Below are 56,438 nucleotides of genomic sequence, written 5' to 3' on the forward strand. Positions count from 1 at the left end.
TGTATCCGTCGCCGTGGTTCCATTGAAGGGGGACTAGCCTGTTATGTGGGGGCCACCGGCCCCAGCGATGGTGGTTACGGGGCCAAAGTGCTGGCAGAGCGTCGCCGTATTGCCCTGGCCTCCGGTATCCCGGTCCGGACACGCTAGGCGGTCCGGATGGGAGGTAACGAGTGTCTGGGCGTCTGAGGGCCGGGCCCAGAGCGGGGCTTAGCGGCCCAGGAACTGGCCCAGACGACTGATTGCCTCTTGCAGACGGTCCATGCCGGTGGCATAGGACAGGCGCAAGGTATAGGGCGCGTGAGCGGTGCCAAAGTCTCGGCCCGGTACCGCTGCCACACCGGCCTCGTGCAGCAATTGCTGCGAGAACGCATCGCTGTCCTGGCTGTATTCACGGATATCCGTATAGATATAGAAAGCGCCATCCGGGCGGACAGGCACGCGCAGACCCAGACGCTCCAGCTCGGGCAGCAGGTAGTCCCGCCGTTGCTTGAAAGCCAGACGGCGTTCTTCGTAGATCGCCATGGTTTCCGGCTCAAAGCAGGCCAGGGCGGCATGCTGGGCCAGTGAGGGGGCGCAGATTGCCAGGCTGGCGGCCATGCGCTCGCAGGCTTCGGTCATCCAGGAGGGCAGGATCAGCCAGCCCAGACGCCAGCCCGTCATGTGGAAGTACTTGGAAAAGCTGTTAATAACAATAATGTCCTGATCCAAGGTCAAGGCGCTGAGGGGCGCCTGTTCGTAAAACAGACCCAGATAAATCTCGTCCATGATGATAAAGCCATCACGGGCGCGCACTTCCTTGATCAGCTCTTGCAGGGCTGGGCGGGAAATTGTGGCACCTGTCGGATTGTTGGGCGAGGCAATCAGCACGCCGCGCGTGTTGGGACCCCAATGATCGCGAATGTGCTGGGCGCTCAGTTGAAAGCGTCCTTCTGCCGAGGCGGGGATCAGACGGGCTGTGCCGCCCGCTGCCATGATGAAGTTCTGGTTGGCCGGGTAGGAGGGGTCGGGCATCAGCACTTCATCGCCGGGATTGATCAGGGCCAGGGTCGCCAGTGACAGGGCGCCCGAAGCCCCTGCCGTGACCACGATGCGAGACGGGTCGACACGGGCCTGGAACTGCTGTTCGTAATACAGGGCGATGCGCTCGCGCAAGGCGCTCAAGCCCGCTGGGGCGGTGTACTGGCCCAGGCCTTGATTGCTGGCCTGATGCAGCGCATCGACCACGGCTTGCGGGGCGGTAAAGTCCGGTTCACCTATGCCCAGGCTGATAATGTCGCGGCCCGTGGCCTTTAAGGCATTGGCCTGTTTGAAGAGTTCAACAGCATGAAAAGGAAGAACGTGTTCGGTACGACTGGCGAGGCGGGACATACGGCAAATCTCGGGTAAAAAGTGTATTGTAGGACCTTGCTCAAAAGGGCGTCAGGTGGCTGTGGCAGGTGCGCATGCTCAAGAAGGGTGCAAGCCGGCGGGCCAGTTGGCCTCAAGTGTAGGTTTGTTGCAGGAAAAGTCTATGGTTTCTTCGTCCAGGCGTGCATTTTTGATGGGTCGTCGTCCTCCCCAGACGGCCTGGCAGTCATTTTGTTCGCGTCTGAAAGCCCGGGTTCAGGGCGAGTGGTCCTTGCTCAGTGCGGAGCCGGATCATGAACAGGCGCGCCTGGAGCCGGCTTCCAGCGCGGACGTGCATATGGTGTTGACGCTGGCCGCCGAGTATGGGGTCACGGTGTGTCTGGAGGGTGTGCCGCAGGCTAGCGAGACGGATGGTCCGGTGATTGTTCTGGCTCCGGGTCGACAAATGGCACGCTGCGACCGTCTGGAACCCAACTCCAATCGCTGGTTTGTTCAGCCGGGTTGTTTGCTCGGAGAGATGGAGGCCAAAGGCTTTCAGGGGCTGGCCACTGCGCCTGCCGGCATGACGGTGGCCGCCTGGCTGGCTGACCGTCGTCAGCATGATTGGCCCAGTGGTCGTACGGCGTTGTCGGGTGTTCTGCATTGCTCGGTCATTCTGGCGGACAACACACAAGCGGCGCTGGGCCCCTTCGGACAGGACAACCGTAACCCTCTGGACAGCCTGCGCATGCAGCAGTTGATCCCCGCTTTGTTTCGCTTGATGGGCGAGCCCGACACGCAGGCCCTGCGTCAGGAGCATTGGCCCTGCCGTTACCGCCTGGATGCGCTCGAACCACGTGACGGCGATGGCATCAATCTGGCGCATCTGATGTTGGGCCACGGTGGTGATCTGGCCTGGGTGGAGTGGCTGGTGCTGGATGAGACCGTGCTTAGTGGCTCGGACCCGCAAGACTGGTCCTGGCCCAATCAGGAGCAGCCGTGGCAGGCCCAGGATGTGGATAGCCGCATCAAGGCCCTGTTTGATCCCACCGACCGCTTTTCTTATCCTGGCCAGATGCTGTGAGTTTGTCCTGGCCCGTGCTTGACCCCTGATGTAATTCAAGGGCTAGAATGGTTCCTGCCTGGGCCGCAAAGGCTCGGCAAGGCGACTGGGATGGAGGCTGTCAGCAGGGCAGATGAGGGCAGACGGTTTGAACAGGCTGCAGGTCTGTTTGAATAGACGCTGTCAGACAATGGCCGCTTTCAGGCGATCCCGGTCCGTTTTAAATGGATTTTTGAGTGGGTAACAGCATGGACGCCAATTTTCGGAAAGCAGCTCTGGAATATCATGAACAGGGCAGGCCCGGAAAGCTTTCGGTCACGCCGACCAAGCAATTATCGAACCAGCGGGATCTGGCGCTGGCGTATTCGCCTGGCGTGGCAGCCGCTTGTGAAGAAATCGTCAAGGACCCACAAAACGCCTTTCGCTATACCGGGCGGGGCAATCTGGTCGGCGTCATCTCCAACGGTACCGCCGTGCTGGGTTTGGGAAATATCGGCGCCCTGGCCTCCAAGCCCGTCATGGAAGGCAAGGCCGTGCTGTTCAAGAGCTTTGCCGGTCTGGATGTGTTTGACATCGAGATCAATGAAACCGATCCCGACAAGCTGGTCGACATCATCGCGGGTCTGGAGCCGACCTTTGGCGGCATCAACCTGGAAGACATCAAGGCGCCCGAGTGCTTTGAAGTCGAGCGCAAGCTGCGCCAGCGCATGAGCATTCCTGTTTTTCATGACGATCAGCATGGCACGGCCATTTGCGTCACCGCTGCCTTTCTGAACGGCTTGAGCGTGGTTGAAAAAGACATCAAGCAAGTCAAGGTGGTGACGTCCGGTGCGGGTGCGGCGGCCCTGGCCTGCCTGGACCTGATGATTGATATGGGGCTGCCACTGGAAAATATCTGGGTTACGGATATTGATGGCGTGCTCTACGAAGGTCGCCCCGGCAATCCTGTGCCCGAACTGGCCCGTTTTGCCAAGCAGACCGATGCCCGTACCCTCAGTGAGGTGATCGAGGGGGCCGATGTATTCCTGGGGCTGTCCGCCGGTGGCGTACTCAAGCCCCAGATGCTGGAGAAGATGGCGGCCCGACCGTTGATTCTGGCTCTGGCCAACCCCAATCCCGAGATCCTGCCGGAAGACGCCCACGCCGTGCGTGATGATGTGGTCATGGCAACCGGCCGGTCGGACTATCCGAATCAGGTCAACAATGTATTGTGCTTCCCCTACATCTTCCGTGGGGCGCTGGACGTGGGGGCCACCACCATTACGCGGGGCATGGAAAAAGCCGCTGTGCAGGCCATTTGCCAGTTGGCACGCGAAGAGCAGGATGAGGGCGTTGCGGCTGCCTATGGGCTGGAAGAGGTCTCTTTCGGTCCGTCCTTCTTCATTCCTCGTCCCTTTGATTCGCGTCTGATTGTGCGTATTGCTCCGGCCGTGGCCAAAGCGGCGATGGAAGGGGGCGTGGCGACCCGCCCCATAGCGGACTTGAACAACTACATTTATCAGCTACGCCAGTTTGTTTATAAATCCGGCTCCTTCATGAAGCCAATTTATTCACTGGCTCGGGGGCTGGTGCAAGATGGTGCCAAATCCCGTGTGGTCTTTAGTGAAGGCGAGGACGAACGCGTCCTGCGCGCCGTACAGATTATTGTGGATGAGGGGTTGGCCAGTCCCATCTTGGTGGGCCGTCCCGCTGTCTTGCAACAGCGCATCGAACGTTATGGTCTGCGTCTGCGTCTGGGCATTGACGTGGAGGTGACCAACCCCGAACAGGACGATCGCTTCCACCGTTACTGGACCAGTTACTGGGAAATCATGTCGCGTCGCGGTATCAGCAAAGAGATGGCTCGCGTGGAAATGCGGCGTCGCCCGACCCTGATCGGGGCCATGATGCTGCATCTGGGCGATGCCGATGGCATGATCTGTGGCACAGTGGGACGTTACGAAAATCACCTGGAACTGGTGGACCAGGTCATTGGCAAAGCACCGGGTGTCAAAACCTATGCTGCCATGAATATTTTATTGCTCAGTGAGCGCAGTGTGGCCCTGACCGATACGCACATTAACCACGATCCCGATTCGGACCAGGTGGCCGAGATCACCCTGGCGGCAGCGCGTAAAATGCGCCAGTTCAATATCGAACCCAAGGTGGCTCTGCTGTCCAGTTCCAATTTCGGGACCAATAATTCGCCCGCAGCGGTCACCATGCGCGGTGCGCTGGAGCGCGTGCGCCAGCTCGACCCCAGCCTGGAAGTGGATGGTGAAATGCACGGCGACTGCGCGCTGGATGAAAAGGCCCGTCATCAGATCCTGCCGACCTCGGCCCTGAGCGGCGAGGCCAATCTGCTGGTCTGCCCGAACGTGGAAGCGGGCAATATTGCCTACAACCTGCTCAAGACGGCTGCGGGTGGTAACGTGGCAATTGGCCCTTTCCTGCTGGGAGCCCGGGCACCGGTTCATATCATGACCTCGACCTCGTCAGTGCGCCGTATCGTCAATATGACGGCCGTCACGGTGGTGGATGCCAACGTCGCTACTGAAGGCTGATACGGATCATGATTCAGCGCTCACCCGCCCCGCTGGCCTTGATCCTGAACGGGGGCGGGGCGCGCGGCGCGTATCAGGCCGGGGTGCTGGCCGGCCTGCTGGAGCTGCTGGACCCGGAGCGCAACCCCCAGTTCAGCAATCCTTTCGATATTATTTGCGGCTCGTCGGCCGGTTCCATCAATGCGGCCGGTCTGGCCTGCCGCGCTGATAAACCGCACGAAGCTGTCGACCATATACAACAGCTGTGGGGGTCCTTGCGCACCAATGACATCTTTCATGCCGACCCCTTGCAGTTGCTGGCCACCAGTGCGCATTGGGTAGCCACGCTAGCCCTGGGCTGGCTGGCCCCCCGTCTACGCGATCATGTGCCGCACTCCATGCTGGACAACTCACCCTTGCGCGAGTTGCTGGAACAGAGCCTGGACTTTGAGCGCCTGCAACGCAATCTGGCCCAGCAGCATGTGGGGGCGCTGGCCATTACCGCTGCCGCCTACACCACTGGCGAGCACCTGACTTTTTACCAGTCGGATGAGCGCATTCGCCCCTGGACACGCAATCTGCGTCGCGCCATTCCCGGCGTCATCGGAGTGGACCATCTGATGGCTTCCAGCGCCATTCCCTTCATGTTTCCGGCGCAGTCACTGCAAGTGGGTAAGCAAACTCAATGGTGTGGTGACGGCACTATGCGTCAGTTGGCCCCCATCAGTCCGGCCATACATCTGGGCGCCCATAAAGTCTTGATTGTGGGGACGGGATATGCGGACAACACGTACCACGAGCAAGAATGTGCAGACCCGCCATACCCCTCTTTGGCGCAGATCAGTGGCTATGCCTTGTCCAACATATTCCTCGATAGTGTGTCAACGGATATTGAACGTATGGAGCGGATCAATACATTGCTTGCCTATATGCCTGCAAATGTATTACAAAGCCAATCGCTGCGTCCTGTCAGCACGTTTGCCATCACCCCCAGCCGCTCGCTGGATGAAATTGCCACCCGGCATATTCATCAGATGCCAACTGCTGCACGTACCCTATTTCGAGTACTTGGTGTATCTTCAAAGTCCGGTCCGACCACAGGCGGTGCATTAATTTCATATTTGTTATTCGAGTCCGGCTACACCCAAGAGCTGATCGAGTTAGGAAAGACCGATACCATGAGTCGTCGTGAAGAAGTATTAGCGTTTTTTAAGGAAGCGTCCTGATGAGCCAATCCCTGACTTTGCAAGAGGCTTTGCAACAAGGCGGCGTGCTCGACGCAACGGGCCTGACGGCTGCTGATTTTCTGAAGCAGGCACAGGACCAGGGGCTCACTGCCCTGGAAGTAAGTTGCGATCGTGCGCGCAATCGCTCCGCTGTGCTGCGAGCAGTCGCCAAAGCTGTTGATTACCCTGAATTTTTTGGTGGCAATCTGGATGCGCTCTACGATTGCCTGTGCGATACCGTACTGGATCAAAAGGCTGGTTTGGCCTTGTGGCTGGACAACCTGCACAGTGGCGATCCCGCATTGGAAAAAGACGCCCAGGCTATCTTGGGCGTGTGTGAGGATGTGCATGCCTGGGCCTCGAACAACGAGCGCCGTTTTGTCTGTGTTGTTTTACATGCCGGCAAGCATCCTGATCCGGAACCAGGCGAGACCCCTGCCTCCTACTCCAGCCAGGACGAGGAATAAGCCTTATTCCCAGCCTTGCAAGGCGCTGATCGCTGCCGTCAGCGCCAAGGCAGCGGTCTCGGTTCGCAGTACGCGGTGCCCGAAGCGAATGGCCTGCGCCTGGGCAGCCAGCGCCACTTTTTGTTCTTCGGGCGACCAGCCGCCTTCGGGGCCAATCAAAATGGTGACGGCCTGGTCCTGCGGCTTTATGGCTTGTGCCAGTTGCTGAGGCGCATCAGGGTCACAAAACAGATGCAGACCCGTTCGGGCATCCCGAAAGTAGTCGGACAAGCTCAGCGGCGCCGCCAGTTCCATCAGACGATTGCGGCCACACTGCTCGCTGGCTGACTCGATGACCCGCTGCCAGTGGACCATGCGTTTGGCCTGCCGTTCCGCGCTCAGTTGCAGCACGCTGCGTTGCGCGCGAATCGGCACCAGGCAGCTCACTCCCATTTCCACCGCTTTTTCGATAATCCAGTCCATTTTGTCGCTGGAGGCAATGCCTTGCAGGACGGTAATGCGGCCAGCCAGTTCGCGTACGGGTGTTTCGGCCGCCCCCAGGTTGGCAAACCCTTTTTTGCCCTCGATGCGCAAGGTAGCGGGAAATTGGGTGCCCAGTCCGTCAAACAGGACGATGTCCTGCCCATCTTTTAAACGCAGTACCCGGATGGCGTGATGCGCCAGGGCGTCGGGCAGGGCGATCTCGGTGTGGGCCGTCAGGGCAAAGGGATGATAAAAACGGGGAGCTGCCATATCAGGACACCATCAAGGGTAAAAAAACCGCACAAGCATACCGTACCTGGGCTGGGGGAAGAAAGCGCAAGGCCGCAGCGCAAGTGAGGGCGATTTAGCGCCAGCAATGCTAAAATAGCGCGTTTTATAAACTAATCAGGGCCGTGAGCCGTCCGCTAGCCGGAATTGTCGCGCCGCCGCCCCAATGAGCTTCTAATGGATATTGCGTCAGCCTCTGATAAAACCCTAGCCAATGCCATCCGTGCCTTGGCTATGGATGCCGTGCAACAAGCTAATTCGGGCCACCCCGGTGCGCCTATGGGCATGGCCGATATCGCCCAGGTTCTCTGGTCCCGGCACCTGAAACACAACCCCGCCGACCCCGCCTGGTTTGATCGTGATCGTTTTGTGTTGTCAAACGGCCACGGTTCCATGCTGATCTACGCTTTGTTGCACCTCAGCGGTTACGACCTGTCTCTGGACGAGTTGCGCAACTTCCGCCAGATGCATTCGCGTACCCCCGGCCACCCAGAAGTGGGTATTACGGCTGGCGTGGAAACCACGACCGGCCCTTTGGGCCAGGGTCTGGGCAATGCGGTTGGCTTTGCGCTGGCCGAAGCCTTGTTGGCCCGCGAGTTCAACCGTGACGGCCACGAGGTGGTAGATCACCTGACTTGGGTTTTTGCAGGCGACGGCTGTTTGATGGAAGGGATCTCGCACGAGGCCTGCTCCTTGGCCGGCACCTGGAAGCTGTCCAAGCTGGTCGTGCTGTACGACGACAACGGCATCTCTATTGATGGCAAGGTCGAGAACTGGTTCGGTGACGATACGCCCGCCCGCTTTGAAAGCTATGGCTGGAACGTCATCCGTGCTGTTGACGGTCATGACGCCGCCTCGATTCACAACGCGATTGAACAGGCCCGCCGCAACGCCAAAGAAGGCACCGGCCCCACTTTGATTTGCTGTCGCACCGTGATCGGCAAGGGCGCGCCTAACGCGGCCGGCTCCGAGAAGGTCCACGGCGCTCCGCTGGGTGCTGAGGAAATCGCCGCCACCCGTGCTGCGCTGGGCTGGAACCACGGCCCGTTTGAAATTCCTCAAGAAGTCTACCAGGGCTGGGATTGCCGCGAAAAAGGGGGCGTCCAGCAAGCGGAATGGCAAGCGCGTTTTGACGCCTACAGCCAGGCCTATCCTGAACTGGCCGCGGAACTGGCCCGTCGTCTGAAAGGCGAACTGCCTGCCGATTACAGCGCTAAAGTACAGGCCTTTATTGAGGAAACCGCTCAGAAAGCTGAAACCATTGCCTCGCGCAAGGCCTCGCAACTGGCAATCAGCGCGCTGGTCAATGTGCTGCCAGAAATGTTGGGCGGCTCGGCTGATCTGACCGGCTCCAACTTTACCGACTGGAAGGGCGCCGAGGCAGTGCGCGCTCACGCCGACGGTGTACATTTTGGTCGTCACATCAACTACGGTGTGCGGGAATTCGGTATGGCTGCCATCATGAATGGCGTGGCCCTGCATGGGGGCTACCTGCCGTTTGGCGGTACCTTCCTGACTTTCTCGGATTACTCGCGCAACGCCATTCGCATGGCAGCGCTGATGAAGCAGCGCGTGGTGCATGTCTTTACCCACGACTCCATCGGTCTGGGCGAGGATGGTCCGACGCACCAGTCCATTGAACACGCCAATAGTCTGCGACTGATCCCCAACCTGCATGTCTGGCGTCCTTGCGACACCACGGAAACGGCCGTAGCCTGGGCCTGCTCGATCGAGCGTCCCGCCAGCATCGGCATGAATGTGCAGGACGGCGGCCCCAGTGCCTTGCTGTTGTCGCGCCAGAATCTGCCATTCGTGGAGCGCGATGCACAAACCATCCAGAACATCCGCCGTGGTGGCTATGTGCTGCGCGATGCGCCAGATGCGCGCGCCATCATCATGGCAACCGGTTCGGAAGTCGGTCTGGCCTTGCAGGCGCAGGAGCAGTTGGCTCAGCAAGGAATTGCGACCCGCGTGGTATCCATGCCATGTACCAACCTGTTTGATGCCCAGGACAAGCAATGGCGCGATCAGGTTCTGACCCCGGGCATCCCGCGTGTGGCGGTGGAAGCGGGTACGACGGGTCTGTGGTTCAAGTACGTGGGTCTGGAAGGCGCGGTGGTGGGGATTGATACCTACGGCGAATCGGCTCCGGCTGGCGTCCTGTTCAAGCATTTTGGTCTGACAGCAGAGAAAGTCGCTGCGGCCGTTCAAGAAATTTTGTAATTGGAGTCTGACATGACGATTCGCGTCGCAATCAATGGTTATGGTCGTATCGGCCGCATGATCTTGCGTGCCCACTACGAGTACGGCAAAAAACACGATATCGAGATCGTGGCCATCAACGCCTCGGGCGGTGCCGAGATCAATGAACACCTGACTCGCTATGACTCCGTGCATGGCCGCTTTAACGCCGATGTGTCGCTCGACGGCGACTATCTGGTGGTCAATGGTGATCGCATCCGCCTGCTGAGCCAGCGCGATGCCCTGACCTTGCCTTGGGCCGAGCTGGGTGTGGACGTGGTACTGGAATGTACCGGTGCTTTCACCAGCAAAGAAAAGGCCAGCGAGCACATCCAGGCCGGCGCCAAGAAAGTCATTATTTCCGCCCCCGGCGGCAAGGATGTGGACGCCACGATTGTCTATGGCGTGAACCACGACATTTTGAAGAGCACCGACACGGTGATCTCCAACGCCTCGTGTACGACCAACTGTCTGGCTCCTCTGGTTGCCCCCCTGCACAAGGAACTGGGCGTGGTCAGCGGTCTGATGACTACCATCCACGCTTATACCAACGACCAGGTCCTGACGGACGTGCGTCACAAGGACATGCGCCGTGCCCGTTCGGCCACCAGCAGCATGATCCCCACCAAGACCGGCGCAGCCGCTGCCGTAGGTTTGGTGTTGCCAGAACTGAATGGCAAGCTGGACGGTTACGCTGTGCGCGTTCCAACCATCAACGTGTCCATGGTTGACCTGACTTTTGTGGCTAGCCGCAACACGACGGTTGAAGAAGTGAACGGCATTTTGAAGGCCGCTTCCGAAGGCGCCATGAAAGGCATCCTGGACTATTGCACCGAGCCCTTGGTGTCCATCGACTTTAACCACACCACCGCTTCCAGCACGGTTGACTCCCTGCTGACCAAAGTGACCGGTGGCAATATGGTGAAAGTGGCTGCCTGGTACGACAACGAGTGGGCTTTCTCCATTCGCATGCTCGACAGCACCATCGCACTGATGTCGGCCAAATAAGATCTGAATAGCAGGGGCGGGATTTCCCGCCCCTGTCACGTTAATTCCCAGAACAAAAAATCATGTCTACAAGCATCAAGACCTTGTCTGCGCTGGCCGAAACGGACGCGCTGCGAGGCAAGCGGGTATTTATCCGCTCTGATCTGAATGTTCCTTTGCAAGACGGGCGTATTACCGAAGACACGCGAGTCCGTGCTTCGGTGCCTGCCATTCGCATGGCGCTGGATGCCGGCGCTGCGGTGATGGTCACTTCGCACCTGGGGCGGCCCAAAGAAGGCGAGTGCCAGCCCGTGGATTCTCTGGAACCCGTGGTGCAACGTCTGTCCGAATTGCTGGGCATGCCGGTTGAGCTGCGGCGCAATTGGCTGGATGGCGTGCAGGTGTCGCCCGGTCAGCTTGTCTTGTTGGAGAATTGCCGCTGCAACGTCGGTGAAAAGAAGAATGATCCTGAGTTGGCCCGCAAAATGGCCGCTTTGTGTGACGTTTACGTAAACGATGCCTTCGGTACGGCTCACCGTGCCGAGGCCACCACGGAAGGGATCGCCCGTTTTGCGCCGGTGGCTTGCGCTGGTCCCTTGCTGGAAGCCGAGCTGAACGCTCTGGGGCGTGCCTTGAACCAGCCTGCGCGGCCCTTGGTAGCCATTGTGGGGGGGGCCAAGGTCTCCACCAAACTGTCCATCCTGCGCGCTTTGGCTGAAAAAGTTGATCAGCTGGTGGTCGGGGGCGGCATTGCCAACACCTTTATGATGGCTAGCGGCTTGTCCGTGGGCAAGTCACTGGTCGAAGAAAGCCAGTTGGAAGAAGCTCGCGAGGTGATCCGCATCATGAAAGAGCGCGGTGCCGACGTGCCTATCCCCGTCGATGTGGTATGCGCCAAGTCTTTTGCGGCTGATGCTGCCGCTGAAATCAAGGCTGCTGACCAGGTTCAGGATGATGACATGATTCTGGATGTGGGCCCTGAAACGGCGCGCCAGATCGCTGACATCATTGCCAAGGCCGGTACGGTTGTCTGGAATGGCCCTCTGGGCGTGTTCGAATTCCCGGCCTTTGCACAAGGTACGGCAAGCTTGTCGCGCGCGATTGCCGATTCCAAGGCTTTCTCGATTGCCGGGGGGGGCGACACCCTGGCGGCGATTGCCCAATTCAATATTGGTGAAGAGGTGGATTACATCTCCACCGGCGGCGGTGCATTCCTGGAGTTTCTGGAAGGCAAACGTCTGCCCGCTGTGGCTGCCCTGGAAGACAAGGCTTAAGTTTTGCCGCCTGTCGCGTGACCCGTCCTCAGACTGGTTCATGCCTCAGAAAGCCAGCCAACGAAAGTTGGCTGGCTTTTGCTTTTGTGTAAAGACCGGACGCGATGGGGTTACGCCCCCTCTTTAATCAGTTGTCCATAGCCCTGCATGGCATCGGGCCATTCCAGCTTGAAGCCGCTATCGAGCAGGCGCTGGTTGCGCAGGCGTTTGCCGCCTTCTGCAGACGGGCGTCGTTCCGGGTGTGGCACACCCAGCAGATCGGCCAGCCCGTCATATAGCTCGGTAATCCGGTAGGGCCGACTGTCGGTGCCGATATAGCACGGGAAGGGCGCAGGAGCGCGTAGCAGATGCCAGCAGGCCGCTGCGGCATCCTCGATATGCAGGCGGTTGGCCCAATGCTCCGGGTCATCCGGTACGGTGGCCCGTCCTTCGCGCAGCCGATCCAGTAGTTGGGTGCGTCCGGGGCCGTACAGACCGCTGGGGCGGATGACCACAGCCTGGGCGGGGATGCGGTGATGAAGCCTTTGCTCGGCTTCCAGCAAGATTTTTCCATTGAACTGGGTGGGCTCCGTGGGGGAGTTTTCGTCCACCCAGTCTGTCGAGGGGCCATATACCGCCGTCGAGGAGACAAAGACAAAACGTTTCAGGGCTTTCAGGTCCAGCTCGTTGAGCAGATTTTCCAGACCTTGTAGAAAAACGCGCTCATAGGCAGCCTGGTTTCGCTGGTCAGGGGAGACCGCGTAAAGGACGTGAGTGATGGGGCGGTGTTTCAGTCGTAATGACGCAGGTTCGCTCAAATCGGCCTGTACCCACTCTATGCCGCTGTGATCGTCCAGGGGGGGGTGACGGCGCAGGCCGATAACCGGCCATTCATGACGACGGGCCAGCATTCCGGTGCGTGTGCCCAGATCGCCAGCGCCCGCCAGGAGCAAAGTACAGTTTTGAGAATCCACAGCAGCAGGTCCTTGAGTAGAATGATCTCGAGCAAAGCTCGATTGGCTGAGACAACAATAGCATTGGAGGCGGTCATGGAGTGTCGCAATTGGATTGACGGACAGCAACTTGGCGCGGAGGGCGGTGGTTTGCTACCGGTGATCGACCCCTCCACAGGCGAAACCTTTGCCCGACTGGCGCAATCATCCGCGGTGGATATTGATTGGGCCGTGCAGGCCGCCAGGCGTGCCAGTCAGGGGACGTGGCGCCGCCTGAGCGCAGCGCAGCGCAGTCAGTTATTGCTGCGTTGTGCCCGAACCCTGTCCGATGCTCGCGAGGAGTTGGCGCGGCTGGAGTCGCGGGATACGGGCAAGCCTTTGCGCCAGGCCCAGTCCGATGCTGACGCCATTGTCCGCTATTTCGAGTTTTATGCGGGTGCGGTGGACAAGCTGCACGGTCAAACCATTCCCTTGGGTTGGGAAATGACGGCCTTTACGTTGCGCGAGCCCTTGGGCGTCACAGCGCATATCATTCCCTGGAATTACCCCCTGCAGATCTTTGGACGCAGTGTGGCGGCCTCCCTGGCCGCAGGTAATACCTGCGTGGTGAAGCCGGCTGAAGATGCCAGTCTTTCTTTGCTGCGCGTGGCGGAGTTGTTGCACGAGGCGGGCTTGCCTGCCGGGGTGCTGAATATTTGTACGGGCCTGGGCAGTGAGGCCGGACAGGCCCTGGCCGCGCATCCTGATATCAACCATATTTCCTTTACGGGCTCTCCTGCCACGGGCCGTCAGGTGGCCTTGCAGGCCGCGCAGAATTTTGTGCCTGTCACGCTGGAGCTGGGCGGCAAATCGCCGCAGATCGTATTTTCAGATGCGGATCTGGACGCGGCCCTGCCGGTTATTGTCAATGCGATTGTGCAGAACGCAGGCCAAACCTGCTCGGCAGGCAGCCGTGTATTGATTCAGCGTGCGATTTATAGTGACTTTACGGAACGTCTGGCTGAAAGCTTCAAGGCCTTGTTGACGGGGGCAGCGAGCGACAATCTGGATTGCGGCCCTCTGATCAGCGCGCAGCAGCAAGCTCGGGTGCGTTCTTATCTGGAGAATCTGGATGAGGATGGCATTGTGGTGCTGGCGAAAGGCAAGCTGGACTCCAAGGCCCCGACGGGTGGTTTCTATCAAGTGCCTGTCTTGCTCGATCACGTGCCTGTCCAACATCGTCTGGCCCAGGAGGAGATTTTCGGACCAGTCCTGATTGCCCAACCTTTCGGTACGGAGCAGGAGGCCATCACCCTGGCCAATGGCACGCCTTACAGCCTGGTGGCGGGGGTCTGGACACGCGATGGTGCGCGTCAGATTCGCATGGCCAGACAACTACGGGCCGGCCAGGTCTTTGTGAACAATTATGGCGCTGCAGGCGGGGTAGAACTGCCGTTTGGCGGTACCGGACAGTCTGGTATTGGCCGAGAGAAGGGGGTTGAAGCGCTGTACGCCCTGACCAGCCTGAAAACGGTTGCGCTACGTCATGCCCCTGCTTGATGCCAGGGAATGTAGGGGTTAGCGCGGCTGTGGTGTTGGAGGTTTTCTGGCAGCATGGCATTTGAACGCTAAAACAGCATTTTTTTAGGGCGGCATCGAGCCGCCCTTTTTATGGAAATAAAAATAACAGAAGGAGACAAACATGCGATTGCAAGACAAGGTGGCCATCGTGACCGGTGGCGCATCGGGCTTTGGCCTGGGTATCGCACAGCGCTTTGCACGTGAAGGTGCGCGCGTGCTGATTGCCGACTTGAATGTGGAGCAGGGGCGGGCGGCAGCGGCCCAGATTCAGGCGACGGGCGGGCAAGCCATTTTTGCCGCTTGCGATGTGTCACAAGGGGACGAGGTTCAGGCCTTGCTCGACATTGCGCTGCGCGAGTGCGGCGGGCTGCATATCGTGGTGAACAATGCGGGCACCACGCATCGCAACAAGCCTTTGCTGGAAGTGAGCGAAAGTGAGTTCGATCTGGTGTATGCCGTCAATGTGAAAAGCATTTACTGGACAGCGAAACATTTTGTGCCCTATCTGCGGGCTCAGGGTTCAGGTTCCTTCATTAATATCGCTTCGACGGCCGCCTTGCGTCCGCGCCCCGGACTGGTCTGGTACAACGGCACCAAAGGCGCGGTGGTTACCATCAGCAAAGGCATGGCGGCCGAGTTGGGGCCAGACAATATCCGCGTGAATTGTGTCAATCCGGTGATTGGGGACACCGCCTTGCTGGAACAGTTCATGGGCATGCCCGATACGCCGGAAAATCGCAGCCGTTTTCTGGCGGGAATTCCACTGGGGCGTTTTTGCACACCCAAGGATGTGGCGGCGGCGGCTCTGTATCTCGCCTCCGACGAGGCTGAGTTCATTACCGGCACCTGCATCGAGGTAGACGGCGGCCGTTGTATTTAAGCCCCACTGTGATTCGTTACAATCGTGCTGTTGGCAGGCCCGTTCAGGGCCTGTAGTTTATTTCGCTTCCAAGGAAAAGCATGACATTCAATCGACAGTCTCCCCGCGAGCATCCGGATCAGTTGCGTATCGGCTTGGTGTCGGTGTCGGACCGCGCCTCCAGCGGACAGTACCAGGATGAAGGCATTCCCGCGCTGCGTCGCTGGCTTGACCGCGCCTTGACGGTAGCGCCGGCCTATCTGGAGCGACTGATTCCCGATGAGCGAGCCCTGATTACCGCTACCTTGGTCGAGCTGGTGGAAGCCGGTTGCGATCTGGTTTTGACTACGGGCGGCACCGGCCCGGCTCGTCGCGACGTGACCCCGGAGGCGACTCTGGATGCAGGAACACGCGAAATGCCCGGATTCGGTGAACAGATGCGCCAAATCAGTTTAAAATTCGTACCAACAGCGATTTTGTCGCGGCAAGTTGCGGTGATCCGAGAAATTCAGGACCACGCTGCTCTGATTATCAATCTGCCTGGGCAGCCCAAAGCCATTCAGGAAACACTGGAAGGATTACGGGATTCAGAAACCGGTCACGTATTGGTTCCCGGTATTTTTGCAGCCGTCCCGTATTGCATCGATCTGATTGGCGGACCTTACGCACAAACGCATGAGCAGGTGGTGCAAGCGTTCCGCCCCAAGTCGGCGCGTCGGAGCGCCCGTTAACAGGCTCAACCAACAATGGGCTGGACACAGACTGTGTCCAGTCAAGTTTTTCACTTATTTTAGTCTTCAGGAGGTCTTCTCATGGCCCTAGTTTCCATGCGCCAGCTGCTCGATCATGCGGCCGAGCACGGTTATGGTATTCCAGCGTTCAACGTCAATAACCTGGAGCAGGTCCAGGCCATTATGGAAGCCGCCTCGGAGACGGATAGCCCCGTCATCATGCAAGCCTCGGCGGGCGCCCGCAAATATGCCGGCGAGGCTTTTTTGCGTCACCTGATCGAAGCGGCTGTCGAGTCCTACCCCCACATCCCCGTGGTGATGCACCAGGACCACGGTCAGTCGCCCGAAATCTGCAAGGGCGCCATTGAACTGGGTTTCTCCAGCGTGATGATGGACGGCTCCTTGCTGCCTGACGGCAAAACCATTGCCGACTTTGAATACAACGTGGAAGTGACCCGTAAAGTGGTCGATATGGCTCACAAGCTGGGCGTGACCGTAGAAGGCGAACTGGGCTGCCTGGGCTCTCTGGAAACCATGCAAGGTGACAAGGAAGACGGTCACGGTGCAGATGGTGTCCTGACCCTGGATCAGTTGCTGACGGACCCCGAGCAGGCGGCTGAGTTTGTGAGCCGCACGCAACTGGACGCGCTGGCGATTGCCATTGGTACCAGCCACGGCGCTTACAAGTTCACCCGCAAGCCTACCGGCGATATTCTGTCCATCGAGCGTGTGAAAGAAATCCACCGTCGTCTGCCCAACACCCACCTGGTGATGCATGGCAGCTCCAGTGTGCCTCAGGAACTGCTGGCTGAAATCCGCCAGTTCGGCGGCAACATGAAAGAGACGTACGGCGTGCCCGTTGAGGAAATTCAGGAAGCCATCAAGTACGGCGTGCGCAAGGTCAATATCGACACCGATATCCGTCTGGCGATGACGGCTGCCATCCGTCGCTTCCTGTTTGAAAACCCAGAAAAATTCGACCCGCGCGAATATCTGAAACCTGCTCGCGAAGCCGCCAAGAAAGTGTGCGTGGCCCGCTACCAGCAGTTCGGCGCCGCGGGTCAGGCATCCAAGATCAAGGCCATTCCTTTGCAGGAAATTGCCCGCCAGTACAGCACCGGCGAGCTGTCTCAGATCGTTCAGTAATTATGTCAGGCGAAGCCGGCGTGGGCAGCACGACTGCCTGCCCCGGTCTTCGCGTCTTTGCCCGGTGCCGCAGGCGCCGGGATTGTCGTCCCGCCTGCATCCATAGTCAGCGGGATGTTTTCGTTTTAAGGATGAAATCGTGCAAGAGCCCTTACATCAATCCAGCCTGAGCTCCCTGCCCTTGCTGGCGCGTGGCAAAGTTCGGGACATGTATGCGGTGGGTGAGGACAAGTTGTTGATTGTGGCCAGTGATCGCATTTCGGCATTCGATGTGATTCTGGACGACCCCATTCCTGGCAAGGGCGCTGTCTTGACGCAGATGACCGAGTTCTGGCTGAACAAGCTGGCACACATCATCCCCAACCATACGACTGGCGTTAACCCGGTCGATGTCGTGGCGCCTGAAGAGCGCGCGCAGGTCGAAGGTCGCTCCATGGTGGTCAAGCGCCTCAAACCCATCATGGTGGAAGCCGTGGCCCGTGGTTATCTGATCGGTTCTGGCTGGAAGGATTACCAGGCAACCGGCGCTGTGTGCGGCATTACCTTGCCTGCTGGCCTGAAGCAGGCCGCCAAGCTGCCTCATGTGCTGTTCACCCCGGCCGCCAAAGCAGAAATGGGCTCGCACGATGAGAACGTGGATTTCGCTCATGTGGTCAAGGAAGTCGGACAGGAGTTGGCCGAGCAAATCCGCGATGTGACCCTGCGTCTGTACACGGAAGCCGCCGATTACGCGGCCAGCCGTGGCATCTTGATTGCCGATACCAAGTTCGAGTTTGGCCTGGACGAGCAGGGCCAACTGCATTTGATGGACGAAGTGCTGACCCCCGATTCCTCGCGATTCTGGCCTGCCGACAGCTATGCCGAAGGCATCAGCCCCCCATCCTACGACAAGCAATTCGTGCGTGACTGGCTGGAAACCCAGGTTTGGGACAAGACGCCACCCGCTCCTCGTTTGCCTGCTGAAGTAGCCCAGCGTACCGCTGAGAAGTACCGCGAAGCACTGGAGCGCCTGACAGCGTGAACGGTGTGCAGCCCGGACAGGTGCTCGCCGTCAGCGAGCCGCCTCATCGTCATCAGCAGGGTGGTGAACGACGACAGCTCGTTGGACGACGCTGCGATGAGGAGCCGGGCTCTGGGGACGGGCCAGGGGCACCGTACAGCCTGCCCCGTCTGAAAACCCATCATTGGATGGGCCCTGCTGTTTTTCCATTTACCAAGGCGCCTGGCAGCATGGCGCCTTCTTCCTTTTAGGGCGTATCTCTGATGAGCGTACAAACTCCTGTAGCCCCTGTGGTGGGCATTGTGATGGGCTCCTCCAGCGACTGGGAGGTCATGAGCCAGGCCGTCGCCATTCTGGACGAATTTGGCGTGTCTCATGAATGCCGCGTGGTCTCGGCCCACCGCATGCCCATCGATATGGTGGATTACGGTGCCCAGGCGCCCGCCCGTGGCCTGAAAGCCATTATTGCGGGTGCTGGTGGCGCGGCCCACTTGCCCGGCATGTTGGCTGCCCTGACACACCTGCCTGTCTTTGGGGTTCCCGTGCCGTCGCGTTACTTGCGCGGCGAGGATTCCCTCTTGTCGATTGTGCAAATGCCCAAAGGCGTGCCGGTTGCCACCTTCGCGATTGGCGAGGCGGGTGCCGCCAATGCCGCCTTGCATGTGATTGCCAATCTGGCCGTCAACGATGCGGTGCTGACTGAAAAACTGATTGCGTACCGTGCCCGCCAGACCGAGGCCGCCCGCGCTATGCGTGTCCCTCCTGTTACTGCCTGATTTTATTTTGTGATGATGACCCCCATGAATGATGCTGCCCTTCTGGTTCCTGGCTCCTGGCTGGGCATGATTGGAGGCGGCCAACTAGGCCGCATGTTCTGCCATAGCGCCCAAAGCCTCGGTTACAAGGTGGCCGTGCTCGACCCGGACACTCATAGCCCGGCCGGTGCGGTCGCGGATCTGCATATTTGCGCAGCCTACGATGATGCGCAAGCATTGGTTCAACTGGGGGAGCTGTGTCAGGCCGTCAGTACCGAATTTGAAAACGTGCCTGCACAGTCCCTGCTGACCCTGGCTCAACATACACGGGTCACGCCTTCGGGTGATGCCGTGGGCATTGTGCAGGATCGCATTCGTGAAAAGGCCTTTATTTCGCAGGCCGGTGTGCCGGTGGCCCCCTATGCCGCCATTGAAAGCCTGGATGATTTGCACGTCGCTGACAGCGCCTTGTTCCCCGGCATTCTGAAGACGGCGCGCTTTGGTTACGACGGCAAGGGGCAGGCACGGGTGGCAGACCGCGATCAGGCCTTGGCCGCCTTCCAGGAATTTGGCTCTCAGGCCTGTGTGCTGGAGGCCCTGCAGCCCCTGAAGTCTGAGATTTCGGTGGTGCTCGCCCGTGGTCTGGACGATCAGGTCAAAACCTTTCCGTGTGCCCGCAATGAGCATCGCGATGGCATTTTGGCCGTGTCCACGATCAGCGCCCAGTTCCAGGACGATGCTCTGTCCGAACAGGCTCGTCAGGCGGCCGCCGCGATTGCCCGCACGCTCAATTACGTGGGCGTGTTGTGCGTGGAGTTCTTTATTCTGGAAGATGGCCGCTTGCTGGCCAATGAAGTGGCCCCTCGTCCGCACAATAGCGGTCACTACACCATGAATGCCTGCGTCACCAGCCAGTTTGAACAGCAGGCCAGGGTGATGGCGGCTCTGCCCCTGGGTGACACGAGCGCCTTGTGTCCGTCCATGATGCTCAATATCCTGGGCGATATCTGGTTTGATGAACACAGTCAGATGCGTGAGCCGGATTGGGCCGCCTTGCTGGCGGTGCCGGGTGTGTCCTTGCACTTGTACGGCAAAGCTGAGGCGCGTGTTGGCCGCAAGATGGGGCACGTCAATATTGTGGGGGCATCGGATGAGCAAGTGCGCGAGCGCACTGCCCGTGCCGCTGCCGCGTTGCGCATTGCATTTGATCATGACTGATACCACCACCCCTGGCCCTTCCGAGCAGCAGATAGAGCAAGCCGCCCATGTACTGGCACAAGGGGGGCTGGTGGCCTTTCCGACCGAGACGGTGTATGGCTTGGGCGCGGACGCGGAGAACCCGGCCGCCGTGCAATTGATCTACAAGGCCAAGGGCCGTCCTGCCAATCATCCTCTGATTGTGCATGTGGCCCCTGGCGCCGATCTGCGTTATTGGGTGAAAGATATCCCCGCGGTTGCGCAACAATTGATCGACGCCTTCTGGCCCGGTCCTTTGACGCTGATCTTGCCGCGTAATCCGGCTATTCCGGATACGGTCAGTGGCGGTCAAAGCAGCATTGGTATTCGTTGTCCTTCCCATCCGGTGGCTCAGGCTCTGCTCAAGCGCATGGCGGAACTCAAGCCCAGCGGTCAGGCCGGTGTGGCGGCGCCTTCGGCCAACAAGTTTGGACAGGTATCGCCCACAGCGGCCAGCCATGTACGCGATGAGTTCGTGGATATGGGGCCAGATCAGTTGCTGATTGTGGAAGCGGGCCCTTCAGAAGTGGGGATTGAATCCACCATCGTGGATGTGTCGCGAACCCACCAAGGCGTAGGTGCCGTGCTGTTGCGTCCAGGTCATATTACCGCCGCCATGATTGCCGAGGTCATTGGCTACGAACCGGCCAGCCCCGATCAACAGGCTCCACAGGTGTCGGGCAGCTTGAAAGCGCATTATGCGCCGCGTACCCCTTTGTCTTTATTTGATGAAGACAGTGTGCCTGCGGTGCAGGCTGCTTTGGCTCAAGGGGGCAAGCAGGCCATTGTGGCTTTTGCCGCTATGCCTCCTTTTCTGGCTGATGTACATGACTGGTATGTCTGCAGTTCGGATGCCCAGGCTTATGCCCAGGACCTCTATGCCATGCTGCGTCGCCTGGACCAAGGCCAGTACCAGCATATCTGGGTGCAGCGTTGCCCGGATACGCCAGACTGGCAGGCAGTCAATGACCGCCTGGGTCGAGCAGCCGCGGCCTTTGAGTAAATCAGCCGCGGATGACTGCAGAGGGTTGTGAGTTCCTCAGGAACTGGGAGAGTCTGCTGTTGAGCGGGCTGTTTGCTGCAAAAACTCCGCAATCGCCTGGTTGACCTGCGTTTCCTTGTCCCGGTAGGGCAGGTGGCCACATTGCTCCAGCTCCAGCAGCTCGGTGTGAGGCACCAGCTGCTTGATGCGCCGGATTTGCTCCAGCGTGCCATATTCATCATCGACCCCCTGAATCGCCAGGACCGGACACGGAATCCGGCTGACCTCCTGTTCAATGTTCCAGTCGCGGAACTCGGGCTCCGTCCAGGTTGCGTTCCAGCCCCAGAAGGCAGATTCCACGTCATCGTGATAGCGTGCCAGACGTTCACGCAAAAATCCTTGTTCATAGGCTTCACGGGCCACCAAAATGCCACGCAAGGAAATATCTTCCACAAACAGGTGGGGGGCCATCACGACGATACCTTGCAGTTTCTCGCCAAAACCACTGGCTGCCAACAGGGCAATTGAGCCTCCGTCACTGTGACCCACCAGTACAATCGGCCGTTTCTGGCCGTCCTCGCCCAGGTGCTGGAGCAGTTGAGGCAGGACATCTAGGGCCTGCTCATGCAGGTAGTCGGGGGTTTTGGGGCGGTTGTCGGGGCGCGGAGTGCTGCGGCCATAGCCATAGCGTGAGTACATCAGGCCACTACAGCCAGTATGCTCACACAACTGCGCTGGCCAGTTCTTCCACATGGCAATGGAGCCCAGCCCTTCATGCAGGAATACCAGTAGCGGGGCAGTTTCCCGTTCTGGGTAAATGCGTTGATATTCCAGTTCAATGGCTTGTGTGCCTTGAGTCAGGCTCGCAAATTGCAAAGATGAATCCAGTGTTGTCATAGCCGTGTGATCTTCAGATGCCCTGAACCGACCGGGCGCAAAGGTAATCGGAAAACCCTCTTTATGCCATAGATTGAGGTCGGGCGCACAGGCAGGCCAATGCAGGTCCTTGATGTGGACATTTTGCCGCTGTTTATGGCTGCTTCGGCTGCGGTGCTGCAAATTCTGGCAGAGATGGTAGAGTGGCGATCTCGATCTTTTTTTTGTTGCGCCACAACATGAAATTTGCTGAATTTGAAGTGGGCATGCTGATTAAGCATCCACTCGTACCGGTAACGCGCGAAGAGATGCTGGATTTTGCCCGCAAGTACGATCCGCAGTCTTTTCACATTGATGAAAATCAGGCTGAACAAGGCCATTGGGGCGGCCTGATTGCCAGCGGCTGGCTGACCTGTGCTAAAGCCATGCGTATGGCAGTGGATACGAGCCTGCATGACTCTGAATCCTTTGGGTCGCCCGGGGTGGAGCGTCTGCGTTGGGTCTTGCCCGTGCGGGCGGGAGACTCCATTCGTCTGGAAGCCACGGTTGCATCCAAACGGGTGTCCAGCAGCCGTTCGGATCTGGGCATCATCCGCTGGAACTGGAATGTATTTAACCAGCGCGATGAACTGGTGCTGGAGCTGGATGCGACCAGCATGTTTGAACTGAAGCCTTCACAAGAATAATAAATAGCGTCACGGCGGTGACGCGACTCTCTCGCGAGACAAATCTTCACACCTTGTTGGGGATGCTTTTTGCAGCTGGGCGCCTTGTTCGTCCGTGCAGCGGCGGTTTGTAATGGGGTATGAAATCGCCCGCGCCCAACCTCCCAAAGAGGCAGGGGCAAGCCGTCTTGCCCCTGTTGGCTTCGGTTTAAAAGAAAGCCTGAATTCCGGTTTGTGCGCGACCCAGTATCAGGGCGTGCACGTCGTGCGTGCCTTCGTAGGTATTGACGACCTCCAGATTGACCAGATGGCGGGCGATGCCGAACTCGTCGGAGATGCCGTTGCCGCCCAGCATGTCGCGTGCCAGACGAGCGATGTCCAGCGCCTTGCCGCAGGAGTTGCGCTTCATGATGGAGGTGATCTCGACTGCTGCCGTGCCTTCGTCTTTCATTCGACCCAGACGCAGGCAGCCTTGCAGTGCGAGAGTGATCTCGGTTTGCATATCGGCCAGCTTTTTCTGTATCAGTTGATTGGCAGCCAGTGGACGGCCAAACTGCTTGCGGTCCAAGGTGTACTGACGAGCGGTATGCCAGCAGGATTCGGCGGCGCCCAGAGCGCCCCAGGCAATTCCGTAGCGCGCCGAGTTCAGGCAGGTGAAGGGACCGCGCAAGCCTGAAACATGAGGCAGCATCTGGCTGTCGGAGATTTCCACATCGGCCATGACAATCTCGCCGGTCAGTGAAGCGCGTAAACCTACCTTGCCGTGAATGGCGGGCGTGGACAGGCCTTTCATGCCTTTTTCCAGAATGAAGCCGCGGATCTTGCCGTCGTCTTCACCGCCCACGACTTTGGCCCAGACCACCAGCACATCGGCAATCGGGGAGTTGGTAATCCAGGTTTTGCTGCCGCTCAGGCGATAGCCGCCGTCCACTTTGAGGGCGCGACTTTCCATGGCTCCAGGGTCCGAGCCATGATTGGGCTCGGTCAGCCCAAAGCAACCGATCCATTCACCGCTGGCCAGTCTGGGCAGATATTTCTGTTTCTGCTCCTCGCTGCCAAATTCAAAAATCGGCACCATGACCAAGGAGGACTGCACGCTCATCATGGATCGGTAGCCCGAGTCCACCCGCTCTACTTCGCGGGCAATCAGGCCATAGCTGACATAGTTCAGCCCCGCGCCACCATAGGTATCCGGAATGGTGGCACCCAGCAGGCCCAGCGACCCCATCTCGGCAAAGATGGCCGGGTCAGTCTGCTCGTGGCGGAAGGCCTCCAACACGCGCGGCAGCAGTTTCTCCTGTGCGTAAGCATGGGCCGCATCGCGCACCATACGTTCTTCATCGCTCAACTGCTGGTTCAGCAGCAGGGGGTCGTCCCAATGGAAAGAGGGGTTGGCAGACATAGAGGTACTCCGGGAAAAGCAAATTGGGTCAATCAGGTGGTGCCAGAAAGGCCGCCATCGGTCTGAGAAACAAAAAGAGCGGTTTGAACATCGCTGACCGCAGCCACGAGGAGTCGTGGTGTGCACATTGTTGTGCTCTCAGAAGGCAAGGGGCCGACGATATTCCTGTAAAGTCTCAGCATAGTGTGCATAAAGCGCACAAGGCAATTGATAAAATTGCACAATGTCGTGTGCTGGCGTAACGATGTCGCCGCAGGATAGGTAGCCAGTCAGGAAAAGAGGGGGAGCAAATGAGACAAGGTGTGCCCAGCTTGGGTGCCTTACAGGCCTTTGAGGCCACTGCACGCCTGGGAACCTTTTCCCGTGCCGCGGAAGAACTGTCCTTGACGCATAGCGCTGTGTATCGGCAGGTGAGCGGCCTGGAGCAGCGTCTGGGTGTCACCTTGTTGACGCGGGTGCGGCGGCGTTTGGTCTTGACGGCGGCAGGGCGCGATTATGCGGCGCGCATTCGCCATCATCTGGAGCAGATCGGTAAAGACACATTCAGTCTGATTGCGCGGGCCGGTGTAGGCCGCAACATTCATCTGGCTGTGCTGCCGACCTTGTCCACCGTCTGGCTGATGCCGCGTCTGGCCCGTTTCGCCCAGTGCTACCCCGATATCACGGTCAGCCTGTCGGTTCGTACCACACCGTTTCAGTTCGGGGACCACCCCTTTGATGCTGCTATCTATCATGGGCGGCAGCTCTGGCCGCAAACCGAAGGCATCAAACTGTTTGATGAAGGCGAGCTCGTGCCGGTCTGCTCACCTCATCTTGCAGTCGACGGGAGCTGGCAAAAGTTGGTCCACCTGCATATGTCGACGCGTCCGGATAGCTGGTTACACTGGTATCGGTCTGCGGGTCTGGAGCCTGATCTGCGTGTCAGTTCGGGACCGCGCTACGAGCTGTTCAGCCTGCTTCTGGCTGCCGTGCAGGCTGGGATGGGGATGGCGCTGATGCCACGCTTTCTGATCCAGACCGCGCTGGAGCAGGGCGAATTGCTCATGCCATTCCCCCATGCCATGCCCGTGAGCGAGGCATATTTTTTTAGTTATCCGACCGCCAATCAACCCAGTGAAGCGGTGCTGTTGCTGGAGCAATGGTTGCTGGATCAGGAAAAGGAGAATCCATGAGCGTGTATTGGAAGCCGGCACTGCTGTCGGCGCTTGTAGCTTTGTCGCTGGCCTTGCCCGCGCAGGCCAGTCAAACCGCGAGTCAGCATGCGAATCCGGAAGCCGCCAGCAATGTCATGCAACGTGACAGGCTGGTCACTCAGAAAAGCATGGTGGTGACGGCGCATCCTTTGGCAAGCCGGGCTGGTTTACGTATGCTGGATCAGGGAGGCAGTGCGGTGGATGCGGCTATTGCCGCTCAACTGGTCTTGGGGTTGGTGGAACCCCAGTCGTCCGGTATTGGTGGGGGTGGCTTTGTTTTGCTGTTTCAGCCAGAGTCGGGTTTGACGAGTTACGACGGGCGCGAAACCGTGCCTGCCGCCAGCCCTCCGGACCGTTTTGAGCTGAACGGTCAAACCCTGTCTTTCAAGCAGGCAGTCAATAGCGGACGTTCCGTAGGGGTGCCGGGTTTGTTGCGCGCCCTGGAGCTGATGCATAAGGACGGTGGCGTCCTGCCCTGGGCCTCCCTGTTTGAACCGGCCATTGAGCTGGCCGAAGATGGCTTTGAGGTCAGCCCCCGCTTGCACACCTTGATTGCCGACAACCCCGAGCTGGCCGACAAGGCGGCTGCGCGTGCCTATTTTCTGGACGGACAGGGAAGACCATGGCCGGTTGGCCACCGTCTTCGGAACAAGGAGTATGCACAGGTGCTGCGCTTGTTGGCCAGCCAGGGCGCACAGGCTTTCTATCAAGGGGAACTTGCCCAGGATATGGTGGCTGCTGTTGCCGCCGACCCGATTGCGGGCGACTTGACGGTGTCCGATTTGACGCAATACCGGGCGCTGCGACGTGAGCCCCTCTGTATGGACTGGCAGCAGGTGGCGCTCTGTGGCATGGCACCGCCCAGTTCAGGGGCGATCAGTGTGATGCAGATGCTGGGTATCTTGCAGCACACGCCTATTGCTGATGTGAAGCCGCAATCTGTGGAAGCGATTCATTATTTCTCTGAAGCAGGGCGTCTGGCCTTTGCAGATCGGGATGCCTGGGTTGCTGATCCGGCATTTGTGTCTGTGCCACAGCAGGCTTTGCTGGCACCGGCGTATTTGAAATCCCGTGCCGCCTTGATTCAGCCAGGCCGATCCATGGGTCATGCCCAGCCGGGCAAGCCTTTGGCTGACGCACAAGCCGCCACTGACAACACGCCCGAGTTGCCCTCCACCACGCATCTGTCGGTGGCGGACGCCAAGGGGCAGGTGGTTTCCATGACCACCTCGGTGGAGTCGGCCTTTGGCAGCAAGATCATGGTTCGTGGCTTCTTGCTGAATAATCAGCTGACAGACTTTGCCTTGAACCCCAAAGACGAGATGGCCCGTTTGTCTGTTAATCGGGTTGAACCGGGCAAGCGCCCGCGCAGTTCGATGGCTCCGATGATGGTGATGCAGGATGGGCGTCCTGTGATCGCGCTGGGTTCTCCCGGCGGCAGCGCCATTATTCCCTATGTAGCCCAGGCCCTGACGGGCATGCTGATGTGGAACTTGGATGCTCAAGAAGCCGTCAGCCTGCCGCACTATGGCAGCCGCAATTGGGCGACAGAGCTGGAGGCCGGCACTGCGGTGACGGAACAGTCGCAGGCATTAAGGGCGATGGGGCACGAGGTACGCGAGCAGCCTTTTCCCAGCGGTACGCATGTCATACGCTGGACCCAGGAAGGGCTGGAAGCGGGGGTAGACCCTCGGCGGGAAGGATTGGCGTTAGGGCAGTAGACCAGCGTGGCGGTGCTTGGTCCGAGGTCAATCTGCGAGGAACCGGGCGAGGCATGGCTCATGATGCATTTGGGGCTGCCGTCCGTCTTGGCGACAGGCCGGTGGTGTTCTGGCAAAGAGACTGGCACAGCGAACGGTCTGTTGTTAGCAACGGTCCACAGGACTCATTGACAGGAAGCGAGCAATTCTCAGGCTTTGCCCTCTGAAGCCAATCGGCTGGTCATTAAAAAAGCCCTCAATGCGGTGGATAGAGATCCACGCATTGAGGGCTTTTTATAAGGTTTCTGGCAGGCTTGATCGTGCGGCTTAGCGGAACACGACGGTGCGCTGATCGTTCAACAAAATCCGGTGCTCCACATGGGCGCGCACGGCACGGGCCAGAACCAGAGACTCCACATCGCTACCGATCTGGGTCAGTTCGGCTGGGCTGACAGCGTGGGTTACATGTTCCACGTCCTGCTCAATGATCGGGCCTTCATCCAGATCTGCAGTCACGTAGTGGGCAGTGGCGCCGATAATTTTCACACCACGGGCATGGGCCTGGTGATAAGGACGTGCGCCCTTGAAGCTGGGCAGGAAGCTGTGGTGAATATTGATTGCGCGGCCTGACAGGGACTGACACAGATTGGTGGACAGAATCTGCATATAGCGGGCCAGTACGACCAGATCAATTTTCAGATCACGAGCCAGATCGATGATCTGCTGCTCTTGTTGTGGGCGGGTTTCCGGTGTCACCGGCAGGTGATGGAAAGGAATGCCGTACGAGGAAGCCAGACCGGCGTGGTCCGTGTGGTTGGAGGCCACAGCCGCGATTTCCACAGGCAACTGGCCGCTGTGGGCGCGAAACAGCAGATCGTTCAGGCAGTGGCCCTGGCGGCTGACCAGAATCAGCAGGCGGGCTTTGCGCTGGGCGTCGTAAATATTGGCGTCCATGCTGAATCTTTCAGCAATGGGGGCAAAGCTGGCTTGCAGGGCGCTGACGTCCTGTGTTTCAGGCAGGGAAAACTGGATGCGCAGGAAAAAGCGGTTGGTGGCGGCATCGCCAAACTGCTGTGCTTCAAGAATGTTGCCGTTTTGCTCAAGCAGCCAGCCCGATACGCTGTGGACAATGCCGGTGCGATCCGGGCAGGATAGGGTCAAGATGTAATCGTTCATCGACAGTATTGTAAAGATTTCAGAAAAGTTTTTAAGCTGCCTGGGCCAGAACGTGCTGGCCGTGTTGTGCAATCGCTAAACACGCGGTCAGGCCGGGTGATTCGATGCCGAACAAATTCAGCAAACCCGGGATGCCGTGGGTGGCAGGTCCCGAAAAAACGAAGTCGGCGGCCGCGTGGCCTGCAGGCACAATTTTAGGCCGAATACCGCTGTAGGCGGGGTTCAGGCTGTTATCGGGCAAAGCGGGCCAGTATTCGCGCACGGCGGCATAAAAGGATTGACCGCGTTGCGGGTCCAGGTCGTAGTTTTCGTCCTGCACCCACTCTGTGTCAGGGCCAAAGCGGGCCTGTCCAGCCAGATCCAGGGTCAGATGCACACCCAGTCCGGCTTTATTGGGCATGGGGTAGATCAGGTGCTTGAAGGGGGAGCGGCCCGCCAATGAAAAATAGCTGCCCTTGCACAGATAGGCCTGGGGAATATGGCTGGGGTCCAGCCCCTCGATATGTCGTGCTGCCATTACCGCGCCTAGTCCGGCCGCATTGATCAGGTGTGTGGTGGTCAGGCTGAAGGGCTCAGCCCCGCCCACGTGAACCTCAAAACCTTGGCCGGGCAGGACCTGCGCACGGATAAAGGGGGTATTGAACACCAATTGTGCGCCGTGGTTCTCTGCATCGCCTTGCAGTGACAGCATGAGGGCATGGGTGTCTACAATGCCGGTCGAGGGCGATAAGAGGGCGGCGCTGCAGCTCAGGGCAGGCTCCAGCGCCTTGGCCTGGGCGGCATCCAGCCACTGCAAGTCGTTTACGCCACAGGCGCTTGCCTGGGCCTGCAGTTTGCGCAAGTCGGCTTCCTGTTCAGCGCTGCCCGCCACAATCAGCTTGCCACAGCGTTGGTGATCGATATGGTGATCCCGGCAATAGTCATACAGCATGTCTTTGCCTTCGACACACAGCCGGGCCTTCAGGCTGCCCGGGGTGTAGTAAATGCCCGCGTGTATGACTTCCGAATTACGCGAACTGACGCCGTTGCCGATACTGGCGGTTTGCTCGATCAGCAAAACCTCCATGCCTTGCCGGGCCATTTGCCGGGCGCAGGCCAAACCCACGACACCCGCTCCCAGCACTATGCAGTCGACATCGTTTGGCATGATTAATACCTTATTGGCGTAGTAGAGCAAAAGGCGTAGTGTACTCCCGCCCTGAAGCGGCGGGCAGGCGCGTTTTGCAACAGCCCATCACGCCAGGGACGGGGTCAGATCAAAGTCGCCCGCATGGTAGATCAGGGGCTGGTGAGCGCTGCGCTCGCAGTGGGTAACTTCACCGATAAAGATCAGGTGGTCGCCGGCCTCATGGACGGCATAGGGCTTGCATTCGAACCAAGCGCTGCAACGATCGTCGTCCAGCATGGGCAAACCTCGCGGTGAGCGTTTGAGCGGGTGATCCCGAAAGCGCTCAGCGTGCTCTCCCCAGGCAAATCGCTTGGCCAGCGCTAGCTGACTGGCCCCCAAAACGTGAATCACGTAACCGTCACCCTGCACAAAATGCGGCAGGGATTGAGAACGTTTGGCCAATGACCACAAGACCAGAGGCGGGTTCAGAGAGACGGAGTTGAAAGAACTGACGGTCAGGCCAACGGCCTGGCCTGGAACGTCTTTGTTGGCGCCGGTCACGACCGTCACGCCTGTGGCGAAACGGCCGAGTGCCGAACGAAAGAAATCACTATCGAAAGTAGAAGAAAAAACAGTCATTGCATCGAGTCTGACGGGAGGGCACCCCCAAAGGGTACATTACGGAGCCAGTCGGCTCACCTGCCAATCAGATGGGTCCTTGCGGTCGAACACCAGCCTGTCGTGCAGGCGCGAGGCGCGGCCCTGCCAGAATTCGACGTGGTCTGGAGTCAGTCGGAAGCCACCCCAGTGTTCAGGGCGGGCGGGATGTTCACCTAAGCTTTCAGTGTACTGCTTGGCACGTGCATCCAGCTCGGCACGACTGATGGGCTGGCTTTGTGGCGAGGCCCAGGCGCCAATGCGCGAGCCCAGAGGGCGGCTGTGGTAATACTCGTCCGATTCGGCCGCGCTGATACGACTGATACGGCCTTCAAAGCGCACTTGACGCTGCATGGAGGGCCAGAAAAAGGACAGGCTGGCCCATGGGTTGTGGTCCAGCTCCGTACCTTTGCGAGACGTGTAGTTCGTGAAAAACACCAGCCCTTGTTCGTCGTAAGCTTTAAGCAGGACCACACGCGCCGATGGGCGGCCGTCGGCACCTACGGTGGCCAGGGTCATCGCATTGGGTTCAACTTCCTTCAGTTCAATGGCCTGATCCAGCCAGCGTTGGAATTGCTGGCGAGGATCGGCACATAGTTCATCTTCGCTCAGGGAAAAGCGTTCGTACTCGTTACGCAGATCGGCAAGGGACATGGGGCGCTCTTAGGCTTGTTGAGGATTAAGCAGTGCAGTGTGACTCTGTAGCAATTGAACCACTGATTGCAGGCGTTTATCCAGAATTTTAGAGCGTTGCAGCGCCGAGGCGGTTTCCATGACGTATTCAATGCAAGGGCCATTGGTGCCCTGGGCCGAATACACCACTTGTCGCAGTTGCTCGTCGGGCATGCGGGGAACGTAGGCATCGGTCTTGCGATTCATGGTAAAGACCAGTGCACGAATATCGCCCTGGCTGGTGCGGCAGCGCAACCAGCGGGGAATGTATGCCCCGCTGGGCATCTCGCGCAGCCACAGGGCATCGAATACCTTGGGCACGCTTTCAGCAGGAATACGAAACGCCATGCCCCGGCACGATCCGCCCACATCCAGGCCAAACACCAAACCGGGTTGTTCAGGAGTGCCGCGGTTGATCCGTGACCACAGGCACAGCGCCCGGTGATAGCCGCGCAGCAGGGCCTGGCGTTGTTCGGCGAACTCAAAATCGGGACGCCAGATCAGGGAACCGTAGCCATAGACCCATAGGTCCTGCTTTTCACACCACTGCACCTCTTCCAGGGATTGACGCAAAGAGGCGTTGCGCTCTTCGTCGGTCAGGACACGGAAGCTGCACGGTGTGGGTACGGCGGAAGGCGAGGCGGAAATAGAATCGATGTTCACGGCAAAAAAGGGGGAAAGCCAAAATCACAGATGCTTGAAACCTATGACGATTGTAGAACAAGCACAGTCCACTGTAGCGGGCTTTCTCGCTGATAACTAAGGAAAAATACTAATTTGCTTATATGAGTGTTGCTATTTGGCAGGGACCCGTCAAGCCGCCAGGGCATAAGGCCTGTTTCACGGGCTGTGCAGGCGAAATTAGACGTAGAATTATCCATTAGCCTTGGTGCAGACCTTGCTGTTGATGGCCTGGTCGAGCAAGGCAAGAGGGATATGGGGCGCCGCAGGCGCCCCTGCCTTGTGGTGGAGACATGCTGGCCTGCAGGCTGGCGTTCTGCACGGGTTTGGTCGCAACGGCCAGTGATGGACAGAGGGCATGACAGAGCAGCACAACATGGATGCCGAACGCCGTTTCGGCGGTTTGGATCGTTTGTATGGAGCCGGCGCGCGCGAGCGTCTGGCTGCCGCCCATGTGATGGTGGCCGGCATCGGCGGCGTGGGAACATGGGCCGTGGAGGCGTTGGCCCGTTCTGCGGTGGGCCGGATTACCCTGATCGACCTGGACAATATTGCCGAGTCCAATATCAACCGCCAGTTGCCTGCATTGGACAGCACCTTGGGGATGGCCAAGATTGACGCCATGGCCCAGCGCATCAGGCAGATCAACCCGCACTGTGTTGTGCAGTTGATTGAAGATTTCGTGACCGAGGACAATGCGGCCAGCCTGATGGAGCAGCGTCCTGACGTGTTTCTTGATTGTACGGACCAAGCCAGTGCCAAGATCGCGCTGATCTTGCAGGCCCGTCGTCTCAAGGTGCCCTTGCTCAGTTGTGGCGGTGCCGGGGGCAAGACCGATCCCTTGAGCTTGCGCCGGGGAGATTTATCGGTGGCGCGCCATGACGCCCTACTTGGCAAGCTGCGTCAGATTCTGCGCAAACAGCATGGCTTTGCCCGAGGCAGTGATGCACAGGGACGGGCCTTGAAGCGCGTGCCTCGCATGGGAGTGGATTGCCTGTGGTTCGAGCAGGAAACCCGCCTGCCGCAAAACTGGACTCAGGCTGAGGATGGGGCGTTGCAAGGGTTGGCCTGTGCGGGCTATGGCTCCGGGGTGACCATCACGGCCAGCATGGGCATGCTTGCGGCCGATTACGCCTTAAGCCGGATCTTGAACCAGTAAGGCATCCTGCCAGCCGCGCAGGGCGTTCGAGACCCGGATCGCACGGGCATTGAGCAAGGCGTCCAGGGAAATCTCGGTTTCACGTGCCAGACCGCTGTTAAGCAGGGCCTGCCGTTGTACACCGGGCAAGAGCCAGCCGTGGGCTGGAGGGGTCCACCATAGGCCCTGCTCATCCTGAATATAGATGTTGCTGCGGCTGCCCTCGCATACCCGATTTTGCGTGTCCAGAAAAATGACATCAAAAAGCTGGGGGTTTTGTTCCAGCAGGGCACTCGCTTCCTGATACCAGGGCCGATGCGTGGTCTTGTGCGAGAGCAGCGGGTCCAGTGCGGGTAGTGGGGTGGGGGACAGGCACAACTGCAAGGGCCCCTCCAGTGCAGGCAGGGGTTGGGCCTGGGCATGGGCGCTGGCCTGCGCACTCCAGAGTATGCGCAAGCGCAAGGGAGTATGGGCGGGGGCCTGGCCCAGAGCCTGGTGCATGGCTTGCAGCCAGGTTTGCGCATCCCAGTCGTAGCCCAGCTCTGCACAACTTCGCGCGACACGTTCCAGGTGCAGTTCCAGCAAGGGAATCTGGCCGTCAGCGTCTACTCGCAATGTTTCTATCAGCTCAGGTTTGCTTTGGCTCATGATGCTGCCTTTAAGTCAGTGTTACAGGGGCTTGCAGGACCCGTGCTTTCCACAGGCACTCCAGCCACTCCTGGTCCGGGTCTGAGTCCAGTACGATCCCTCCGCCCACCCCAAAGACGCCCTGGCCGTGCATGTCCAGCTCCAGGCTGCGGATGCTGACATTCAGGGACAGGTCGCCTGCGGGGCTGAGGTAGCCCACTGACCCACAGTAAATGCCACGGCGCTGTGGTTCCAGCTTGCGTATGCATTGCATGGCGGCCAGCTTGGGGGCGCCCGTAATAGAGCCGCAAGGGAACAGGGCTCGCAGCAAGGTTTCCAGGCGGCAGTCCGGGTCTACTTCAGCCTGAATGCTGGAGGTCATGGTCCAGACCGAGGCGTATTGCTCAACATCGAACAAGCTGGTGGTTTGTACGCTGCCGGTGCGGGCGACTTGTCCCAGATCGTTGCGCAGCAGATCGACAATCATCAGGTTTTCAGCCCGGTCCTTAATGCTGTGCTGCAGTTCCTGGGCGTTTTGCTGGTCTTGAACCGGGTCCGTATCGCGGGGGCGCGTGCCTTTCATGGGCCGGGTACGCACGATATTGCCTCGTTTTTCCAGAAACAGTTCGGGCGAGAGCGACAAAATATGGCGATCCCCGATCTCCAGGTAGGCGGCATAGGCGACAGGGTGACGAGTGGCCAGAGCCGTATACAGATCGCGTGGGACCATCTCCGACTGGATACGCAGGGGCATGGTGTAGTTGATCTGGTAGAAATCCCCGGCTTGCAGGCCTTGCTGGACCTGGGCGAGCGCATCCCGATAGTTCTGCTGGCTGAGCTGCAACTGGACGCTCAGTTCAGGCACGACCTGGCTGTCCCACAAATCGACTTCCTGGGCGCCTTGGAATACCAGGGCATTGAGCGGCGCATGTTGGGTTTGTTCACGGGCGGGCAGACGCGGCTCGAACAGTTCGGCCAGCTCATAATCCAGGGCCAGAGCCACCCAGTGTCCCGCTTGCCGGGCATGTTCTATTTGTTCAAAAGCACGACCTAGCTCTTCAGGGCTACGGGCCTGGATATGGCCCACATAGCCCTGCATTTCCAGCGCATAGCCTTTTAGTCTGTCTTCAAATCGGCCATACATGCGCCGTGTTCCTTTAAAAATTGAGCCAGAGCCATGCCGGTATGCGAGGCACGGTTGGCCTGGACCTGATCGGGGGTGCCTTGCACCACCAGTCTGCCGCCGCCTGAACCTCCCTCGGGTCCCAGATCCACGATCCAATCGGCTTCGGCAATCAAATCCAGATTATGTTCAATCACCAGCACCGTATGGCCTGCATCGACCAGGCGGTGCAAGACCACAATCAGCTTTTCCACATCGGCCATGGACAGGCCCACGCTGGGCTCGTCCAGTACATAAAGCGTGTGAGGGGCCTTGTAGGCGCGTCCTGTACGCGTGATGCCTTCGTCCAGGCGGGCCTTGACCAGTTCGCTGACCAGCTTGACGCGCTGCGCCTCGCCGCCCGACAGAGTGGGGGAGGGCTGACCCAGAGTCAGATAGCCCAGCCCCACGCTTTGCATCAGTTGTAGGGGGCGCAATATTTTAGGATGGGCAGCAAAGTATTCAACCGCCTCGTCCACATCCATTTGCAACAGCTGGCCGGCGGAAACGTCGCGCCAGGTCACCGCCAGTGTTTCCGGATTGAAGCGCTGGCCGTGACAGGCGTCACAAGGCACCTTCACGTCCGGCAGGAAGCTCATTTCCAAGGTGCGCATGCCCTGGCCTTCGCACAAGGGGCAGCGACCATCGCCGGTGTTAAAGGAGAAGCGTGAAGCGCTCCAGCCGCGCAGGCGGGCATCGTTGGTATTGGCAAACAGTTTGCGTACTTCATCCCAGAAGCCGATGTATGTGGCCGGGCAGGAGCGGGGTGTTTTGCCAATCGGGGTCTGGTCCACTTCCAGCACGCGGTCCAGGCTTTCCCAGCCGCTGATGCTGGAGCAACCCTGCCACACAGGCTTTTCTTTGCTGCCGACAACGCGCTGCAAATTATCCAGCAGCACATCGCGGGCAAAGGTGGATTTACCGGAACCCGAGACACCGGTGACCAGACTGAGCTTGCCCAGCGGAATACCGGCCTGGACCTTGTTCAGGTTATGCAGGCTGGCATCGTGCACCGTCAGCATGGGCGCATCGGCCTGAACGGGACGGCGCGCCTGCATGGGGTGTTTAAGCGGCTCGCGCAAATAGCGGCCAGTCAGCGAATTGGGGTTGGCCTCGATTTCTGCCAGCGTACCCTGGGCGATGACTTCACCGCCACGTTTACCGGCACCGGGGCCCATATCAATAATGTGCTGGGCACGGCGTATGGTGTCCTCATCGTGCTCGACAACCACCAAAGTATTCCCATTGCCTTCCAGACGCGCCATGGCGTTCAGCAGAATCTGGTTGTCGCGCGGGTGCAGACCAATGGTGGGTTCGTCCAGCACATAGCACACGCCTTGCAGGTTCGAGCCCAACTGGGCGGCCAGACGGATACGTTGGGCCTCGCCACCCGACAAGGTGGGGGCGGCACGATCCAGTGCCAGATAACCCAGGCCCACTTCATGCATGAAGTCCAGACGGCTGCGGATCTCGTTCAGGATATCGCGGGCAATGTCCGCTTCACGACCACTCAGGTTCAGGTTGCCGAAAAAGGTTTGTGCCTCATCCACAGGCAGGCCGGCCAGCTTGGCAATAGACTGGTCGCGCCATTTGAACGCTAAGGAAACGGGGTTCAGACGCTGACCGTGGCAGCTCGGGCATTCCACCGCCTCGCCTTCATAACCGTTGTTCCAGCTGTTTTCTTCGCCGGTTTGATCCTGATCGAAGCCGGTCAGTTTCAGGCCGGTACCGAAGCAGTCCTTGCACCAGCCGTGCTTGGAGTTGTAGGAGAACATCCGGGGGTCCGGCTCGGGAAAGCTGGTACCGCAGCAGGGGCAGGCCCGTTTGACGGAGAAGTGCTGCTGACGGGCGTTGGACAGTGGCTTGCCCTGGCGGCGCTCGTCCAGCGACAGGCTGCCCGAAGGCGTCAAAGGGGCCAGCACGCTAAAGGAGCCGTGGCCCAGTTCCAGCGCATCGCGGATAGCCTGACGCAGTTGTAGCTCGTGGCGCGGATCAACAATCAGATCAGCCACCGGCAGTTCCAGCGTGTGCTCGCTGTAGCGATCCAGGCGTGGCCAGGGGGTCACGGGGATGAATTCGCCGTCGACGCGCAAATGAGTATAGCCCTTGCCCTGAGCCCATTTGGCCAGGTCGGTGTAATAGCCTTTGCGGGCGGTCACCAGCGGGGCCAGTAAACCAATATGCTCGCCCTTGTGGTCGCGCAACAGTTGGGCGGCGATCTGCTCGGCCGTTTGTGGTGCGACCGGGACTTGGCAGTCCGGGCAGTACTGGGTGGCCAGTTTCACATACAGCAAGCGCAGAAAGTGGTGGATTTCCGTCATGGTGGCCACCGTGGACTTGCGTCCGCCGCGGCTGGTGCGCTGTTCAATGGCGACCGTAGGCGGAATGCCATAAATCGCATCGACATCAGGCTGGCCAGCTGGCTGAACAATGGCGCGTGCGTAAGCGTTCAGGGATTCCAGATAACGGCGCTGACCTTCATTAAACAAAATGTCGAAGGCCAGGGTGGATTTGCCAGAACCGGACACCCCTGTCACTACCGTGAAGGTGTTGTGCGGGATGTGAACCGAGATGTTTTTCAGATTGTGCTCACGGGCATTCAGAATGGCGATCTGGCCATCGTTGCTGCCGCCTGAGCGGGCCTTGTAATCTACCTCGGGTTCCTGAAACAGGGCAGCGCCTGCGCCCAGAATAGCGTGTTCGTACTCTTTGAGGGCCTGGCCAGTGTGCGATTGGGCCAGCGCCATGATGTCGGCCGGTGTTCCTGCTCCCAATAACTGGCCGCCGTGTTCGCCCCCCTCAGGGCCCAGATCAATAATCCAGTCGGCAGCGCGGATCAGGTCCAGATTGTGCTCGATGATCAACAGACTGTGACCGGCGGCCAGCAGTTTGCGGAAGGCGCGCATCAGGCGGGCAATGTCGTCAAAGTGCAGGCCGGTTGTGGGTTCGTCGAACAGGAACAGATTGCCTTTTTTGGCGACCTTTACCTGGCTCAGGCGGGTGCGTGAGGCCTGGGCCAGATAGGCGGCCAGCTTTAGACGCTGTGCTTCACCGCCCGAGAGCGTGGGCACGGGCTGACCCAGTTTCAGGTAGTCCAGACCGACATCGGCCAAGGGAGCCAGGCCCGTTTGCACGTCGCGCAGGCCTTCGAAGAATTCCATGGCCTGATGCACGGTCATGTCCAGTACCTCGTCAATCGAGGCACTGCGTCCGAAGTGTTCAATACGCACTTCCAGCACTTCGGGGCGGAAGCGCTTGCCATCGCAATCCGGGCAGCGCAGGTACACATCGGACAGGAACTGCATTTCGATATGTTCAAAACCGGTGCCACCGCAAGTCGGGCAGCGGCCATCACCACTATTGAAGCTGAAGGTACCCGGCGTGTAGCTGCGTTCTTTGGACAGTGGAGCCTGGGCGAACAGCTTGCGGATCGGGTCAAAAGCGCCCACATAGCTGGCCGGGTTGGAGCGTGCCGTCTTGCCGATAGGTGTCTGGTCCACCATCACCACTTCGGCAATCTGCTCGGCGCCCAGCAGGGCGCCGTAAGAACCAGGGGCTTCTGTCGGTTTGCCTTGTTGTTTCAGGATGGCCGGGTAGAGCACGTCCTGGATCAGTGTGGATTTGCCTGAACCGGAAACGCCGGTCACGCAGACCAGACGGCCCAGCGGAATGGACACGGAGATATGGCGCAGATTGTGCGCACTGACATCTTCCAGCAGCAGGCGCGGGGTATTGTCGGCCACCGGCATGGGGCGGGGCGATTCGATGCTCAGCTCGCCACTCAGGTAGCGGCCTGTCAGCGTTTCCGCGCCGCGCAAGGCTTGGGGCGAACCATCAAACAGAATCTGGCCACCGCGCTCGCCCGGGCCGGGGCCCATATCCAGAATACGGTCGGCAGCCACCATCACTTGTGGGTCGTGCTCGACCACAACCAGCGTGTTGCCATTGCCGCGCAGACGGTGCATCACTTCAATAATGCGGTGCATGTCGCGCGGGTGCAGACCAATCGACGGCTCGTCCAGCACGAACAAGGTGTTCACCAGCGAGGTGCCCAGCGCCGTGGTCAGGTTGATACGCTGTACTTCACCGCCAGACAGGGTGCGGCTTTGGCGGTCCAGGGATAGATAGGACAGGCCCACATCGCACAGATAATCCAGACGGGACAGGGTTTCTTTCAAGAGCAGGTCGATGGCCGCATCGCGTGCGTCGCCAAAGTGCAGGCCACCGAAAAACGTGCGCACGTGCTCGATAGGCAGGCGCATCAGGTCCGGGACGCTCAGGCCGGGCATGGCATCCAGTTGTTCGCGCAGCCAGTTGGAATGCACGGGCATGAAACGTGGGTAGCGGGAATCGGCGGGGGCGGCCTGATCGCCCACACGCCACAAGCTGGCTTCGGGTTTCAGACGAGAGCCGGCGCAGGCCGGACAGGTGGTGTAACTGCGGTATTTGGACAGCAACACACGCACATGCATTTTGTAGGCGCGTGATTCCAGCCAGTCAAAGAAACGTTGGGCGCCGTACCACTGGGTTTTCCAGGCTTGATTGCCACCCTTCCAGTCCGGGGTGCCATTAATCACCCAGTCGCGTTCTTCCTGGCTCAAGTCCTTCCAGGGCACGGACAGGCGCACGCCAGCAGCCGGTGCATAGCGCTCCATTTCCACTTGGCATTCTTTGTAGCTGGCCGTCTGCCACGGGCGGATCGCGCCTTCCAGCAGACTTTTGCTGGGGTCGGGAACCACTAATCCGTAATCAATACCCATCACCCGACCAAAACCGCGGCAGGTGTCACACGCGCCCAAGGGCGAATTGAACGAGAAGGTACTGGCAACCGGGGTACTGTATTCAATATCGCATTGGGCACAATGCAGGCCCTGGCTGAAACGCCAGGCGGTCTCGGGACCTTCTGCGCTGGCGGAGGCATAAACAGTCAGTTTGCCCTGACCATGGCGCAAGGCGGCCTCGATCGCTTCCATGAAACGCTCAGGTTCGACTGTGCTGGCACGGAAGCGGTCCTGAATGACATACAGAAGCTTCTGTTCAGTCGATGTGGCTCTGGCACTCTTGCCTTTCTTGGGGCCATCACCGCTGGCGGTGACCGTATGGGTTTCCTCGTGATGCAGGCGGGTGTAACCCTGCTGATGCAGCAAGGTTTCGATTTCTTCTTGCGTGAAGTTGGCGGGAACCTTGACCGCAAAGGTCAAAACCAGACGAGGGTCGTCATGGTCGGCTGCCAGTTTGCGAATTTGCTTGGCGATGCTGTCGGCATTGTCGCGGCGTACCGGCTGAGCACACTGGCGGCAATACAGCTCGCCCAGGCGGGCATACAAGAGCTTGATGTAATCGTTCAGCTCCGTCATGGTGCCCACCGTGCTGCGTGAATTGCGCACCGGGTTCACCTGATCGATGGCAATGGCGGGCAAAATGCCCTCGATGCGATCGACCTGGGGCTTGTCCATGCGATCCAGAAACTGGCGCGCATAGGGGGAAAATGTTTCCACGTAGCGCCGTTGGCCCTCGGCATACAGGGTGTCGAAAGCCAAAGAACTTTTGCCCGACCCCGATACGCCTGTAATAACCAGTAACTCGCCCGTTTTTATACGTACATTCAGATTTTTCAGAGTGTTCTGGCGGGCGCCAAAAATGCGGATTTCTGAGCTCATGGCAGGGTCGGCTTTCTGGAGATGGCAGGGTAAGGAAGCGGCAGGGGAAAGGCCTGGCAAACAGGCCTCATGCGCCAGTTGGAGCGGTACATGTCAGCAGGGTGTTGCCGGGGATGCACACTCTAGCCTTTGTATCTTAACGCGGATTACGGTAGAATTTCTGGTTAGCTATTGCGCTTTTGTCGGGATCATCCGGCAGGGCTTACATTAAGATCGGAGATCACCATGGCGGAAATCAAACGCACTCGCCGCAACACGCTGGAGCGTCGTTGCCTGGGTAAAGCATTCAAACGTCTGTTTGTGCGCGCACCCAAGGGCGTTTTCAAAATGCTGGAAAAAGTCAAGCGCGTCTAAGTGCCTGACGTAGGCAGTGTGCAGACGAAAACCTGGTTTTCCTTCCTGCATTCACCGCCAGCAGCAAAAAAACCACAGGCGTGCCTGTGGTTTTTTTGTGCGTGACCGGTTTTGCTTCCGGCCAGGGCAGGGCGGTGTGAATACTGCACGGCACCGTGTCCCGCTTGGCTTATGATGGTGTCATTGTGATGCAAAAATAAAACCTTGCCTGCAACCCTAATCAATACAGGTAATGGCATCTTTTGGGGACATCCGCTCATGGAATGGCGTCATTTATTCACCGTCCTGACACCGAGTTATAACCGCGCCCATACGCTGGAGCGGGTATATCGTTCCTTATGTGAACAAACTTGCCAGGATTTTGAGTGGGTGGTGGTTGATGACGGCTCCACTGACGGCACCCGGGAGCTGGTGCAAGGCTGGCAGCAGCAGGCCCCTTTTCCGATTCGCTATGCCTGGCAGGAAAACCGTCACAAGAAAGCCGCTTTCAATCACGGGGTGGCCCTGGCACAAGGCGAGCTGGTCGTGGCGCTGGACAGCGATGACACCTTGCTGGTCAATGCGCTCTACGATATGGCTCAGATCTGGGCTGACATTCCACTGCAGGAGCGGGCAGGTTATGCCGGCATTACCGGCCTGTGCGTGCGTCCTGACGGTAAGGTCGTGGGCGATATGTTTCCCAAAGATGTATTCGATGCCAGCGCCTTGGATATAAGCTTTCGCTACCACGTGCGGGGCGAAAAGTTCGGCTGCTTGAGTACCGCCGTGCTGCGCAGGTTTCCCTTTCCCGATCAAATTGATGGCTTTGTACCTGAAAGTCTGGTGTGGCGGGCGATTGCCCGTGCGGGCTACAAGAACCGCTTTGTGAATACCGTGTTCCGCGTCTATCACGACAGTCCCGACTCTTTGTCGGTACAAGGCAAGACCAGCCAGCAGCACGCACTGGGTTTGTGGCTGCTGGCGCAGGATACGGTGGTGAAATGCTTGCCCTGGTTTCGCTACGAACCCAAGGCGTTTTTGATGGCCGCTGCGCGTTACACCCGCTTTGGGCTACACCTGCGGGCCAGTGGTCGTACACCACCAGCAGGCTATGGGCTTGAAGGGCTGGCGTCCTATCTGCTGGTGGCCCTGATGTGGCCGGTGGGGGCCGCGCTCTATCTGCGTGACAAGCGACGGGCCTGAGCGCAATTAGTGCAGGGTGTGACCATGCACGCCCGGCTCGGGGCTGTCATCATCATCGTCGTCCTCGTCCTCGTCCTCGTCATCGGTGTCGTCTTCGGGGGCAAAGGCGTCCTCGCCCAGCGCAAAGGGCAAGAGCTCTTCCAGTGTTTCGGTCCAGGCCACTTCTTCGCCCTCTTCGTCCACTTTGATAAAGCGCACCGGCTCAGCATCGCTCAACTGAATGGCCCACAGATAGCGGCAGGCGTAGACGGCTTTGTCTTGTGGGGCCAGCCCACCGCGGTTGCCTACGATACGGGCCTGTTCGCCACCTATTTGCACGACCGTGAATTCGTTTTCGTCTTCGTCTTTGTCCAGCGGCATGGCAAAGATGACCCATTCAAAACCGGTTTCTTCTGCGCCCACGATCTCGGCCAGCACAGCCCGGCCCAGATAGGCGCTTAGCGCATCGGCCGTGCGACCCAGGGTTTCGATCTCTTCCGTGGTAAATACAAGTTCGGGGGCGTCAGATGTGGGCATGGCGTTTTTGGATTGTCAGCAAAAGTGAGTATATTACCCGAGACAGGCCTGCACTCAGGCCCGGTGTTTGGTTCTGGGTCCGACAGAAGCCTGCCTTTTGGGCGCCAAACGCCTACAATCCCAGTTTTCCGAACACGACCTGTTTTTCCTTTTTAGGTTTATATGGCTCAATACGTTTATTCGATGAACCGCGTGGGCAAGATTGTGCCGCCCAAGCGGCAGATTCTGCGCAATATCTCCTTGTCTTTCTTTCCAGGTGCCAAGATTGGTGTGCTGGGCCTGAACGGCTCGGGTAAATCCACCTTGCTCAAGATCATGGCCGGCGTAGATACCGAGATCGAGGGCGAAGCCGTCCCCATGGCAGGGATCAAAATCGGTTATCTGCCACAAGAACCTCAGCTGAATCCAGAGCACACGGTTCGTGAGGCTGTGCAGGCCGGTCTGGGCCAGGTTTTCGAGGCACGCCAGCGTCTGGAACAGGTCTACGCCGAATACGCCGAGCCCGATGCGGACTTTGACGCTCTGGCCGCCGAGCAGGCCGAGCTGGAAGCCATTATTGCGGCCGCCGCGACCAGCGGTGCGGACGATATCGAAACCCAGATGGAAATTGCGGCCGATGCGCTGCGTCTGCCACCTTGGGATGCCTCCATTGCAAACCTGTCCGGTGGTGAAAAGCGTCGCGTGGCCCTGTGTCAGTTGCTGCTGTCCAAGCCCGACATGTTGCTGCTGGACGAGCCAACCAACCACCTGGACGCGGAAAGCGTGGACTGGCTGGAAGTGTTCCTGCGCCAGTTCCCCGGCACCGTTGTGGCAGTAACCCACGATCGTTACTTCCTGGATAACGCCGCCGAGTGGATTCTGGAGCTGGACCGTGGTCACGGCATCCCCTGGAAGGGCAACTACAGCTCCTGGCTGGAGCAGAAGGACGATCGTCTGAAGCAGGAAGAGGCTTCGGAAAGTGCTCGTCAGCGCACCATCAAGAAAGAGCTGGAGTGGGTACGTCAGAACCCCAAGGGGCGTCAGGCCAAAGCCAAGGCGCGTCTGGCCCGCTTCGAGGAACTGTCCTCGCACGAATACCAGAAGCGCAACGAAACCCAGGAAATCTTTATTCCGGTGGCCGAGCGTCTGGGTAATGAAGTGATTGAATTTGAAAACGTCAGCAAGGGCTATGGCGATCGTCTGCTGATTGACAACCTGAGCTTCAAGGTGCCAGCCGGTGCCATCGTTGGGATTATTGGCCCTAACGGTGCCGGTAAATCCACCTTGTTCCGCATGCTGGCTGGTAAAGAGCAGCCGGATTCGGGTACGGTCAAGCTGGGTCAGACGGTCAAGCTGGCGTATGTCGACCAGTCGCGTGATGCGCTAGAAAATGACAAAACTGTTTTCGATGCGATTGCTGACGGGGCAGATCTGCTGACCGTGGGTCGCTTTGAAATGCCATCGCGTGCGTATCTGGGGCGCTTTAACTTCAAGGGTGCGGATCAGAACAAGATTGTGGGCAATCTGTCGGGCGGGGAGCGTGGTCGTTTGCACCTGGCCAAGACGCTGATTGCTGGTGGCAACGTGTTGCTGCTGGACGAACCCTCCAATGACTTGGATGTGGAGACCTTGCGTGCGCTGGAGGATGCTCTGCTGGAGTTTGCCGGCTCGGTCATGGTGATCAGCCACGATCGCTGGTTCCTGGACCGCATCGCTACCCATATCCTGGCGTTCGAGGGCGATTCGCAGGTTGTATTCTTTGACGGCAACTATCAGGAATACGAGGCAGACAAGAAAAAACGCCTGGGCGAGGACGCTGCCAAGCCCCGTCGTATCCGCTACAAATCCCTGAAATAAGGAAGGTGCCATGCCTGTGCTCAATGCCCATCAGTCCGTCGTCTTGATTGTTGATATGCAAACGGGTCTGTTGCCCGCCATTGCAGACCACCAAGCCTTGGTCGAACGTGCCGGGAAGGTGGCACAGGCGGCTCGCCTTTTAGGGGTGCCGGTTCTGGCAACCGAGCATTGGGCTGAGAAAATCGGCCAGACCGACGCCTCCCTGCTACCGCATATTGATAAAGTGCTGCATAAAACGCACTTTGATGCCACGCGTGAGGCCGATTTCCTGCCTGCCTTGCCGGTAGGCCGCCCACGAGTGTTGTTACTGGGTACAGAGTCTCACGTGTGTGTGTTACAAACTGGCCTGGGTTTGAGTGAGCGCGGGTATGAACCCGTGTTGGTCGGCGATTGTGTGGGCTCGCGTCATCCCGAGTCCCGGCAGGCAGCCTGGGATCGCTGGGCGATGCATGGATTGGAGCGCGTTAGCGCCGAAATGGCCCTGTTTGAATGGCTGGAAACACCGGCCAACCCGGCTTTCAAATCAGTTCTGGCCCTGATCAAAAAAATGGATTCCTAGCGAAATTACATCTGTTGCGTTGCCTAACAATAGGATCTGGACTAATTTGCTCCGCAGGGTGAAGATAGACTTTAATGCCGTGTCGAGCACGGATACTTCACGGAGGTTAACGGATGAATATGACGACTATCACTAAAGTGGGTTTGGCCACGGTTCTGGCCGTCGTGATGGCGGGCTGCTCTTCCTGGGATGGGATGAGCAAACGTCAAAAAGGCGCCGTAACGGGCGCGGGTCTGGGCGGTGTGGCCGGTGCGGTCATTACAAATGGTGGTGTGCTGGGCACCGTGGGTGGGGCTGCGATTGGCGGCGTCATCGGCGATCAGATCGGCAAGAACCGCTAAACTCAAATTTGCCGGACGAGCTGAAACGCTCGCCAGCGTCAAAAGCCTCAAGGTACTGGGAATCCATCCCGACCTTGAGGCTTTTTTTATGTGGTACGCAGCAAAAGCTCGAGGCTTTATCGGTAGCCGTCCTCATCCATCATGGATCTATACCACTGGTGAAAATGTTTCATCCCGTCCTCGAGCGGAGACTGGTAGGGGCCCACTTCGCAGACTCCTCGTTCCATCAGGGCGCGACGTCCGGCATCCATGCGCTCCGCAATCTCGTCATCTTCCACGGCTGTTTCCATGTACGCCGCGCGCTGTGCATGCACAAAGTCCCGTTCAAAAGCCACGATCTCTTCGGGATAGTAAAACTCCACCACGTTCAAGGTCTCCTGTGGGCCCTTTGGGTACAGGGTGGACAGTACCAGTACATGGGGATAGATCTCGATCATGTGGGTGGGGAAATAAGTGACCCAGACAGCACCGAAATCTGGCGCTTCGCCTTGGCGGTAGGCCAGCAGACTGTCGTGCCATTGGCGGTAGGTGGGCGAACCGGGATGGGCTAGGGCCTGGTGTATGCCCACACGCTGCAAGCTGTACCAGTCACTGAACTCCCATTCCAGATCGTCACAGGTGACGAACTGGCCCAGGCCGGGATGGAACGGGGCGACGTGATAGTCCTCCAGATAGACCTCGATAAAGGTCTTCCAGTTGTAGTTGCACTGGTGAATTTCGACATGATCGAGCACGTAGTCCTGAAAGTCGAATTCTGGCCGGCTGAACAAGGCCGCCATATCCCGGGCCGGATCCCGTGACCCTTCAAACAAGAGGCCGTGGCAGTCGCGTAAAGGATAGCGTTCCAGGTTCAGACAAGGTTTGTCCTTGAATCGTGGCGCGGCCAGTAAATCACCCTGGGCACTGTAGGTCCAGTTGTGCAGGGGGCAGACAATATGGCCGCCTGTACTGCTCAGGGAGCCGTGGCTGGCCTGATTGGGCTGGCCGGGCATGCCACCCAGCATCAGGGCCTGGCGATGCCTGCAGACGTTCGAGAGCAGTTCTACGCCGTGTTGGCTGCGTATCAGGGTACGGGCAGCATTTTCCTGAATCAGGGTGCGCCAGTCGCCGGGTTCGGGAACGAGCTTTTCATGGCCGACATACAAGGCGGACTGTTGAAAAATGCGCTCTTGTTCACGTTCAAACAAAGCGTGGTCGAAATAGGCGCTAACAGGAAGCTGGGGGTGAGCGGGCACAAGACGTTTCATCTGACCGAGATCGGTCATGATTCCCTCCGCATAGGTCAATAAGCCAGGCCTGGATGGGCGTTTGATGGCCTTAACCACCATCTCTGGCGCGAAGAAAAATCGGAACTGGCCGATTACCAAGGCGAAATTGTACCTTATCTATTAGCCACCTAGCCGCAAGATGGACGGCGTTTGGCGGGTTTTACGCGCGTTGCCGTGCGAAGCAGACAGCCAAGAAAATGGCCATCCCAGGGGATGGCCATTTCAAGCAGCAAGATGGTGTGTGCCGGGTGCGCTTTATTTGTTTTCCATGGCACTGGCATCGATCTGCGGCATTTCGATTTTGACTTCCAGCACTTCCAGCGAGTCCTGGCGATCAAGGTTCACCTTGATGTCATCGGGATTAATCTTCACGTAACGTGAAATGACTTCCACCAGCTCTTTTTGCAAGCGGGGCAAGTAGTCAGGTGCAACCCCACCTTGACCGCGTTCGTTGATGAGGATTAGTTGCAGACGGTCTTTGGCGACCGTTGCCGACGTTTTCTTGTGACCGAGCAGGAAGGACAGGAAAGACATATTACTTTCCTCCGAACAGGCGCTTGAACAGACCTGGCTTTTCGTAATCCACAAAACGCAACGGTTTCTCTTCACCCAGGTAACGATCTACGATGTCCTGATAGGCTTGGGACACATCACTTTCCTTGATATGGATAACAGGTACTCCTTGGTTGGACGCTTGCAGTACGGTTTCCGATTCCGGGGTCACGCCAATCAGTTTGATACGCAAGATATCTTCGACGTCTTGCAGGGACAGCATTTCACCATCCGAGACACGTTTGGGGCTGTAGCGGGTCAACAGCAAGTATTCTTTGATCGGTTCTTTGCCTTGCTCTCCACGTCGCGATTTGGCCGCCAAAATCCCCAGAATGCGATCCGAGTCGCGCACCGAGGATACTTCCGGGTTGGTCACTACCAGGGCATCGTCCGCAAAATAGGAGGCCATCAGTGCGCCGGTTTCGATACCGGCAGGCGAGTCGCAGACAATGTATTCAAAACCCATGCCCTTGAGCTCTTCGAGCACCTTTTCCACGCCTTCGCGGGTCAGTGCATCTTTGTCGCGTGTCTGGGAAGCGGGCAGGATGAACAGATTTTCCAGCTGCTTGTCACGGATCAAGGCCTGGTTCAATGTGGCTTCGCCCTGGATCACATTGACGAAGTCGTACACCACGCGTCGTTCGCAACCCATGATCAGATCCAGGTTGCGCAAGCCGACGTCAAAGTCGATGACCACGGTCTTGTGACCGCGCATCGCAAGACCAGATGCAAAACTGGCACTGGTGGTGGTTTTACCCACGCCGCCCTTGCCGGAGGTCACTACAACTATACGCGCCATGACAATCGGATTCCTTTGTTTTTCAAGTCACATAATCGTAAAGCATAACGGGCCTGATGTTGACATCCGTTGTGCCGCTTAGCCTACTGCTTAGAAACAAAACATATCAATTGCTTTGTTCGGTGTCAGCTTACACGTTTGTTTTCACGCTTGCTTGCCTGCCCGTATCTATTTGTCGGGGTTCAGCTCAGCCAGGCAAAAAGCAGCCTGCCCGGTACGGTCACAACCTGACCGGGTAGGGGCGGGTGGGAACGATTCCACCAGGCAGCGCTGCGTGTGTATTGCTCTTTATAAAAAGCGCCGGCAAAAGCCGGCGCCTGTTACTGCTAGGAGCTCAGGGGATCAAACCTGAGCGTGTCTTCTTCCAGTGTCACCATGACCGGCTTGTTGCGCAGTTGCGCGTCCAGCCGGGTCTCGATGATGCGGTACACACCGGCAATCGCAATCAGCTCCGGGTCCAGTTCGGTCGTGAAGATGCGTGCCTTGCTGTCACCCCGGGCGCCTGCCATGGCTTTACCACGCAGTGGACCATACACATGAATATTGCCATCGGCCACGACTTCGGCCCCCTGGCTAACCGCACCAATGACGATCAGGTCTGTGTGACGGGCGTAAATCCGTTGACCGGAACGTAACTGGCGGTGGATGGTCAGGGCTGCCGGGGCAATAGCCGGCGGTGGCGGGGCGGCCGCTGCAGGAGCTTCCTGCGTCGTTGTTTGCGAGAGCACCGGAACTTCCTTGTCCGGGGCCGCCTGTGTTTGTGGGCGCGCCGGAGGATTGGACAGTTCCACCTGGGGCAGACCGCTGTCGATGGCGTTGTCTGCGTGATCGGCATGCGCAATGACGCCTACCGGGTGCAGCTTGTGCTGGCGCAGCGCCTCGATCAGGGCTGACCAGTCCACAGGCGCATCGATGCCGCTGGCATCAATCACCACCGGTTCGTCCTCGAAAAAGGAGCCGGCATCTTTCATGCGTTGCGCCAAGGCGGCTAGCTGCTCGGCCGTGTCGGCCGAACGCAACACCACCCGTACGGCATACAAGGTGGCACTTTTGAAATCCAGGGCCTGAGGCCCTTTGGCATACGTCTGATCGTTCACGTCAATAGCCTTAGACCCAGGTGTCTTTCAGAGTCGTGGTGCGGTTAAGAACGGGTTTTTCGGCCGTGGAGTCGACACGATCCGCCACAAAATAGCCCAGGCGTTCAAACTGCCAGCGGGCGTCGGGCGTTGCCCGGGTACCTGGCTCCAGCCAGCCCTGAATCACGCGCAGCGAGTTGGGGTTGATGTGCTCCAGAAAGTCCTGGTCGGCCGCATCGGGCTGAGGATGGGCAAAGAGGCGGTCATAGAGACGAATTTCGGCGGCCACCGCATGTTCGGCACTGATCCAGGTGATATTGCCCTTGACCTTGACCGAGTCTGCGCCAGGGGTGCCACTTTTGGTGTCAGGCAGGTATTCCGCCAGCACCTGGGTGACATTGCCTTGCTGGTCCTTGACGCAGCCGGTACAGCGCACGACGTAGCCGTATTTCAGACGCACGGTATTGCCGGGGAACAGGCGGAAGTACTTTTTGGGCGGCTCTTCCTTGAAGTCCTCGCGCTCAATGTACAGGCGACCCGAAAAGGGGAACTCGCGCTGTCCGGCTTGCGGATTGTGCGGATTGCGCGGTGCATGGCACAGCTCGGTTTGCCCTTCCGGGTAGTTCGTAATGATCAGTTCGATCGGGTCCAGGATCGCCACGCTGCGATCGGCCACCGGGTCCAGATCATCGCGCAGTGCTTGCTCGAGCAGACTGTAATCCACATGCTGGGCGGCTTTGGATACGCCCAGGCGGTCCGTAAACAGACGGATGGCTCCGGGACTGTAGCCGCGGCGACGCAAGCCGGCCAAGGTAGGCATGCGGGGGTCGTCCCAGCCTGAAACATGGTTTTCCTGAACCAACTGACGCAGTTTGCGCTTGCTGGTGACCACATAGGACAGGTTCAGCCGCGAGAACTCGTACTGCTTGGGCAGGGGTTCGGACAACTGGCCCAGCTCGACCAGCCGCTCCAGAATCCAGTTGTAGAACGGACGCTGGTCTTCAAATTCCAGAGTGCACAAACTGTGCGTGATTCGCTCGAGCGCATCTTCCACGGGGTGAGCCCAGCTGTACATCGGGTAAATGCACCACTTGTTGCCCGTGCGATGGTGTTCGGCGTGGCGGATGCGGTACATGACCGGGTCACGCATATTGATATTGGGCGAGCCCATGTCAATCTTGGCACGCAAGGCCATGCTGCCATCGGGATGCTTGCCCTCGCGCATCTCGCGCAAGAGCCGGATGGATTCCTCGGCGGGGCGGTCGCGCCAGCGCGAGTTCACTCCCTTTTCGGTCAAGGTGCCCCGGTTGGCACGCATTTCCTCGGCGCTTTGCTCGTCCACGTAGGCATAGCCGGCGTTGACCAGTGCCTCGGCGAATTGGTACATGTAATCAAAGTAGTCGCTGGCAAAGTACAGGTTCTCTTCGTTTTTGAAGGTCCAGTCAAAGCCCAGCCATTTGACCATGTCGATAATGGCGTCCACGTACTCCTGTTCTTCTTTTTCGGGGTTGGTGTCGTCAAAACGCAGGTGGCAGGCCCCCTGGTAGTCGCTGGCCAGTCCGAAGTTCAAACAGATGCTTTTGGCATGCCCAATGTGCAAATAGCCGTTGGGCTCGGGGGGGAAGCGCGTACGAATGCGCGCGGCATCGACAGCGGCCCCTTCCTGGGTGCTGGCCGGGCCCGGCTGGCCGGCCCAGGATTTTTGTGCGTAACGGCCAGCGCTCAGATCCTGGTCGATGATCGTGCGCAGAAAATTGGAGACGGGAGCGGGAGTGGTGTCAGAGGTCATACACGTTTGAAATAAAGAAGCCGACGGACTAATCGGCCATTTTGCCACGTTCTTGTTTTAGAGGGGTATTTGCCCTGAGAATTGCGGCAATAACTTAGGGTAGTATGGTGGCGTTTGCAGGCCAATTCACCCTACACTAGCGCTCATTATGACGCACTCCGCCCTTTCCTTGTCCCACGCCCAGTTCTTCCTCAGCCTGGGATTCATGCTGCTGTTTCTGGCCCTGGAGCTGGGATTGGCCTGGGTGCTGCTGTATTTCAAGCTTAGAACCTTTGGCAGTAAGGCAAGCGCCTGGATGGGAGCCTACCGGTTCTGGGTGCGTCTGTTTGCACTGGCGTTTATTTTAAGCTTTGCCGCCTCCATGCCCGTGCTGATTCAGTTCGGCAGTGTCTGGCCGGGGCTGATGGAACAGGTAGGCGATGTGATTGGCCCGATGCTGGCCGCTTCCATGCTGTCCCTGTTTATCTTCAAATCCTGCTTTCTGGGCGTGATGCTGTTTGCGCAGCGCATGCTCTCCAATCTGGTTCACACGCTGGTTGTGCTGATGGTGGCGTTGGGCGTCACGGTGACGGCGTTCTGGCTGCTGGCGATCGTGGCGTGGATGCAGGTGCCCACGGGGGTGGACGTGATCGACGGTCATTACGTGGTGATGGATTGGCTTGATGTGCTCAGCACGCCTGCCTTGCCCTGGTACGCCGGTCTCTTGCTGGCAGGCAGCTTGCTGACGGTTGCCTTTTTCATGCTGGGTGTGACTTGTGCCCAGACCATGCAAAAGCCGGTCACTGACCAGGAACGTCTGGCATTTCGCAGCGCCCTGTTTTTAGGCGTGGCGGCCTGGCTTGGGCTGTTGTGTTCTGTGGTGGGCAATGGATTCATGACGGCTCAGTATCAGCCTGCCAAAGCGGCGGCGGCGGCCGCATATTGGGAAAGTGGTTCGCAGCCGGACCTGATTTTGATCGCGGCGCCTTCAGCCATGCAGGACAGCGTACTGGGCGTACTGCGCTGGACTCATGCCGGTGGGCGCTGGCTGGGACGCAATGACAGCGGTGTTTTGATGGGGCTGGATCAGTTTTCCGAGGCCATGCCGCCGGTCACCTTGACATTCTGGTCCTTTCGTTTGGCTGTGCTGGCAGGAGCCCTGATGCTGGGGGTATTGCTGTGGGTCTTGCTGCGTACTCGGCGCTATGGGCTGGACCCGCACTCGCTGTCTTATCGAGAGCGTCAGGTGATGGTGGTCTCGTCGGTACTGGGCTGGGTCATGTTGCTCGCCGGCGCTGCTTACCTTTTGCTCGGTTTCCTTCCCTATCTGGTGGGCACGGATATTCAGGCGGTGCAGGTGCAGAGCAGTGAAAATGTTCTGACGGTAGCCCTGGGCTTACTGGCGTATGGCGCGGTCTACATCCTGTGCATGATTGGGTTTTTCCAGAAGTTGCGACATGCCGTTCGGTTTGGCGTGGTGCCGATTGCACGTCATCGGGGGCGGGCATGATTGATTCCTTTGCAAATGCGCTGGGGCTAGGGGCGCATGACCCTGCGTTCTGGATGCCGCTGGCGTTTTTAGCCCTGTTCTTTTTGATCATCGTAGCCGGTACGGTTCTGGATGGGTTCGATATCGGGGTGGGGTGCCTGTCCTTGCTGGCACCGGACTCCTTGCGTCCCCGCATGCTGTCTTTGCTCAGTCCTTGGCGCGATGCGAACGAGTTTTGGTTGTTTCTGGGTCTGGGCCTGTTTGTCTGTGCCTTCCCCAAAGCCTGGGGAGCGGTAATGGGCGGATTGTATGGACCGCTGTGTGCTCTGGGCGTGGGCGTATTTGCCCGCTCCGTGTCTTTCGAGTTCCGGCTGCGCGCCCCGGTAGAGCGCCAGTCTCGTTGGCAAATGGGGTTTGCGCTGGGCTCTTGGCTGACAGCTTTTTCCCATGGCGTCCTGCTGGCCCAGGTTGTAGTGGGCTTTCAAAGCGATGCGGGCTACATCTGGTTCTCCGTCTTTATGGGGTTTTGCGCCATTGCCGCCTACTGCCTGTTGGGGGCGAGCTGGCTGATCATGCGCGAGGCCGGTGAGCTACGCGCGCGTGCCGTGAACTGGGGGCGCCGTTCCGTGCGCTGGTTCGCCGCGGGCGCCGTCGGAGTGTCCGTGGTGCTGGCCTTTGTGAATGCCGGCGTGCTGCTCAAATGGAGCGATGGCCCATACTGGGGCCTGGTGCTGTTCTTGTGGGCGCTGATTCTGAGCTGCTTTGTGTCGATTGAAATGAGCTTGCAGCGCATGATTAACAGCAGCTATCGCACCACTGCCTTGCCTTTCTTGCTGACCTTGTTCGTGATGGTCTGCGTCATGGCGGGCCTGGCGTTCAGCTTTTTTCCTTATCTGATCCTGGACGAGATGACCATTTGGGATGCTGCTGCTGGAGTTCCGGCACTGGGTCTGATCCTGTCGGCCATTGTGATTGCCCTGCCCATTGTGTTGATATTCAACGTGTGGGTGTACTGGCGCATGTTTGGTTTGTCCCGCCCGCCTTTGCCGCCCAGCTTTAAAGGCTGACCTTTTTTATGATTGCCCATTCTGTACTGTCGATGCGCAAGCGTTTGCAGGGATTCAAGTGGTTGTCCGACATGCCTGCCATGCTGGCCTGGGCGGTTCTGGCCGGTATTCTGGGAGCCTTGGCCACTTTGGCCTTCCATCAGGGTATGCGCTTCGTTCAGCAAGTGGTTGCCGGACAGCATGGCGGCATCGTGGCCGTGACCGAAAGTTTGAGCTGGTACATGCGCCTGCTCTTTCCCACGGTGGGTGGCCTTTGTGCAGGCGTGTTGCTGTGGCTGGCCGGACGGCTGCCCTCGGGTAGTAATTCGGACTATATGGAAGCAGTAGCCATTGGCGATGGTCGCTTGTCGATCCGGCAGGGTTTGCTGCGCTCCCTGTCCTCCCTGATGACGGTCGCGTCGGGCGGCTCGATTGGTCGGGAAGGGGCCATGGTGCATTTGGCGTCCTTGTCCGCGTCAGCCATTGGTCGTTTCACCCTGTTCAGCGAGGCTCGCCTGCGCTTGCTGGTGGCCTGTGGCGCGGCGGCCGGTGTGGCCGCTGCGTATGGTGCGCCGATTGCCGGGGCGGTATTTGTGGCCGAGATTGTGCTGGGTACCATGACCATGAGCAGTTTTGGTCCGTTACTGATGGCAGCCGTCAGTGCCCACCTGACCATGCGCATGCTCGGTGGTTACCATGCTCCGTATGAAATGGTGAATGTGCAGGCAGTGGCAGGCTGGGACATCCTGCCGTTTCTGCTGCTGGGCGTATTGATCGGTCTGGCAGCCCCGGCCTTCCTGAAGCTGCTGAATCTGTTTCGCACGCTCTTCAAACGTACTGGGCTGGGTTTGCCGCTACGCCTGGCCCTGGGCGGTCTGTTGCTGGGGTTCTTGCTAATAGCCATACCGCGCGTGGCTGGCAACGGTTTCAGCGTCGTGTCCTCCATGCTGCACACCGACTGGGCCTGGTATAGCGTTTTGCTTATCCTGGTGTTCAAGGTGCTGGCGACGGGGCTGACCGTCGGCTCCGGGGCGGTGGGCGGGGTCTTTACACCCGCCATCTTTGTAGGGGCCGCCTTTGGCACTTTGTTCGGGCAGGTGATCTTGCTGGTATTGCCCGGTCTGGACTTGCCTTTGTACCTCTTCACCCTGGTGGGAATGGGTGCATTTCTGGGCGCAGCAACCAGTGCCCCGTTCATGGCCATTCTGATGCTGTTTGAAATGACGCTGAGCTATCAGTTGGTGCTGCCCTTGATTGTGGCTTGTGTCATGGCCTATTTTGTGTCGCGCGGCGTGGCTGAGGTGGCCATGTATGAAGTGACGCTGGTGCGCGAACGAGATGCCCTGCTGCGGCACAAACTGCGTCATACCACCCTGGCTGAGCTGGTACGTCCGGCCGATACCGTGGTCAGCACCACGACCCAGATGCGTGATGCCTTGCAGATGTTTCTCGATTACCCGGTGCGTTATTTGTACGTGGTCAACGAGGAGCAGGTTTATCAAGGGGTGATTGCACAGCCTGACCTGACCCGGATGTTGCTGGACGACAACGCTGCGCAGGATCGCGTGGTCGGTGATATTTTGCGTATGGATTTCGTCAAGACGCTGTACCCGAATATGAGTCTGGACGAGGCTCAGGAGCACTTTGTGAACTTTGCCGGAGAGCGCTTGCCTGTATTGAATGGTGACGGCTCGGGACGGCTGATTGGTGTAGTCTATAAATCTGCTGTGCTGGAAAAGTACTCTGCCATCAAACGCTCGCTGGATGCGAGCGGCGAAGTGATGTTGGATGCCCGGCGCTAAACTCTTTTTGTGACATTCATCATGCGTATAAAAGCTTGCCAGCGAGGTTTGGCAGGCGGGCTGGTTGTTGGTCTTGCCATGCTGTTCGCTGTTCCATTGGCCACGGCGCAAGCTCGTGTCGGGCTGGAAAATCTGTCCGCAACCCGTGTGTACGGGGTGGACGATGCGCCGGCGATTCAGGCTCAGGAGCTTCCGCCCGTGGAGCCGTTTTTTGATGCCTCCCTATGGCATCGTCAGGGCGACCAGGATCTGCTCAGTCCTGCCTCGTCCATGGATTTTTCTTTTGCCGACTTCAGCCTGAGCGGCTCCCAGACCGCCAGTCTGGCCCGGTCCATTCAATATAGCCAGCAGTCCTCGCCCATCTGGAGCGCACGCTGGCTAAGCAGTGCGCCGGATCAGGTCTGGCAGTTTGGCGAGCGCAATTGGCGTTATGTGAATGGAGAGGGCCTGCAGCTGACGCTGGGCAATGATACGGTGACGGCTCCGGACTGGGCGCGACCCGTGGAGCTGGGTGGTGTCAATATCAGCCAGCAGTTCGAGCAGGGCCCCGTGGGGCCCTGGCGCTACGCGCTGGCGATCGGTGCGCTGGATATGAGCGGCAAGCAGGATAATGGCGATCTTGTGTATGGGTCTACGGCCAGCAGTCTCATGGTCAGTACTGATCTGACCAGCCGAACCAGTCTTGACACCCAAATGGAAAGCGCGCGAGATTTCGGCCTGACAGGTTTGGGGGCGACCTATCGCTCGCCGGATTTTGGGGTGTGGCAGGCCAGTGTCGCCAAGGCCTCCCATTCGGTAGGGCAGGGCTGGCGCTATCAAGCGGCCTATGGTTTGGACGTGCTGGGCGATTTGCACCTGCAATGGCAGGGTGAGCGCTACCAGGATAACTTTCTGGATTTGAGTCGTTATCAAGGCATGAAGGTGGCGGCGGCCAGTAGTCGGCAAATGCTGGGCCTGTCCGTGCCCTTGCGCGGCTGGGGCGAGGTCAAGACCCAGTACGAGGTACAGCAGGTCGTAGCCGGAGGGGAGAATCGCTACCTTGGGGTCACGCAGCAGTTCTGGTACAGTCCCCACCTTAGGGTGGGTTTGCAGGCCCGCCGTCATCTGGAAAGTCGTCAGTCGAACATCGCGCTGCGTTTTTCTATTCCGATTTTTTAAGCAGGCGGCATGGCCCAGTCAGCACTTGAGGTTCTTCAGGAAGTTTTTGGTTATGACAGTTTTCGTGGTTCTCAGCACGAGATTATCGAGACCCTGATCCAGGGCGGTGATGCCCTGGTCCTGATGCCTACCGGTGGCGGCAAGTCCTTGTGCTATCAGATCCCCGCCTTGGTGCGCCCCGGCACTGGCGTGGTTGTCTCTCCACTGATTGCGCTGATGCAGGATCAGGTGGATGCGCTCACTGAACTCGGTGTGAATGCCGCCTATCTGAATTCCACCCAGGATTGGCAGACTGCCCGTGAGGTCGAGCGCGAGTTCCTGACCGGGCAGCTGGATCTATTGTATGTGGCGCCAGAGCGCCTGCTCACCGATCGTTGTTTGGACTTGCTGGCTCGGGGCCAGATTTCCCTGTTTGCCATTGATGAGGCCCACTGCGTGTCCCAGTGGGGGCACGACTTTCGCCCCGAGTACCTGGGACTGGATTTGCTGGCCCAGCGTTGGCCTGGCGTGCCGCGCGTTGCCTTGACGGCGACGGCTACCCAGTTGACACGGGTAGAGATTGCCCAGCGCCTGAAGCTGGAACAGGCACGGCATTTTGTCGCCAGTTTTGATCGCCCCAATATCTGTTATCGCATCATTGAAAAAAACGAGGTGCGCAAACAGCTTTTAAGCTTTATCCAGGAAGAGCACGCAGGAGACGCAGGCATTGTGTACTGTCTGTCGCGCTCACGGGTGGAAGATACGGCGGAATTTCTGTGTAAAAACGGTATCCATGCCTTGCCCTATCATGCCGGGCTGGATGCGCAGCAACGGGCTATCAACCAGGCTCGCTTTCTGCGTGAGGAAGGGGTCGTCATGGTGGCGACCATTGCATTCGGGATGGGTGTCAATAAACCCGATGTGCGCTTCGTGGCCCAT

At 58.8% G+C, this 56,438-nt stretch carries 50 protein-coding genes (2 of these 50 only partly in view); 30 read left to right on the forward strand and 20 right to left on the reverse strand.

Annotated elements, in window-relative coordinates; all coding sequences use genetic code 11:
* Positions 1-147: the 3' portion of a lytic transglycosylase domain-containing protein gene (locus ACOZ42_RS03180; RefSeq protein ID WP_003803654.1), read on the forward strand. 693 nt of this gene lie to the left of the window's left edge; 147 of the gene's 840 nt are visible here — the last part of the coding sequence; its start codon lies off the left edge, out of view; it ends in the stop codon at positions 145-147.
* 60 nt (positions 148-207) lie between these two features.
* On the opposite strand, the gene ACOZ42_RS03185 is transcribed toward ACOZ42_RS03180, so the two are convergent.
* Positions 208-1,368 (reverse strand): pyridoxal phosphate-dependent aminotransferase, encoded by a 1,161-nt coding sequence (locus tag ACOZ42_RS03185; protein ID WP_003803653.1) that lies wholly within the window; start codon positions 1,366-1,368, stop codon positions 208-210.
* Positions 1,369-1,510: 142 nt separating this feature from the next.
* Between ACOZ42_RS03185 and ACOZ42_RS03190 the strand changes: the two genes are divergently transcribed.
* The 4 genes from ACOZ42_RS03190 to ACOZ42_RS03205 all read left to right on the forward strand — a co-directional run bounded on the left by ACOZ42_RS03190 (position 1,511) and on the right by ACOZ42_RS03205 (position 6,604).
* Positions 1,511-2,410, forward strand: coding sequence for a hypothetical protein (locus tag ACOZ42_RS03190; protein ID WP_003803651.1), 900 nt, complete (start codon positions 1,511-1,513; stop codon positions 2,408-2,410).
* Positions 2,411-2,637: 227 nt separating this feature from the next.
* Positions 2,638-4,932: an NADP-dependent malic enzyme gene (locus ACOZ42_RS03195; protein WP_426345539.1), complete on the forward strand. Its 2,295-nt coding sequence runs from the start codon at positions 2,638-2,640 to the stop codon at positions 4,930-4,932.
* Between the two features lie 8 nt (positions 4,933-4,940).
* Positions 4,941-6,137 (forward strand): patatin-like phospholipase family protein, encoded by a 1,197-nt coding sequence (locus tag ACOZ42_RS03200; protein WP_003803648.1) that lies wholly within the window; start codon positions 4,941-4,943, stop codon positions 6,135-6,137.
* A complete protein-coding gene (locus tag ACOZ42_RS03205) occupies positions 6,137-6,604 on the forward strand; it encodes a barstar family protein (RefSeq protein WP_003803646.1) in 468 nt (155 codons plus the stop codon). The genes ACOZ42_RS03200 and ACOZ42_RS03205 overlap by 1 nt, the downstream gene beginning before the upstream one ends.
* Before the next feature lie 3 nt (positions 6,605-6,607).
* Here the strand turns inward: ACOZ42_RS03205 and ACOZ42_RS03210 are convergent, their stop codons facing one another.
* On the reverse strand, positions 6,608-7,336 hold the full coding sequence (locus tag ACOZ42_RS03210) for a 16S rRNA (uracil(1498)-N(3))-methyltransferase (protein ID WP_003803644.1): 729 nt from the start codon (positions 7,334-7,336) through the stop codon (positions 6,608-6,610).
* A 195-nt stretch (positions 7,337-7,531) separates the two neighbouring features.
* Here ACOZ42_RS03210 and tkt point away from each other — a divergent pair, with 195 nt between their 5' ends.
* The 3 genes from tkt to ACOZ42_RS03225 all read left to right on the forward strand — a co-directional run bounded on the left by tkt (position 7,532) and on the right by ACOZ42_RS03225 (position 11,856).
* Positions 7,532-9,577 (forward strand): transketolase, encoded by a 2,046-nt coding sequence (gene tkt / locus ACOZ42_RS03215; protein ID WP_003803642.1) that lies wholly within the window; start codon positions 7,532-7,534, stop codon positions 9,575-9,577.
* A gap of 12 nt (positions 9,578-9,589) precedes the next feature.
* Complete coding sequence (gap, locus tag ACOZ42_RS03220) at positions 9,590-10,603, forward strand: type I glyceraldehyde-3-phosphate dehydrogenase (RefSeq protein WP_003803641.1); 1,014 nt, start codon at positions 9,590-9,592, stop codon at positions 10,601-10,603.
* A 62-nt stretch (positions 10,604-10,665) separates the two neighbouring features.
* Positions 10,666-11,856, forward strand: a complete 1,191-nt coding sequence (locus tag ACOZ42_RS03225; RefSeq protein WP_051010456.1) for a phosphoglycerate kinase — start codon at positions 10,666-10,668, stop codon at positions 11,854-11,856.
* 110 nt (positions 11,857-11,966) lie between these two features.
* Here the strand turns inward: ACOZ42_RS03225 and ACOZ42_RS03230 are convergent, their stop codons facing one another.
* The gene (locus tag ACOZ42_RS03230; protein ID WP_003803639.1) at positions 11,967-12,809 is read right to left on the reverse strand and encodes an NAD-dependent epimerase/dehydratase family protein; all 843 of its coding nucleotides are present in this window, start codon (positions 12,807-12,809) and stop codon (positions 11,967-11,969) included.
* Positions 12,810-12,884: 75 nt separating this feature from the next.
* On the opposite strand from ACOZ42_RS03230, the gene ACOZ42_RS03235 reads away from it, so the two are divergent.
* From ACOZ42_RS03235 to ACOZ42_RS03255, 5 genes are all read left to right on the forward strand, one after another.
* Positions 12,885-14,327 carry an aldehyde dehydrogenase family protein gene (locus ACOZ42_RS03235; protein WP_426345540.1) on the forward strand — a complete coding sequence of 481 codons (1,443 nt, stop codon included), beginning with the start codon at positions 12,885-12,887 and terminating at the stop codon, positions 14,325-14,327.
* A gap of 142 nt (positions 14,328-14,469) precedes the next feature.
* Complete coding sequence (locus ACOZ42_RS03240) at positions 14,470-15,228, forward strand: SDR family oxidoreductase (RefSeq protein WP_003803634.1); 759 nt, start codon at positions 14,470-14,472, stop codon at positions 15,226-15,228.
* 80 nt (positions 15,229-15,308) lie between these two features.
* Positions 15,309-15,938, forward strand: coding sequence for a molybdopterin adenylyltransferase (gene mog, locus ACOZ42_RS03245; RefSeq protein ID WP_131071310.1), 630 nt, complete (start codon positions 15,309-15,311; stop codon positions 15,936-15,938).
* Between the two features lie 81 nt (positions 15,939-16,019).
* Positions 16,020-17,084, forward strand: a complete 1,065-nt coding sequence (fba, locus tag ACOZ42_RS03250; RefSeq protein ID WP_003803631.1) for a class II fructose-bisphosphate aldolase — start codon at positions 16,020-16,022, stop codon at positions 17,082-17,084.
* Between the two features lie 208 nt (positions 17,085-17,292).
* The gene (locus ACOZ42_RS03255) at positions 17,293-18,105 is read left to right on the forward strand and encodes a phosphoribosylaminoimidazolesuccinocarboxamide synthase (RefSeq protein ID WP_426345829.1); all 813 of its coding nucleotides are present in this window, start codon (positions 17,293-17,295) and stop codon (positions 18,103-18,105) included.
* Between the two features lie 30 nt (positions 18,106-18,135).
* Here ACOZ42_RS03255 and ACOZ42_RS03260 read toward each other — a convergent pair whose 3' ends face one another.
* On the reverse strand, positions 18,136-18,294 hold the full coding sequence (locus ACOZ42_RS03260; protein ID WP_157784356.1) for a hypothetical protein: 159 nt from the start codon (positions 18,292-18,294) through the stop codon (positions 18,136-18,138).
* Between the two features lie 53 nt (positions 18,295-18,347).
* Here ACOZ42_RS03260 and purE point away from each other — a divergent pair, with 53 nt between their 5' ends.
* From purE to ACOZ42_RS03275, 3 genes are read left to right on the forward strand one after another with little or no spacing between them, the layout of a single operon-like run.
* The gene (purE, locus tag ACOZ42_RS03265) at positions 18,348-18,860 is read left to right on the forward strand and encodes a 5-(carboxyamino)imidazole ribonucleotide mutase (protein WP_003803624.1); all 513 of its coding nucleotides are present in this window, start codon (positions 18,348-18,350) and stop codon (positions 18,858-18,860) included.
* 15 nt (positions 18,861-18,875) lie between these two features.
* Positions 18,876-20,057, forward strand: a complete 1,182-nt coding sequence (locus ACOZ42_RS03270) for a 5-(carboxyamino)imidazole ribonucleotide synthase (RefSeq protein ID WP_426345830.1) — start codon at positions 18,876-18,878, stop codon at positions 20,055-20,057.
* Positions 20,050-21,078, forward strand: coding sequence for an L-threonylcarbamoyladenylate synthase (locus ACOZ42_RS03275; RefSeq protein WP_131071311.1), 1,029 nt, complete (start codon positions 20,050-20,052; stop codon positions 21,076-21,078). Before ACOZ42_RS03270 ends, ACOZ42_RS03275 begins: the two co-directional genes overlap by 8 nt.
* Before the next feature lie 36 nt (positions 21,079-21,114).
* Here ACOZ42_RS03275 and ACOZ42_RS03280 read toward each other — a convergent pair whose 3' ends face one another.
* Positions 21,115-21,954 carry an alpha/beta fold hydrolase gene (locus ACOZ42_RS03280; RefSeq protein WP_003803616.1) on the reverse strand — a complete coding sequence of 280 codons (840 nt, stop codon included), beginning with the start codon at positions 21,952-21,954 and terminating at the stop codon, positions 21,115-21,117.
* A 218-nt stretch (positions 21,955-22,172) separates the two neighbouring features.
* Here ACOZ42_RS03280 and ACOZ42_RS03285 point away from each other — a divergent pair, with 218 nt between their 5' ends.
* Positions 22,173-22,619, forward strand: coding sequence for a MaoC family dehydratase (locus ACOZ42_RS03285; protein WP_039943847.1), 447 nt, complete (start codon positions 22,173-22,175; stop codon positions 22,617-22,619).
* Between the two features lie 187 nt (positions 22,620-22,806).
* On the opposite strand, the gene ACOZ42_RS03290 is transcribed toward ACOZ42_RS03285, so the two are convergent.
* Positions 22,807-24,000, reverse strand: a complete 1,194-nt coding sequence (locus ACOZ42_RS03290) for an acyl-CoA dehydrogenase (RefSeq protein ID WP_003803610.1) — start codon at positions 23,998-24,000, stop codon at positions 22,807-22,809.
* Positions 24,001-24,290: 290 nt separating this feature from the next.
* Here ACOZ42_RS03290 and ACOZ42_RS03295 point away from each other — a divergent pair, with 290 nt between their 5' ends.
* Both ACOZ42_RS03295 and ggt read left to right on the forward strand, forming a co-directional pair.
* On the forward strand, positions 24,291-25,172 hold the full coding sequence (locus ACOZ42_RS03295; protein ID WP_003803608.1) for a LysR substrate-binding domain-containing protein: 882 nt from the start codon (positions 24,291-24,293) through the stop codon (positions 25,170-25,172).
* Positions 25,169-26,914 carry a gamma-glutamyltransferase gene (ggt, locus tag ACOZ42_RS03300; RefSeq protein ID WP_426345541.1) on the forward strand — a complete coding sequence of 582 codons (1,746 nt, stop codon included), beginning with the start codon at positions 25,169-25,171 and terminating at the stop codon, positions 26,912-26,914. Before ACOZ42_RS03295 ends, ggt begins: the two co-directional genes overlap by 4 nt.
* Before the next feature lie 306 nt (positions 26,915-27,220).
* Here ggt and purU read toward each other — a convergent pair whose 3' ends face one another.
* The 5 genes from purU to ACOZ42_RS03325 form a co-directional block, all read right to left on the reverse strand.
* Positions 27,221-28,075: a formyltetrahydrofolate deformylase gene (gene purU, locus ACOZ42_RS03305; RefSeq protein WP_201024875.1), complete on the reverse strand. Its 855-nt coding sequence runs from the start codon at positions 28,073-28,075 to the stop codon at positions 27,221-27,223.
* Positions 28,076-28,100: 25 nt separating this feature from the next.
* Positions 28,101-29,216 carry an NAD(P)/FAD-dependent oxidoreductase gene (locus ACOZ42_RS03310; RefSeq protein WP_003803603.1) on the reverse strand — a complete coding sequence of 372 codons (1,116 nt, stop codon included), beginning with the start codon at positions 29,214-29,216 and terminating at the stop codon, positions 28,101-28,103.
* A gap of 87 nt (positions 29,217-29,303) precedes the next feature.
* Positions 29,304-29,816 carry a flavin reductase family protein gene (locus ACOZ42_RS03315; RefSeq protein ID WP_003803602.1) on the reverse strand — a complete coding sequence of 171 codons (513 nt, stop codon included), beginning with the start codon at positions 29,814-29,816 and terminating at the stop codon, positions 29,304-29,306.
* 39 nt (positions 29,817-29,855) lie between these two features.
* A complete protein-coding gene (gene pdxH / locus ACOZ42_RS03320) occupies positions 29,856-30,488 on the reverse strand; it encodes a pyridoxamine 5'-phosphate oxidase (protein WP_003803601.1) in 633 nt (210 codons plus the stop codon).
* Positions 30,489-30,497: 9 nt separating this feature from the next.
* Complete coding sequence (locus ACOZ42_RS03325; protein ID WP_003803600.1) at positions 30,498-31,169, reverse strand: gamma-glutamylcyclotransferase; 672 nt, start codon at positions 31,167-31,169, stop codon at positions 30,498-30,500.
* A gap of 376 nt (positions 31,170-31,545) precedes the next feature.
* Here ACOZ42_RS03325 and ACOZ42_RS03330 point away from each other — a divergent pair, with 376 nt between their 5' ends.
* Positions 31,546-32,346: a tRNA threonylcarbamoyladenosine dehydratase gene (locus ACOZ42_RS03330; protein ID WP_003803599.1), complete on the forward strand. Its 801-nt coding sequence runs from the start codon at positions 31,546-31,548 to the stop codon at positions 32,344-32,346.
* Here ACOZ42_RS03330 and ACOZ42_RS03335 read toward each other — a convergent pair.
* From ACOZ42_RS03335 to uvrA, 3 genes are read right to left on the reverse strand one after another with little or no spacing between them, the layout of a single operon-like run.
* On the reverse strand, positions 32,323-32,973 hold the full coding sequence (locus tag ACOZ42_RS03335) for an aminotransferase class IV (protein WP_003803598.1): 651 nt from the start codon (positions 32,971-32,973) through the stop codon (positions 32,323-32,325). The two genes, ACOZ42_RS03330 and ACOZ42_RS03335, sit on opposite strands and share 24 nt — an antisense overlap.
* A 10-nt stretch (positions 32,974-32,983) precedes the next feature.
* Positions 32,984-34,096, reverse strand: coding sequence for an aminodeoxychorismate synthase component I (gene pabB, locus ACOZ42_RS03340; RefSeq protein WP_003803597.1), 1,113 nt, complete (start codon positions 34,094-34,096; stop codon positions 32,984-32,986).
* Positions 34,069-39,774, reverse strand: coding sequence for an excinuclease ABC subunit UvrA (uvrA, locus tag ACOZ42_RS03345; protein WP_426345542.1), 5,706 nt, complete (start codon positions 39,772-39,774; stop codon positions 34,069-34,071). The genes pabB and uvrA overlap by 28 nt, the downstream gene beginning before the upstream one ends.
* Positions 39,775-39,999: 225 nt before the next feature.
* Here uvrA and ACOZ42_RS03350 point away from each other — a divergent pair, with 225 nt between their 5' ends.
* Together ACOZ42_RS03350 and ACOZ42_RS03355 are read left to right on the forward strand one after the other, a co-directional pair.
* Positions 40,000-40,128: a hypothetical protein gene (locus ACOZ42_RS03350; RefSeq protein WP_003803595.1), complete on the forward strand. Its 129-nt coding sequence runs from the start codon at positions 40,000-40,002 to the stop codon at positions 40,126-40,128.
* Positions 40,129-40,386: 258 nt separating this feature from the next.
* Positions 40,387-41,310, forward strand: a complete 924-nt coding sequence (locus ACOZ42_RS03355; protein ID WP_426345543.1) for a glycosyltransferase family 2 protein — start codon at positions 40,387-40,389, stop codon at positions 41,308-41,310.
* 6 nt (positions 41,311-41,316) lie between these two features.
* On the opposite strand, the gene ACOZ42_RS03360 is transcribed toward ACOZ42_RS03355, so the two are convergent.
* Entirely contained in the window at positions 41,317-41,826 is a 510-nt protein-coding gene (locus tag ACOZ42_RS03360) for a hypothetical protein (protein ID WP_426345544.1), read from the reverse strand.
* A 162-nt stretch (positions 41,827-41,988) separates the two neighbouring features.
* Here ACOZ42_RS03360 and ettA point away from each other — a divergent pair, with 162 nt between their 5' ends.
* From ettA to ACOZ42_RS03375, 3 genes are all read left to right on the forward strand, one after another.
* Complete coding sequence (gene ettA, locus ACOZ42_RS03365) at positions 41,989-43,662, forward strand: energy-dependent translational throttle protein EttA (RefSeq protein WP_426345545.1); 1,674 nt, start codon at positions 41,989-41,991, stop codon at positions 43,660-43,662.
* Positions 43,663-43,672: 10 nt separating this feature from the next.
* Positions 43,673-44,221 carry an isochorismatase family protein gene (locus ACOZ42_RS03370; protein ID WP_426345546.1) on the forward strand — a complete coding sequence of 183 codons (549 nt, stop codon included), beginning with the start codon at positions 43,673-43,675 and terminating at the stop codon, positions 44,219-44,221.
* Positions 44,222-44,334: 113 nt separating this feature from the next.
* Complete coding sequence (locus tag ACOZ42_RS03375; RefSeq protein WP_003803588.1) at positions 44,335-44,562, forward strand: glycine zipper 2TM domain-containing protein; 228 nt, start codon at positions 44,335-44,337, stop codon at positions 44,560-44,562.
* 116 nt (positions 44,563-44,678) lie between these two features.
* On the opposite strand, the gene ACOZ42_RS03380 is transcribed toward ACOZ42_RS03375, so the two are convergent.
* The 5 genes from ACOZ42_RS03380 to ACOZ42_RS03400 all read right to left on the reverse strand — a co-directional run bounded on the left by ACOZ42_RS03380 (position 44,679) and on the right by ACOZ42_RS03400 (position 50,046).
* A complete protein-coding gene (locus tag ACOZ42_RS03380; protein WP_003803587.1) occupies positions 44,679-45,827 on the reverse strand; it encodes an aromatic ring-hydroxylating oxygenase subunit alpha in 1,149 nt (382 codons plus the stop codon).
* Between the two features lie 258 nt (positions 45,828-46,085).
* Complete coding sequence (gene minE / locus ACOZ42_RS03385) at positions 46,086-46,364, reverse strand: cell division topological specificity factor MinE (RefSeq protein ID WP_003803586.1); 279 nt, start codon at positions 46,362-46,364, stop codon at positions 46,086-46,088.
* Between the two features lies 1 nt (position 46,365).
* Positions 46,366-47,181, reverse strand: coding sequence for a septum site-determining protein MinD (minD, locus tag ACOZ42_RS03390; RefSeq protein WP_003803585.1), 816 nt, complete (start codon positions 47,179-47,181; stop codon positions 46,366-46,368).
* Positions 47,182-47,507: 326 nt separating this feature from the next.
* Positions 47,508-48,278, reverse strand: a complete 771-nt coding sequence (gene minC / locus ACOZ42_RS03395; RefSeq protein ID WP_003803584.1) for a septum site-determining protein MinC — start codon at positions 48,276-48,278, stop codon at positions 47,508-47,510.
* 10 nt (positions 48,279-48,288) lie between these two features.
* Positions 48,289-50,046: a glutamine--tRNA ligase/YqeY domain fusion protein gene (locus tag ACOZ42_RS03400; protein WP_131071314.1), complete on the reverse strand. Its 1,758-nt coding sequence runs from the start codon at positions 50,044-50,046 to the stop codon at positions 48,289-48,291.
* Between the two features lie 148 nt (positions 50,047-50,194).
* Here ACOZ42_RS03400 and ACOZ42_RS03405 point away from each other — a divergent pair, with 148 nt between their 5' ends.
* The 5 genes in view from ACOZ42_RS03405 to recQ are tightly spaced (at most 21 nt apart) and all read left to right on the forward strand, a layout consistent with a single transcriptional unit that may run on beyond the window.
* The gene (locus ACOZ42_RS03405; protein WP_426345547.1) at positions 50,195-51,535 is read left to right on the forward strand and encodes a cytochrome ubiquinol oxidase subunit I; all 1,341 of its coding nucleotides are present in this window, start codon (positions 50,195-50,197) and stop codon (positions 51,533-51,535) included.
* On the forward strand, positions 51,532-52,581 hold the full coding sequence (locus ACOZ42_RS03410) for a cytochrome d ubiquinol oxidase subunit II (RefSeq protein ID WP_003803579.1): 1,050 nt from the start codon (positions 51,532-51,534) through the stop codon (positions 52,579-52,581). The genes ACOZ42_RS03405 and ACOZ42_RS03410 overlap by 4 nt, the downstream gene beginning before the upstream one ends.
* A gap of 8 nt (positions 52,582-52,589) precedes the next feature.
* On the forward strand, positions 52,590-54,362 hold the full coding sequence (locus tag ACOZ42_RS03415) for a ClcB-like voltage-gated chloride channel protein (protein ID WP_003803577.1): 1,773 nt from the start codon (positions 52,590-52,592) through the stop codon (positions 54,360-54,362).
* A gap of 21 nt (positions 54,363-54,383) precedes the next feature.
* On the forward strand, positions 54,384-55,520 hold the full coding sequence (locus tag ACOZ42_RS03420) for a hypothetical protein (protein WP_426345548.1): 1,137 nt from the start codon (positions 54,384-54,386) through the stop codon (positions 55,518-55,520).
* A 9-nt stretch (positions 55,521-55,529) separates the two neighbouring features.
* A protein-coding gene (gene recQ, locus ACOZ42_RS03425; RefSeq protein ID WP_003803573.1) for a DNA helicase RecQ crosses the window boundary here: on the forward strand, positions 55,530-56,438 show its start. It continues 918 nt past the right edge of the window; 909 of the gene's 1,827 nt are visible here — the first part of the coding sequence; the start codon lies at positions 55,530-55,532; the stop codon falls past the right edge of the window.

The organism is Alcaligenes sp. HNGD-HTN06, from assembly GCF_049932565.1.
Taxonomy (GTDB): Bacteria; Pseudomonadota; Gammaproteobacteria; order Burkholderiales; family Burkholderiaceae_B; genus Alcaligenes; species Alcaligenes ammonioxydans.

Bases quoted from the DNA above. Each gene is read 5' to 3' on its own strand.
- ACOZ42_RS03185 (WP_003803653.1), bottom strand. From the start codon at position 1,368: ATGTCCCGCCTCGCCAGTCGTACCGAACACGTTCTTCCTTTTCATGCT.
- ACOZ42_RS03190 (WP_003803651.1), top strand. From the start codon at position 1,511: ATGGTTTCTTCGTCCAGGCGTGCATTTTTGATGGGTCGTCGTCCTCCC.
- ACOZ42_RS03195 (WP_426345539.1), top strand. From the start codon at position 2,638: ATGGACGCCAATTTTCGGAAAGCAGCTCTGGAATATCATGAACAGGGC.
- ACOZ42_RS03200 (WP_003803648.1), top strand. From the start codon at position 4,941: ATGATTCAGCGCTCACCCGCCCCGCTGGCCTTGATCCTGAACGGGGGC.
- ACOZ42_RS03205 (WP_003803646.1), top strand. From the start codon at position 6,137: ATGAGCCAATCCCTGACTTTGCAAGAGGCTTTGCAACAAGGCGGCGTG.
- ACOZ42_RS03210 (WP_003803644.1), bottom strand. From the start codon at position 7,336: ATGGCAGCTCCCCGTTTTTATCATCCCTTTGCCCTGACGGCCCACACC.
- tkt (WP_003803642.1), top strand. From the start codon at position 7,532: ATGGATATTGCGTCAGCCTCTGATAAAACCCTAGCCAATGCCATCCGT.
- gap (WP_003803641.1), top strand. From the start codon at position 9,590: ATGACGATTCGCGTCGCAATCAATGGTTATGGTCGTATCGGCCGCATG.
- ACOZ42_RS03225 (WP_051010456.1), top strand. From the start codon at position 10,666: ATGTCTACAAGCATCAAGACCTTGTCTGCGCTGGCCGAAACGGACGCG.
- ACOZ42_RS03235 (WP_426345540.1), top strand. From the start codon at position 12,885: ATGGAGTGTCGCAATTGGATTGACGGACAGCAACTTGGCGCGGAGGGC.
- ACOZ42_RS03240 (WP_003803634.1), top strand. From the start codon at position 14,470: ATGCGATTGCAAGACAAGGTGGCCATCGTGACCGGTGGCGCATCGGGC.
- mog (WP_131071310.1), top strand. From the start codon at position 15,309: ATGACATTCAATCGACAGTCTCCCCGCGAGCATCCGGATCAGTTGCGT.
- fba (WP_003803631.1), top strand. From the start codon at position 16,020: ATGGCCCTAGTTTCCATGCGCCAGCTGCTCGATCATGCGGCCGAGCAC.
- ACOZ42_RS03255 (WP_426345829.1), top strand. From the start codon at position 17,293: ATGTATGCGGTGGGTGAGGACAAGTTGTTGATTGTGGCCAGTGATCGC.
- ACOZ42_RS03260 (WP_157784356.1), bottom strand. From the start codon at position 18,294: ATGGAAAAACAGCAGGGCCCATCCAATGATGGGTTTTCAGACGGGGCA.
- purE (WP_003803624.1), top strand. From the start codon at position 18,348: ATGAGCGTACAAACTCCTGTAGCCCCTGTGGTGGGCATTGTGATGGGC.
- ACOZ42_RS03270 (WP_426345830.1), top strand. From the start codon at position 18,876: ATGACCCCCATGAATGATGCTGCCCTTCTGGTTCCTGGCTCCTGGCTG.
- ACOZ42_RS03275 (WP_131071311.1), top strand. From the start codon at position 20,050: ATGACTGATACCACCACCCCTGGCCCTTCCGAGCAGCAGATAGAGCAA.
- ACOZ42_RS03280 (WP_003803616.1), bottom strand. From the start codon at position 21,954: ATGACAACACTGGATTCATCTTTGCAATTTGCGAGCCTGACTCAAGGC.
- ACOZ42_RS03285 (WP_039943847.1), top strand. From the start codon at position 22,173: ATGAAATTTGCTGAATTTGAAGTGGGCATGCTGATTAAGCATCCACTC.
- ACOZ42_RS03290 (WP_003803610.1), bottom strand. From the start codon at position 24,000: ATGTCTGCCAACCCCTCTTTCCATTGGGACGACCCCCTGCTGCTGAAC.
- ACOZ42_RS03295 (WP_003803608.1), top strand. From the start codon at position 24,291: ATGAGACAAGGTGTGCCCAGCTTGGGTGCCTTACAGGCCTTTGAGGCC.
- ggt (WP_426345541.1), top strand. From the start codon at position 25,169: ATGAGCGTGTATTGGAAGCCGGCACTGCTGTCGGCGCTTGTAGCTTTG.
- ACOZ42_RS03310 (WP_003803603.1), bottom strand. From the start codon at position 29,216: ATGCCAAACGATGTCGACTGCATAGTGCTGGGAGCGGGTGTCGTGGGT.
- ACOZ42_RS03315 (WP_003803602.1), bottom strand. From the start codon at position 29,816: ATGACTGTTTTTTCTTCTACTTTCGATAGTGATTTCTTTCGTTCGGCA.
- pdxH (WP_003803601.1), bottom strand. From the start codon at position 30,488: ATGTCCCTTGCCGATCTGCGTAACGAGTACGAACGCTTTTCCCTGAGC.
- ACOZ42_RS03330 (WP_003803599.1), top strand. From the start codon at position 31,546: ATGACAGAGCAGCACAACATGGATGCCGAACGCCGTTTCGGCGGTTTG.
- ACOZ42_RS03335 (WP_003803598.1), bottom strand. From the start codon at position 32,973: ATGAGCCAAAGCAAACCTGAGCTGATAGAAACATTGCGAGTAGACGCT.
- pabB (WP_003803597.1), bottom strand. From the start codon at position 34,096: ATGTATGGCCGATTTGAAGACAGACTAAAAGGCTATGCGCTGGAAATG.
- uvrA (WP_426345542.1), bottom strand. From the start codon at position 39,774: ATGAGCTCAGAAATCCGCATTTTTGGCGCCCGCCAGAACACTCTGAAA.
- ACOZ42_RS03350 (WP_003803595.1), top strand. From the start codon at position 40,000: ATGGCGGAAATCAAACGCACTCGCCGCAACACGCTGGAGCGTCGTTGC.
- ACOZ42_RS03355 (WP_426345543.1), top strand. From the start codon at position 40,387: ATGGAATGGCGTCATTTATTCACCGTCCTGACACCGAGTTATAACCGC.
- ACOZ42_RS03360 (WP_426345544.1), bottom strand. From the start codon at position 41,826: ATGCCCACATCTGACGCCCCCGAACTTGTATTTACCACGGAAGAGATC.
- ettA (WP_426345545.1), top strand. From the start codon at position 41,989: ATGGCTCAATACGTTTATTCGATGAACCGCGTGGGCAAGATTGTGCCG.
- ACOZ42_RS03370 (WP_426345546.1), top strand. From the start codon at position 43,673: ATGCCTGTGCTCAATGCCCATCAGTCCGTCGTCTTGATTGTTGATATG.
- ACOZ42_RS03375 (WP_003803588.1), top strand. From the start codon at position 44,335: ATGAATATGACGACTATCACTAAAGTGGGTTTGGCCACGGTTCTGGCC.
- ACOZ42_RS03380 (WP_003803587.1), bottom strand. From the start codon at position 45,827: ATGACCGATCTCGGTCAGATGAAACGTCTTGTGCCCGCTCACCCCCAG.
- minE (WP_003803586.1), bottom strand. From the start codon at position 46,364: ATGTCTTTCCTGTCCTTCCTGCTCGGTCACAAGAAAACGTCGGCAACG.
- minD (WP_003803585.1), bottom strand. From the start codon at position 47,181: ATGGCGCGTATAGTTGTAGTGACCTCCGGCAAGGGCGGCGTGGGTAAA.
- ACOZ42_RS03400 (WP_131071314.1), bottom strand. From the start codon at position 50,046: ATGACCTCTGACACCACTCCCGCTCCCGTCTCCAATTTTCTGCGCACG.
- ACOZ42_RS03405 (WP_426345547.1), top strand. From the start codon at position 50,195: ATGACGCACTCCGCCCTTTCCTTGTCCCACGCCCAGTTCTTCCTCAGC.
- ACOZ42_RS03410 (WP_003803579.1), top strand. From the start codon at position 51,532: ATGATTGATTCCTTTGCAAATGCGCTGGGGCTAGGGGCGCATGACCCT.
- ACOZ42_RS03415 (WP_003803577.1), top strand. From the start codon at position 52,590: ATGATTGCCCATTCTGTACTGTCGATGCGCAAGCGTTTGCAGGGATTC.
- ACOZ42_RS03420 (WP_426345548.1), top strand. From the start codon at position 54,384: ATGCGTATAAAAGCTTGCCAGCGAGGTTTGGCAGGCGGGCTGGTTGTT.